The 57671-nt window shown below is 41.6% G+C and carries 52 protein-coding genes, 1 tRNA gene and 1 pseudogene (1 of these 54 running past the window's edge); 21 read left to right on the top strand and 33 right to left on the bottom strand.

Translation table 11 applies throughout. The annotated features are described in order from the left end of the window. Window positions 1-248: 248 nt before the first annotated feature. The 10 genes from FQ608_RS22905 to FQ608_RS22940 form a co-directional block, all read right to left on the bottom strand. Window positions 249-635, bottom strand: coding sequence for a VOC family protein (locus FQ608_RS22905; protein WP_158860831.1), 387 nt, complete (start codon window positions 633-635; stop codon window positions 249-251). Between the two features lie 69 nt (window positions 636-704). After that, on the bottom strand, window positions 705-1091 hold the full coding sequence (locus FQ608_RS22910) for a helix-turn-helix transcriptional regulator (RefSeq protein ID WP_158860832.1): 387 nt from the start codon (window positions 1089-1091) through the stop codon (window positions 705-707). Between the two features lie 194 nt (window positions 1092-1285). After that, on the bottom strand, window positions 1286-1654 hold the full coding sequence (locus tag FQ608_RS28160; RefSeq protein ID WP_394351684.1) for a MarR family transcriptional regulator: 369 nt from the start codon (window positions 1652-1654) through the stop codon (window positions 1286-1288). A gap of 564 nt (window positions 1655-2218) precedes the next feature. After that, window positions 2219-2626 (bottom strand): hypothetical protein, encoded by a 408-nt coding sequence (locus FQ608_RS27610; RefSeq protein ID WP_234364347.1) that lies wholly within the window; start codon window positions 2624-2626, stop codon window positions 2219-2221. A gap of 22 nt (window positions 2627-2648) precedes the next feature. Continuing rightward, entirely contained in the window at window positions 2649-3053 is a 405-nt protein-coding gene (locus FQ608_RS27615) for a BRO family protein (protein ID WP_234364348.1), read from the bottom strand. 461 nt (window positions 3054-3514) lie between these two features. Further along, entirely contained in the window at window positions 3515-5857 is a 2343-nt protein-coding gene (locus FQ608_RS22920; protein WP_158860833.1) for a TonB-dependent receptor, read from the bottom strand. 68 nt (window positions 5858-5925) lie between these two features. Beyond that, entirely contained in the window at window positions 5926-6693 is a 768-nt protein-coding gene (locus FQ608_RS22925; RefSeq protein WP_158860834.1) for a LuxR C-terminal-related transcriptional regulator, read from the bottom strand. A gap of 256 nt (window positions 6694-6949) precedes the next feature. Then, on the bottom strand, window positions 6950-7537 hold the full coding sequence (locus FQ608_RS22930; RefSeq protein ID WP_158860835.1) for a CHAP domain-containing protein: 588 nt from the start codon (window positions 7535-7537) through the stop codon (window positions 6950-6952). A gap of 7 nt (window positions 7538-7544) precedes the next feature. After that, complete coding sequence (locus FQ608_RS22935; protein WP_234364349.1) at window positions 7545-8036, bottom strand: DUF4287 domain-containing protein; 492 nt, start codon at window positions 8034-8036, stop codon at window positions 7545-7547. Window positions 8037-8072: 36 nt separating this feature from the next. Next, window positions 8073-8495 carry a DUF1801 domain-containing protein gene (locus tag FQ608_RS22940; protein ID WP_158860837.1) on the bottom strand — a complete coding sequence of 141 codons (423 nt, stop codon included), beginning with the start codon at window positions 8493-8495 and terminating at the stop codon, window positions 8073-8075. Between the two features lie 531 nt (window positions 8496-9026). Here FQ608_RS22940 and FQ608_RS22945 point away from each other — a divergent pair. Beyond that, on the top strand, window positions 9027-9482 hold the full coding sequence (locus tag FQ608_RS22945; RefSeq protein ID WP_158860838.1) for a response regulator: 456 nt from the start codon (window positions 9027-9029) through the stop codon (window positions 9480-9482). A gap of 80 nt (window positions 9483-9562) precedes the next feature. Then, on the top strand, window positions 9563-10105 hold the full coding sequence (locus FQ608_RS22950) for a helix-turn-helix domain-containing protein (RefSeq protein ID WP_158860839.1): 543 nt from the start codon (window positions 9563-9565) through the stop codon (window positions 10103-10105). Between the two features lie 861 nt (window positions 10106-10966). On the opposite strand, the gene FQ608_RS22955 is transcribed toward FQ608_RS22950, so the two are convergent. Then, window positions 10967-11038: transfer RNA gene (locus FQ608_RS22955), tRNA-Arg, on the bottom strand. 265 nt (window positions 11039-11303) lie between these two features. On the opposite strand from FQ608_RS22955, the gene FQ608_RS22960 reads away from it, so the two are divergent. From FQ608_RS22960 to FQ608_RS22985, 6 genes are all read left to right on the top strand, one after another. Further along, on the top strand, window positions 11304-11930 hold the full coding sequence (locus FQ608_RS22960) for a 30S ribosomal protein S16 (protein ID WP_158860840.1): 627 nt from the start codon (window positions 11304-11306) through the stop codon (window positions 11928-11930). A 13-nt stretch (window positions 11931-11943) separates the two neighbouring features. After that, on the top strand, window positions 11944-12474 hold the full coding sequence (gene rimM / locus FQ608_RS22965; RefSeq protein ID WP_158860841.1) for a ribosome maturation factor RimM: 531 nt from the start codon (window positions 11944-11946) through the stop codon (window positions 12472-12474). A 1-nt stretch (window position 12475) separates the two neighbouring features. Then, complete coding sequence (trmD, locus tag FQ608_RS22970) at window positions 12476-13195, top strand: tRNA (guanosine(37)-N1)-methyltransferase TrmD (RefSeq protein WP_158860842.1); 720 nt, start codon at window positions 12476-12478, stop codon at window positions 13193-13195. A gap of 60 nt (window positions 13196-13255) precedes the next feature. After that, the gene (rplS, locus tag FQ608_RS22975) at window positions 13256-13624 is read left to right on the top strand and encodes a 50S ribosomal protein L19 (RefSeq protein WP_158860843.1); all 369 of its coding nucleotides are present in this window, start codon (window positions 13256-13258) and stop codon (window positions 13622-13624) included. Window positions 13625-13719: 95 nt separating this feature from the next. Next, window positions 13720-14265, top strand: coding sequence for a LemA family protein (locus FQ608_RS22980; protein WP_158860844.1), 546 nt, complete (start codon window positions 13720-13722; stop codon window positions 14263-14265). A gap of 5 nt (window positions 14266-14270) precedes the next feature. After that, window positions 14271-16190 (top strand): DUF2207 domain-containing protein, encoded by a 1920-nt coding sequence (locus FQ608_RS22985; protein WP_158860845.1) that lies wholly within the window; start codon window positions 14271-14273, stop codon window positions 16188-16190. 62 nt (window positions 16191-16252) lie between these two features. On the opposite strand, the gene FQ608_RS22990 is transcribed toward FQ608_RS22985, so the two are convergent. The 3 genes from FQ608_RS22990 to mfd form a co-directional block, all read right to left on the bottom strand. Then, the gene (locus tag FQ608_RS22990; RefSeq protein WP_158860846.1) at window positions 16253-19060 is read right to left on the bottom strand and encodes a YCF48-related protein; all 2808 of its coding nucleotides are present in this window, start codon (window positions 19058-19060) and stop codon (window positions 16253-16255) included. 211 nt (window positions 19061-19271) lie between these two features. After that, window positions 19272-20501 (bottom strand): gliding motility lipoprotein GldJ, encoded by a 1230-nt coding sequence (gldJ, locus tag FQ608_RS22995; RefSeq protein WP_158860847.1) that lies wholly within the window; start codon window positions 20499-20501, stop codon window positions 19272-19274. A 170-nt stretch (window positions 20502-20671) separates the two neighbouring features. Beyond that, window positions 20672-24025: a transcription-repair coupling factor gene (gene mfd / locus FQ608_RS23000; protein WP_158860848.1), complete on the bottom strand. Its 3354-nt coding sequence runs from the start codon at window positions 24023-24025 to the stop codon at window positions 20672-20674. Window positions 24026-24262: 237 nt separating this feature from the next. Here mfd and FQ608_RS23005 point away from each other — a divergent pair, with 237 nt between their 5' ends. From FQ608_RS23005 to FQ608_RS23020, 4 genes are all read left to right on the top strand, one after another. Beyond that, complete coding sequence (locus FQ608_RS23005; RefSeq protein WP_158860849.1) at window positions 24263-24874, top strand: cytochrome c oxidase subunit 3; 612 nt, start codon at window positions 24263-24265, stop codon at window positions 24872-24874. 124 nt (window positions 24875-24998) lie between these two features. Beyond that, window positions 24999-25976, top strand: coding sequence for an FtsH protease activity modulator HflK (gene hflK, locus FQ608_RS23010; protein ID WP_158860850.1), 978 nt, complete (start codon window positions 24999-25001; stop codon window positions 25974-25976). 106 nt (window positions 25977-26082) lie between these two features. After that, window positions 26083-27021: a protease modulator HflC gene (hflC, locus tag FQ608_RS23015; RefSeq protein WP_158860851.1), complete on the top strand. Its 939-nt coding sequence runs from the start codon at window positions 26083-26085 to the stop codon at window positions 27019-27021. Window positions 27022-27098: 77 nt separating this feature from the next. Beyond that, window positions 27099-27551 (top strand): SRPBCC family protein, encoded by a 453-nt coding sequence (locus FQ608_RS23020; RefSeq protein ID WP_158860852.1) that lies wholly within the window; start codon window positions 27099-27101, stop codon window positions 27549-27551. 22 nt (window positions 27552-27573) lie between these two features. Here the strand turns inward: FQ608_RS23020 and FQ608_RS23025 are convergent, their stop codons facing one another. Further along, window positions 27574-28044 carry a Fur family transcriptional regulator gene (locus FQ608_RS23025; protein ID WP_158860853.1) on the bottom strand — a complete coding sequence of 157 codons (471 nt, stop codon included), beginning with the start codon at window positions 28042-28044 and terminating at the stop codon, window positions 27574-27576. A gap of 292 nt (window positions 28045-28336) precedes the next feature. On the opposite strand from FQ608_RS23025, the gene FQ608_RS23030 reads away from it, so the two are divergent. Then, the gene (locus tag FQ608_RS23030; protein ID WP_234364350.1) at window positions 28337-29509 is read left to right on the top strand and encodes an aspartyl protease family protein; all 1173 of its coding nucleotides are present in this window, start codon (window positions 28337-28339) and stop codon (window positions 29507-29509) included. 162 nt (window positions 29510-29671) lie between these two features. Then, window positions 29672-31135 (top strand): sensor histidine kinase, encoded by a 1464-nt coding sequence (locus tag FQ608_RS23035; protein WP_158860854.1) that lies wholly within the window; start codon window positions 29672-29674, stop codon window positions 31133-31135. Between the two features lie 16 nt (window positions 31136-31151). Here the strand turns inward: FQ608_RS23035 and nagB are convergent, their stop codons facing one another. From nagB to FQ608_RS23115, 16 genes are all read right to left on the bottom strand, one after another. Then, window positions 31152-31880: a glucosamine-6-phosphate deaminase gene (gene nagB / locus FQ608_RS23040; protein ID WP_158860855.1), complete on the bottom strand. Its 729-nt coding sequence runs from the start codon at window positions 31878-31880 to the stop codon at window positions 31152-31154. A gap of 128 nt (window positions 31881-32008) precedes the next feature. Beyond that, window positions 32009-32611 carry a trimeric intracellular cation channel family protein gene (locus FQ608_RS23045; protein ID WP_158860856.1) on the bottom strand — a complete coding sequence of 201 codons (603 nt, stop codon included), beginning with the start codon at window positions 32609-32611 and terminating at the stop codon, window positions 32009-32011. Between the two features lie 37 nt (window positions 32612-32648). After that, the gene (locus FQ608_RS23050) at window positions 32649-33278 is read right to left on the bottom strand and encodes a class I SAM-dependent methyltransferase (RefSeq protein WP_158860857.1); all 630 of its coding nucleotides are present in this window, start codon (window positions 33276-33278) and stop codon (window positions 32649-32651) included. A gap of 61 nt (window positions 33279-33339) precedes the next feature. Next, entirely contained in the window at window positions 33340-34470 is a 1131-nt protein-coding gene (locus tag FQ608_RS23055; protein WP_158860858.1) for a BamA/TamA family outer membrane protein, read from the bottom strand. Between the two features lie 28 nt (window positions 34471-34498). Then, the gene (locus FQ608_RS23060; protein WP_158860859.1) at window positions 34499-36904 is read right to left on the bottom strand and encodes a TonB-dependent receptor; all 2406 of its coding nucleotides are present in this window, start codon (window positions 36902-36904) and stop codon (window positions 34499-34501) included. A gap of 94 nt (window positions 36905-36998) precedes the next feature. Next, window positions 36999-37712 carry a fatty acid desaturase gene (locus tag FQ608_RS23065; RefSeq protein ID WP_158860860.1) on the bottom strand — a complete coding sequence of 238 codons (714 nt, stop codon included), beginning with the start codon at window positions 37710-37712 and terminating at the stop codon, window positions 36999-37001. 31 nt (window positions 37713-37743) lie between these two features. Continuing rightward, entirely contained in the window at window positions 37744-38589 is an 846-nt protein-coding gene (locus FQ608_RS23070) for a 4-hydroxy-3-methylbut-2-enyl diphosphate reductase (protein WP_158860861.1), read from the bottom strand. 3 nt (window positions 38590-38592) lie between these two features. Further along, a complete protein-coding gene (locus tag FQ608_RS23075; protein WP_158860862.1) occupies window positions 38593-39303 on the bottom strand; it encodes a lycopene cyclase domain-containing protein in 711 nt (236 codons plus the stop codon). Then, a complete protein-coding gene (locus FQ608_RS23080) occupies window positions 39303-40148 on the bottom strand; it encodes a phytoene/squalene synthase family protein (RefSeq protein WP_158860863.1) in 846 nt (281 codons plus the stop codon). The genes FQ608_RS23075 and FQ608_RS23080 overlap by 1 nt, the downstream gene beginning before the upstream one ends. 19 nt (window positions 40149-40167) lie before the next feature. After that, a complete protein-coding gene (locus FQ608_RS23085) occupies window positions 40168-41652 on the bottom strand; it encodes a phytoene desaturase family protein (RefSeq protein WP_158860864.1) in 1485 nt (494 codons plus the stop codon). A gap of 1 nt (window position 41653) precedes the next feature. Continuing rightward, window positions 41654-42166: an RNA polymerase sigma factor gene (locus FQ608_RS23090; protein WP_158860865.1), complete on the bottom strand. Its 513-nt coding sequence runs from the start codon at window positions 42164-42166 to the stop codon at window positions 41654-41656. Between the two features lie 247 nt (window positions 42167-42413). Next, the gene (locus FQ608_RS23095) at window positions 42414-43484 is read right to left on the bottom strand and encodes a dipeptidase (RefSeq protein ID WP_158860866.1); all 1071 of its coding nucleotides are present in this window, start codon (window positions 43482-43484) and stop codon (window positions 42414-42416) included. 46 nt (window positions 43485-43530) lie between these two features. Continuing rightward, entirely contained in the window at window positions 43531-44649 is a 1119-nt protein-coding gene (locus tag FQ608_RS23100; protein ID WP_234364351.1) for a D-TA family PLP-dependent enzyme, read from the bottom strand. A gap of 6 nt (window positions 44650-44655) precedes the next feature. Next, on the bottom strand, window positions 44656-45126 hold the full coding sequence (locus FQ608_RS23105) for a RidA family protein (RefSeq protein ID WP_158860867.1): 471 nt from the start codon (window positions 45124-45126) through the stop codon (window positions 44656-44658). A gap of 42 nt (window positions 45127-45168) precedes the next feature. After that, entirely contained in the window at window positions 45169-46488 is a 1320-nt protein-coding gene (locus FQ608_RS23110) for a gluconate:H+ symporter (protein ID WP_158860868.1), read from the bottom strand. 79 nt (window positions 46489-46567) lie between these two features. Next, entirely contained in the window at window positions 46568-48142 is a 1575-nt protein-coding gene (locus tag FQ608_RS23115) for a T9SS type A sorting domain-containing protein (protein WP_158860869.1), read from the bottom strand. A gap of 803 nt (window positions 48143-48945) precedes the next feature. Between FQ608_RS23115 and FQ608_RS23120 the strand changes: the two genes are divergently transcribed. After that, window positions 48946-49353 carry a site-specific integrase gene (locus FQ608_RS23120; protein WP_158860870.1) on the top strand — a complete coding sequence of 136 codons (408 nt, stop codon included), beginning with the start codon at window positions 48946-48948 and terminating at the stop codon, window positions 49351-49353. After that, window positions 49280-49559 (top strand): annotated as a pseudogene (locus FQ608_RS28215) (transposase); the annotation flags it as partial. The gene FQ608_RS23120 and the pseudogene FQ608_RS28215, both read left to right, overlap by 74 nt. Here the strand turns inward: FQ608_RS28215 and FQ608_RS28220 are convergent. Next, window positions 49443-49691 (bottom strand): hypothetical protein, encoded by a 249-nt coding sequence (locus FQ608_RS28220; protein ID WP_158860871.1) that lies wholly within the window; start codon window positions 49689-49691, stop codon window positions 49443-49445. The pseudogene FQ608_RS28215 and the gene FQ608_RS28220 sit on opposite strands and share 117 nt — an antisense overlap. A 102-nt stretch (window positions 49692-49793) precedes the next feature. Here FQ608_RS28220 and FQ608_RS23135 point away from each other — a divergent pair, with 102 nt between their 5' ends. After that, complete coding sequence (locus FQ608_RS23135; RefSeq protein WP_158860872.1) at window positions 49794-51005, top strand: SGNH/GDSL hydrolase family protein; 1212 nt, start codon at window positions 49794-49796, stop codon at window positions 51003-51005. A 179-nt stretch (window positions 51006-51184) separates the two neighbouring features. On the opposite strand, the gene FQ608_RS23140 is transcribed toward FQ608_RS23135, so the two are convergent. Next, the gene (locus FQ608_RS23140) at window positions 51185-53461 is read right to left on the bottom strand and encodes a hypothetical protein (protein WP_158860873.1); all 2277 of its coding nucleotides are present in this window, start codon (window positions 53459-53461) and stop codon (window positions 51185-51187) included. A 270-nt stretch (window positions 53462-53731) separates the two neighbouring features. Between FQ608_RS23140 and FQ608_RS23145 the strand changes: the two genes are divergently transcribed. The 4 genes from FQ608_RS23145 to FQ608_RS23160 form a co-directional block, all read left to right on the top strand. Further along, on the top strand, window positions 53732-53875 hold the full coding sequence (locus FQ608_RS23145) for a hypothetical protein (RefSeq protein ID WP_158860874.1): 144 nt from the start codon (window positions 53732-53734) through the stop codon (window positions 53873-53875). Between the two features lie 140 nt (window positions 53876-54015). Beyond that, window positions 54016-55236, top strand: a complete 1221-nt coding sequence (locus FQ608_RS23150; protein WP_158860875.1) for an Lnb N-terminal periplasmic domain-containing protein — start codon at window positions 54016-54018, stop codon at window positions 55234-55236. 54 nt (window positions 55237-55290) lie between these two features. Next, window positions 55291-57330: an excinuclease ABC subunit UvrB gene (uvrB, locus tag FQ608_RS23155; RefSeq protein WP_158860876.1), complete on the top strand. Its 2040-nt coding sequence runs from the start codon at window positions 55291-55293 to the stop codon at window positions 57328-57330. Next, window positions 57327-57671, top strand: the 5' portion of a protein-coding gene (locus FQ608_RS23160; RefSeq protein WP_158860877.1) for a hypothetical protein. Its footprint extends 90 nt past the window's final position; only the first 345 of its 435 coding nucleotides appear in the window; it begins with the start codon at window positions 57327-57329; the stop codon falls past the right edge of the window. The genes uvrB and FQ608_RS23160 overlap by 4 nt, the downstream gene beginning before the upstream one ends.

The raw sequence follows: 57671 nt of genomic DNA on the forward strand, positions 1-57671 counted from the left end.
AATGGGTGGCTCAATTACACCGAAACGGGTGGCACTAATCGAACCGTTATATCCAAAAAGTCGGTGTGGACATGGAAACCGCAAGAGAAGTGGTAAAGATGTTTCAGGAGCAGATTGGTAAAAGGAGGAGGTAGCTGTTAACTATTGCCCCATAAAATCAAAAGCTTAAATCCTAAAGGGTTAATTTCCTCGGATTTAAGCTCTATTTTAAAGTTGAACTACCATTTACACTTAATCGGTTTATTCAATTAAATAAGCTGGGCAATTTGAATATTATTGCCGCAGGTATCATCAAATACCGCCATCATTGCCCCACCCATCTGTGTGGGTTCCATGCTGAATTGGATGCCCAATTTTTTAAGCCGCTCATATTCCTCCGGTACATCCGCGACGGCAAATGAGGTCCACGGGATTCCGGCTTCCTTCAATGCCTGTTGGTAGACTTTGGCCGGAGGAAAGCTTACGGGTTCCAAGACAAGTTCCACACCATTTTGTTCCTCAGGGGAGACGACGGTTAGCCACTTGTGTTCTCCCATGGGTATTTCTGTCTTTTTCAGGAACCCCAATTTTTCGGTATAAAACTGAAGGGCCTTTTCCTGGTCGTCTACCATTACACTAGTGAGATTAATTTTCATAAAGAGATTGATTTTGAATGAGTTGTTGTTTTTCATCCAAATATATTGGTTTGCTGGTTTATGGATTTCTTACAGATTGCTATTCTCAAGATGTCTGTACTGAGAAGGACTTAAACCCGTAGATTTTTTAAACTCCCCGGAAAAAGTAGAAAGGCTTTGATATCCAATCGAAAAACAGGTGTCAGATACAGACATTTTGCCACGCAATAGTTGCTTGGCCATCTCCATCCTTACCTCCTTGAGGTACTCAAAAGGCGATTTACCATAGATCCGCTTAAACAACCGCACAAAATGATACTTGGAAACAAACGCCTGTTCCGCTAACTCATTCAACTTCAACGCCTCGGCATAATACCTATCCATAAACAGCTTTGATTGGCGGATTTGGATAAAGATATATGCTGGGGGTAGGGCGGTGTGTTTGATTTTTTGAAGTTGCTGTTGGTAGTAGTTCATTTGGATGTTAGTTATGGGTTATGGGTTATGAGTTATGGGTTGACCATGCCTAAAAAACGTTGACCGTTTACTACTACTTTTGACTTATAATACTGCAGAGGTTACATCTGGATTCTGAGCTTTTGATTGGCTTGCGTAAGATAGGTAATTTTTTTGTCGAGTAATCTGCTGCACGAGTAATAATGTCCTCCCCTTCAATGAGAATCGATCTTCACCGTCCAGATGCCGCTGATGTCTGATCCGGTCCTGACTACCAAATCCGCTGCTTTTAGTTTTTCGAGATTCTTTTCAATAGCTCTGGTACTTAACCCAATTTGGTCGGCCATTTCCTGAATGATACTTTGAGGCCTGTCAATAATGATTCGAAGGATTTTCCACTGGCTTTTGTTAATTTTGAAATTGACTTTTTCCAGAATGGTTGCTTTGGTTTTTAACCACTGCTCTGAACCGCTCTCCGAACTTTTCTCCGAATTTTTCTCCGAACTTTTTGAAGTTCTGCTGAGGACAACGGTAAAGATACCCTCTTGTATGCCCTTCTTATCTCGAAGATAAGATATGCCAATTGATTACCTGTGTTGATACTAGGTTATTTGGTTGATGGGTTTATTGGTCGATAGGTTGATAGGTTTTTTTTGGTTTGAAAACTTAGGTTTTTTGGAGGGAATTCTACAAAGGTGGGGGGGGGTGAAAAAGTGTAGGTAGAGCCTGGAAGTGGACAAAAGGCGGTATTGGAACAGTCTAAATGATTGATTTAGTAGATACGAGAAGTAATTCTGGTAAATTAGAGTTGGATTCCAGCCGCTACCCTCATAGCTTTTGGGTAATCTTCGCAGAATTGAATTTTGAATAAATAAATTTGTCACCGGGTTTTGAATCCTGTTATTATTTACTAAATTATAAACGACTGAATGTCAATATGGTTGACATTTTGAATTAAGTTTTACTTAAATCCCACTTCTTATGATCCGCAACTTGGACAAACACCTTTCATCCCTTTAGCGGCTTTGAGTACCATGAAATTCCGCATATTTCATTACTTCTTTTTGATTGGAGCGAGCAAATTGCCCCTGTGAGTAATGAGGAGTGCAATTTAGAAGCACTAGCGCAAATACAGTTTTAGCACTTGGTTATTTTTTGTCTTTTTTTATTTCCTTTAAAATCATTTTTTCGGTACTGTCAATTCTTCTTTGCACCTTCTTCACATCCTCCGCAGGAGGTAAATTCTCAGGTTTGACTCCTCGTTTCAGGAGGATATTTCTTACCTCACCATTGTTGTCAATATGCTCTTTTGTTATCTGCTTATCACCTGACAAATCTTTGTCAACTACATTGTAGCTTGTCAATTCAGTTGCAAAATCTTTTGCCTTAATTAGGAGCGTTGGCAGAAAGTCCGCAAGTGGTCTGCCACTAGGAATGCCTAACTTATTTTTCATAAACTGAGTAGTCCTGCCACCAAAAAGAGCTTTGTCTCCTTCTGAACGAATAAGAGCAAAACTTTTACTATCTACACCTCTTTCGTATATTATCCCTGACAATTTCTTTTCTGACTTTGAAAGTTTATCCCTCGCATTTACTCTGTAAAAGTCTACTCTCTATCAATTCTTGTTTTCGTGTTTGTACAGCAAAATAGGTTTGTGCAAAAGCGATTTCAGGTTTTGATGCGTCTCCGTTTTGAGCAACAAGGTAACAAGCGTATCGAGTCAGGGCAACATCTTGAACTTCTCTCTGTCCACCTTTTCCGATTTCTATCATTTTGGTGATGCCAACGAAATGATCCGATTCTTTTTCTCCTGAATTTTCGCAAGCCTTAACTGCTTTTTGAATCGTGTTAGTAAAATTCCGCCAATCGGAATATCCTAAAATTTCTTGTAATTCCCGACCACTCCAACACTCAAGCCCATCTAAATCATAGCACGCATCTTCAAATTTTTTAAAAAGTTCAGATATAAGTTCTCTCTTCATAATGTAAAGTTTAGTCTGTTTTGAAGCAAATCAACTTTTATCCCCTAAACACCAATCCCGCTATTTGTTTCACTTGGTCTACATAGCGTAGTGGTTGCAGAAATCTCCCAATTTTCCTCCACAATATCCCAAAAAATTCTTAACCACACCATCCCTGAACAGGGTATTTTTCAATTTAGTAAAGATTTTATTCCAGATATTCGATCTTAATTAAAGATTAAATAGGTCTTTTGGCAATAGAAGAGGCGGCACATAGGTGGAAAGGCAAATACGTCATGTCGTAATATTTAATGAGATTATAAATAGCATCCTTATAGTTTTTTTCTTCATACAGATCTTTTATTTCTGTGCTATTTTTGCTTGCTGCCTATTTCAACTAGTTGCCACAATCATGACCGCGATCGTTTGAATCAAAGCTACCGGGGCCCAAATGCGTTCAATTTTACTAGGTGTAATGGTATTTAAAATACAATTTTATAACTTAAATTAGGTATCATGATTTTTTCCACATCTTTGTCTATTCCCCCTGTTTGGAAATTGTAACGAAAGCCATAAAAATCCGGTTGGCTAGTCATATTAATTAGCTTAAGCGCCAATTCGCGGGAGCTTTTGGCCTTGTTCTTTTTATAGGCTACCGTAAAATGTATATTCAGTACCGGGTCAGATTGTTGCGAAAACGCGAGCGATTCGTCATAAACTACTTCATCCCGGGCCAACGTTGCTGCCACATCAACCGGTGAATATCGATTCCCTCCTTGCTGGGTAACCCTGGTATTTAAACTAAGTGTATTTTGCTTTGTAGGCCCAATATTCCACTCCTTACCAACTAGAAAGTTTACAACATAATTTCTATTGAATCTCGAATTTCTCCAGACATCATCGCCACCTTTATACTTGGAATCGAAGATGGACGCTGTAAATAAATAATAAAATCCCTTTGAAAAAAACCTTTCCATGGTCAGGTCTATACCGTAGTTTCGCCCCTCTCCCGAATTCTTCAGTTTTTCCGCGAAAAACCAATCTGTGTGTAAATTGATAAAAGAAAACGAACTGCCCTCAATAACAGGAACATCAAATAGCAATTGATAGTAGGGTTCGATTTTCAAATGTTGGTTCTCCGATAGTACTAAGTCATAGCTAAGTACAAAGTGATGTGCTTTACTAAAATCAAGATTTTTATTTACTTCACGTTCGCCTGTAGTCAGGGAATTGTTGAAATAAAAGTTCAGGTTTTCCAAACGACTGTGGAGTCCGTAAGCCAAACCTATGGATTGCTTCTCTCCAATTGATTGGACCAACCCCAATCTTGGTTCAATTGTAAAATGATTATTGAGTGCGAATAGTTGGCCATTTAAACCCATGTTCATACGTAGTTTATTGGTCAGCATGATTGATGAGTTTGAAAAAGCTGACCATAATGCACTATTTCCCTGTGTATTTACAATCTCAACAGGAAAGTCACCCACGTTTTCTGCTTTGTTCAATTGTAAGTCATAGGTCATATACCTTACCTTGACACCTGTTCTGTTGGTATGCCGTGGACTGAATTTTTTGTTTACAAAGGTTGCAAGGGAGTAATCCCGGTTTAAATTTGATATATTGCTAAAGGGGGTCAATTCTTTATTGCCGTTGAGAGCCTTTGTTTTCCAATCAACCTCACTGGCAGTAGTTGAAATTGTGGTTTCTATGTAGGAACTATTATCAAGAAAATAGATATGATTTAATCCGGCAGCGGCCATGTACTGCCTGATAATATCTTCTTGTTTATCGTCATAGTAAACCCATTCTGAGCTATTTATCTTTGGGTAGGCACTTGCACCATCTATAAGTCCAACACCCCACAGGGAGAATGTTCCGGCTTTTTGGGTAGGAAAATGAAGTTTAAAAGAGAGGTCTTGATATTTAATCGATTCTGCGTTATCCGGCAAAACGGGCTCTAGTAAACCTAGTGTTGAATACCTGTAGTTAAACAAATAGGTTGCTTTACCGCCTTTTTTAAACGGTCCTTCCTGCGAAGCCTCCAATCCAATAAGTCCCAATTGTATCGTTCTTTCTGTTTCTTCGCTGTTCCCTTTTCTCATAGCCATATCAAAAACCCCTGATAAGGCATTGTTGTATTCAGCAGGGAAGGCACCTGTGAAAAAGTCTGAGTTTGCTAGCATCTGACTACTCAAAGCTGTGAGTACGCCGCCTCCAAAAGCACGCAAATTGCTAAAATGATTTGGGTCGGGAATTTCCACACCTTCCATTCTCCACTGTAAATATCTTGGAGAATTTCCTCTTACAATTATTCCATTGGTTCCGGTGCTTGACGCCACGCCTGCAAATGCTGAGGCCAACCTTGCGGGATCGTCAAAGCCTCCTGCATATCGGGAAGCTTCTTCTACGCTTAACATTCTCGAGCTTACGGTTGAAAAAGGGTTTAAAGCTTCCTGTTTGTTGATAGTAGGCTTGACAATTACTTCACCCAGTTCACTAATGTTTTCCAGTAAGGTTATATTCAAAACAGTTTGCTTTCCCGACTCAACAAGCACTTCCCGGATCACCTCTTCATGATATCCTAGAGTGGATATTTGTAAATTGTATCTCCCTGTTGGAACATTTTGAATGGTAAACACTCCTAATGAGTCGGTAGATGTTCCTTGAAGTGGTGACGTATCCAATACTATCACATTAGCATAAGGTAGTGGGAAACCGGATGATTTGTCAATAACTGTTCCTTTAATAGTTTGAGTAATTTGTGCATATAGCTGGAATGCAATTCCAAATGCACATAAAGCTGTAATCAAAATCTTTTGTATCATTTTCTGTATTTTTTTGATACAAAAGTCTTGGTAAACAAAAAATGATACAATACTGAAAAGTCAGTATATTAGGCGAGAAGCCCATATTTGGAAGCGAAAATTATTGCCTCCATAGAATTGTTTGCTCCTAACTTTTCCAGAAAACGTTGGCGGTGTGTATTAACAGTATGAACACTTATAGATAACTTATCAGAAATTTCCTTACTTAGATAACCCTGTTTAACAAAGTTCAAAATTTCCAATTCTCGTTTTGTAAGCTCAAGGGTTGGTTTTTGTTCAATTTCAATTGGCAATATCTGACCGGTCCTAAAGTTCAAAAACTGGCTTTTCACTTTATTATCACCAATTTGATTTGGCGACATGTCCACCGTACTCAACAACAACCATATTTGTCCGGTTTTATCTAGTTCCAAAATTTGGTATTGCTCAATGAATCGAACGTATTCACCTGAAGCATTCATAATGCGGTATTCATAAATAACCTTATGATTTAGCTTTTCCTCACCTGAAAGCGCATTAAACATTTTTAATGTCGATAATCCATTTAGTGCAAGTAAATGTTTGTCTTCCGGGTGAATCTTACTTTCAAAATAAAGATAATTCTGGTATTCAAATTCATCTGGAGTATACCCTAACAGGTTCCCATAGTTTGAAGAAAAGAATGTAATTTTCTTTTCATTCAAATCAAATATACATGCGCCTGAGTTACTAACTTCTGCCAAAACCTGTAAAGCTACCTTATGTTTTTCAACAAGCGCATAATCAAGATTATCCACATCGAATTGAAATTGAAAAATATATTTAGTCGCTACCTCCTGAAGACTGCTTTGTGCCATTGGTTTTACTTCTAGGTTACATGTTCATTTTACCTAATTAGATGATTGCCGATCCATTATCCTTGCCACAACACTTATATATCACATATATTTCCTAAGGTTGCAGACCCAAATTAAGGATTTCGTCAATCCCGTCAAGCGGGGTAGTGGATATTTTTTTTGAAACCGATGCGGACTGTATTTTCGAAGGTAGGTATGCAAAATGTGTCAAATGCTCTACGATAAACTCCCAGATTTTTAACTTTTTTCATCGGTTTTAGTCTTTCCTCAACCACCCTAAATTCCTCTTGTATCTGATTTCCCATTTTCCCCCTTTATTATCAAGTCGGTATATCTCCCTTGACTGTACAAATGGCCCTGGGTTCTGTTGGATAATCTCGACTTCACCGTCTGTCACTTTTGAAACTATTGCTACATGACCATATTTGTTGAAAACAGTTTCTTTAAAAATTAAAAGGTCGCCAACTCTAGGTTTAGTTTTGCTTGGGTTTGTGTACTGTGTTAAATTTCTCTCTGTGTTTTTCTGTCCGTCAGACAATGACTTATCAAAAAAGTCCTTGGCGTGTCCGTAACTGTCTGGCATTTTATGGTTTAAATGTTCATAATAATACCTTTTCACAAATTCTACACACTGATATTTCAATCCAAGGTTATATCCATCAGATGTTGTGTTTCGCCCTGTCACATTGCCCACGCCACCGTTGTAATATACGGCTACTCCATTTAAGCTGTCAGTTTGCTGACCAACTGTAAAATCCCTGTTAAAGGTAACTTTTTTGAAAACCAAAAGTCCAGCAAAACCGAAAATGAGTAATCCGATCAAATAATATGTGCAACGCTTCATTTTCACATTATAAATCAACGAACACCTTGTAAATCCCACATTGAGAATCTTGTTCAAAATCAGATCCCTCTACTCTTATTTCGTTGTACTCTGTAAAACTGCAACAATCCGCCTCTTTTCTTTGGGCAAAGCGCGTCTTTGTCGCGGGGTTTAGGGTTGCGAATTGTTTCTTCCTTTTTAAGCTGACGTAGGCGTTTTTTGGGGAGATTTCTATGTCATCACCTAAGGTTGCAATTTCAGCCATAAGTTTGTCGTAAATTGGTTTGAGGTGTTCTTTTCCTTTGTACTGCTTAGGGATTAGGTCTTCTTGGTTATCTGCGGAACCAGCATCAGAGCCCTTCGATTTGTGGGCAATCAGATTTGCAAAACCATACGTAAGTCCATGATTATCTTTTAAAAACTGAATTATATCCCCGTGTTTCGAAATATTTTCTTTTTTCACAATTGCGCACCATTCCTCCAATGTCTTCCCAGAGTTCTTGTGCAGGTTTTCTATCATCGATTGCGTCGCCTTGTCCATAAGCCTTTTTTTAAATTAGTTGTGTTTTGCCTGAAGAAAGTCCACAGTGGATTTTATCAGTTTTTCGAGGAATTTCTGATCGATATCCGATAGCTTTTTTACGTATATACAGGCTTTGCCCATTTTGAATTTGCCCAAGTCCTTCAGCAAATCATCTTGTCCAGCACAACCTGTATACACATAGAGTGAGATTGCTGCTTTTCGGGGAGAAAACCCAACAAGGGGCCAATCGCCTTCTTGTTTACTTCTGTCTGATTTGTAATGATAGCTCCCAAAACCTATGATGCTAGGCCCCCACATCTTTGGATCGTACCCAGTGACGTCCCGCATAAGCTTCAACAGTTCAAAGCTGTCCTTTCTTTTTTGATCAGTATCGGCGAAAGAGTTGATAAAGTCATCTATGTTCGCATCGTGCTGTTTAGTTTTTAGCTCCGCCATCTGTATAAAATTAAAACTTTTCCTAAATGTCACCTATTATTTTCAGACTACGAATCAGAGTGCCCAATGAATAGCCCCTGATTTTCAAATTGAATTTACCTATTTGTTTTCAAATATGCTCGTTCAAGCTGTGTTATTTTAGCACATAATCACCTATAAACTCGATAGTCAATCCAACCAAGCAAAAATCTAACTTTAGACAGACCATTAGGAATATCCAGCAATTCTTTCGGTTCCAATCCTCCCAACGCAATATTTGGAATATTTAGCGACTTGAAAAAGTTGTCTTGACTTTAAAAAACTTCACTTCCATAAAGGAATAGGGATGTTAGTTCAAAAATTTGATTCATTTAGCTATCGGTTATTTCATAAAAATGACGTAGGCCTACATAATAATGTAATTTATGGATTGAAGATTGCTATTAATAGGCTTCAAACATGGTACCTTTTCTTATTTTCTGCAAAAATGTGCATTATTGAAAAGATCCTAATTTGTAATTTTATAAACTACGAGATTAAAAAACTGTTGTTATGAATCATAAACCAGAAAAGTTGAAGGTCATTCTTGTCGATGACATGGATGATGAGCATGTGGTATTCAAAAAGGCCCTTTCCTCGATAGAGTATATTCAGCTGGATCTGATCAGTTTCAAAACTGCTGAGGAATTGGAAGAATATCTTGCCCGACCGTTAGGAAATACAACTCATATTCTATTTCTTGACTTACATCTAACCAATAAAGGCGGGTTGGAATGCCTAAAGAAAATACGGACTAACCCTAGCTACAAACAACTAATTGTCGCAATTTACTCGATGGAGAGTGACGAAAGAACCATTAGAAAATGTCTCGCAGAAGGGGCAAATATTTTTATTACCAAACCCAGCGAGTATAAGCTTCTACAACAGCGTATTCAGGAAGCTTTACGAAGTTGTATGCAATTTCATACCATGGGCATCAATTTTGAAACGTTTGTAAGGTGTTTTTGATTGACCAGTTTGTTTGGTATCAAGAACGCGAAATCCTGATCTGAAACGTATTTGGATTAGAAATAAAACTAGAACAGCTCATGATTTTTAGCGTAAAGGTAGACATCAATCGTGCATTTGAATCGCTTCTTAAAAAATCGTTGAAGAATTTCGATATAAAGTACCGGATTGGAGAGTTCGGTGAATTGGAGCTCTTTACCGAAAATAGGGAAGAAATAGCCGAACTTGAGAATATCCTACAGGAGCATGGGTTTAAACTAGTTGACAATCCAAAAGAACGGATTGTTCAGAAAATTAAGAACGTAATCGCTGAGATGATTGAAATGGAGGAGATGCCGACATCAAAAATTTCCTTTTATATAGCGGAAAGGGTGGGGATGAACTACAGCTACCTTTCAACTTTTTTCTCCGAGCAGACGCATACTTCCATAGAAAATTACATCATGTTGCAAAAAGTCGAAAAAGCGAAACAACTTCTTCTCCAGCAATACTCCCTTACTGATATTTCCTTTATGCTGAAATACAGCAGCGTTGCGCACCTTTCAGGGCAATTCAAAAAAATGACTGGGCTAACCCCAACCGCTTTTAAAAAAATAATCGCATTAAAACGCGAGAACTCTTAATTTTTGATTTCCGCCTCTAAGAGTCACAATTTTTGAGAATGATGTTCGCTCATTCGCATCCATTTTCGTCGATGCAGGCAATTAAAAAGGTGTTCACGATTAATGTGTAAAGTCTGACATGCAATAATGTAACATTCAGCAAACGGCCCAAACGTTACTTTAAAAAAGTGTAAGCGACACCGCATAGGCATATTCCACCGAATGTCAAGAATTAAATTGGGTATAGAAAAACTTCACTACCTACATGGGATATTTACAAGAAGAGCGAGTTTCACTTACGCTGGGAATTTGTTTACCAGCGTACCCAACATTTTATATGTAGACTTGCAAAGGAGAAAAGAATCCTTTTCATAGAAGAGCCTATAGCAAATTTTCAAGGTGAGGAAAATCTTGCCACAATTATTGAAATTACACCCCAATTGCACATCCTATAACCTAGTAGGCGTAGAGGGAATGAAACCGGAAGTAGAATTCTCCGCTGCTAAGTTCTTCGCATCGGGTGTATCGATATTGCTCCGTACGCATTGAATAGCCCACAACATTTCCATTGTCACGCGGATACTGACTTAAGGCAACTTCCTTCCATTTCTGATCGGGATTCTGTAAAAGGGGCAAAAAACTTTTGCCCTGAACGTGCGCTGGCTTCGGTAAATTAAGGATTTCGTCAATTAAAAATAGCGGAGGCCGTTTGTTTTTGATGGAAATAGGAGCGTTTAGCAAAATTGCCTTTACTGACTTTAATGAATATTTAATGATAATTAGGACCCAAAGCAAAAATTCAAAGTGAACTTGAATAAAGTGTCAGCAAACAATCCCTAAAAAAAGAAAAACCCCATTACATTCAGTAAATGGGGTTTTGTGTAGCCTCGACAAGAATCGAACTTGTATCTAAAGTTTAGGAAACTTCTATTCTATCCATTGAACTACGAGGCCAAACAACTGTTTTCCTGCCGGCGGGCAGGTATTCTATCCATTGAACTACAGTACGAAAATCAACTGTATCAACCTATCGAGCTCCGACCATAATCGAGGAGCTTAAGCTACAGCTTTTCCAAACAACGTCGCAAGTTAAAACATAAATCCCCATTTGCGCAAATATTGTGAAGGGATATTATTCTTTTTAATTTTATTCATCTATCTTTGCAGTCCAAAAAAACGGATGGACGGGATCCATCAATTCACTAAATATCAATAGAATATGGCAGTAAAAATCAGATTAGCGCGTAGAGGCCGGAAAAAAATGGCTATTTATGACGTAGTAGTAGCTGATGCAAGAGCTCCACGAGATGGACGCTTTATCGAGAAAATCGGATCTTACAATCCGAACACTGACCCCGCAACTATCAGTATCAACAACGACAGAGCCCTTAAGTGGCTTCTGAACGGAGCGCAGCCTACCGACACGGTAAAGGCAATGCTTTCCTATCGCGGTGTGATGCTGAAGAAGCACCTTCAGATTGGTGTCCTGAAAGAAGCGATCACGCAAGAACAGGCTGACGAGAAATTCCAAGCTTGGCTTGATACCAAAGAGCAGGCAATTGCCTCTAAGGTTGACAAAATTACGCAAGCAAAAGACTCCGCTAAGAAGGAAGCTTTTGAAGCGGAAGTTGCCAAGAATCAGGCAAGACTTGATGCTATCAAGAAAAGAGAAGATGATGCCGCAGCTGAAGTAGCAGCCGCTGAAGCAGAGGCGAAAGCTGCTGCTGCCCCGGCTGCCGAAGAAGCACCAGCTGAAGCAACCGAAGCTGCTGCTGAAGCGCCCGAAGCTCCTGCTGAAGAAGCTCCCGAAGCTCCTGCTGCCGAAGAAGGAGAAGATAAAGCATAATTGACCTACTGCCATGAACAAAGACAATTGCTTTCAATTGGGCTACATTGCCAAAGTTCATGGACTCCATGGGGAGGTAGTTTTGGTTCTGGATGTGGATTTTCCCGAAGACTACGAAGATGTGAAGCATCTATTTGTAGAGAAAAACAACCGCCTTATCCCGCATTTTCTGGAGCACCTGGTGCCCCAGCCAAATAATCGGTTTTTGGCCAAGTTTGAGGAATTCGACCACGTCGATCAGGTGAAAGCCCTAGTAGGAACTGCACTCTATCTTCCTCTCAAAGAGCTGCCCGACCTCAGTGAAGACCAATATTACTTCCATGATCTGGTGGGATGCCAGGTTATCGATGAGGAAATGGGAGAGCTTGGAGAAGTAGCGGTTATTTATGATCTGGAGACTCAGGATTTGATTGGTATGAACTACCAGGAAAAAGAAGTCCTGATACCCATACAAGAAGGAATCATCCAGAAAGTGGATAAGGCAGCAAAAAAAGTTTTCTGTCGCTTGCCTGAGGGCTTACTTGACATATACCTGAACGATTAAAATGCGAATTGATATCATCACGGTAGTGCCGGAACTGTTGAAAGGACCTTTTGATCACTCTATCCTAAAAAGGGCTGAGGACAAAGGCTTAGCGAAAGTAGTGGTACACAACCTGAGACAATTCGGCACCGGAAAGCAAAAAAGCGTAGACGACTACGCCTTTGGCGGGGGAGCCGGTATGGTCATGATGATAGAGCCAATCGCCAATTGCATACTTTCCCTTCAAGAAGAACGGGAGTATGATGAAGTGATCTACATGAGTCCTGATGGGGTAACTTTCCAACAGTCGATGGCCAACGAGCTGTCACTTAAGAAAAATCTTATCATACTTTGTGGTCATTACAAAGGAGTGGACGAACGGATCAGGCAGCACTTTATTACCCGTGAGATCAGCGTGGGAGACTACGTGCTTTCGGGAGGGGAACTTGCCGCTGCGGTGGTCACGGATGCGGTAATTCGGCTAATACCCGGTGTACTCAACGACGAGACTTCTGCCTTGACAGATTCCTTTCAGGATGGCTTATTGGCGCCTCCGGTATATACCAGACCTGCAGAATATGAGGGGATGAAAGTTCCAGAGGTGTTGCTGTCAGGACATGCTGCTAAGATAGAAACTTGGAGGTTCGAAGAGTCGGTTCGCCGCACTAAGGCCAGAAGGCCTGATCTGTTGATCGAAAAAAATCAGGAAAGTGGTGGCGATAGCATAAGCAGAAAGAATTAATAAAGTAAACACATATTGCTCCAAGGCAATTTAAACGCGATACGCAAAAATATTTAAGCAATGAGCGAACTACTTAAAATCGTAGAAGAGGAATACAAGGACGTAAGGGCCAAGTTTCCATCTTTTAAGGCCGGAGATACGATCAATGTACACGTGAAAATCACGGAAGGTAACAAAGAGCGTATTCAGCAGTTCCAAGGTACTGTGATCCAACGAAAGAACCCCAATACCAACGGTGAAACCTTCACGGTAAGGAAAATCTCCAACGGTGTGGGAGTTGAGCGAATTTTCCCTATTATTTCCCCAGCCCTCGACAAAATTGAGCTGCTGAGAGAAGGTAGAGTAAGAAGAGCCAGGCTGTTCTACTTGAGAGGACGTCAGGGCAAATCTGCTAAGATTAAAGAGAAAATTAGGCCAAGAAAGAGCTAATTTTACAAAGGGACCAAATGGTCCCTTTTTTTTTGACCTATTTTTTATTACTTTCGTTTTTGTGGTATCTTTAAAACACTTTTAAATTTGGTCGAATGATTACTTTGCTTGTTGTTTTGTTGGTTATTGCCATCGCTATCATTTTAATTTATAATCAGCTTATACGTCTACGAAATTTGGCCGACGAAGGATGGAGTGGCATAGATGTGCAACTTAAAAGACGCGCTGACTTAGTGCCTAATCTTGTAAATACCGTAAAGGCCTACGCCGCCCACGAGAAATCGCTGTTTGAGGAAGTAACCCGGATAAGAAGTGAAGCTCTCAGGCCGCATACCGTGGAGGAGCAGGGGGAAACCGAAGCTGCCCTAACACAATCTCTCCGTAAGTTGATGATTGTTGCTGAAGCCTATCCGGAGCTGAAAGCAAATACTAATTTTTTGGAATTACAAAAGGAGCTTTCTGCGGTAGAGAATACCCTCCAAAAGGCAAGGAGGTATTATAACGGGACAGTAAGAGAGCTAAACACGAAAATTGAAACTTTTCCTTCAAATATAATTGCCCGATTGTTTTCGTTTTCCAAGAAAGCTTTTTTCAGTTTAGGGAGTGAAGCAGAAGGCAGTGTTCCCCAAATTAATCTTTAATAGACATGAGAAAAAATATTGTAATTCTACTTCTGTCTGTGGTGCCTTATTGGGCTAATGCACAGGATCAGGAGGTTATTTTAGAATATCTGAGCGACATTGAAGTGCTTGTAGACGGATCCTTGAAGGTGAAAGAGACGATCACGGTAAACAGTCTGCAAAATGAAATCCAACGCGGTATTTTCCGCACTTTTCCGGTCATCTATCGGGACAAATACAATAATCGGGTCCAGGTAGGGTTTGAGGTGCAGAGTGTGTTGAAAGACGGGGATCGCGAACCCTATGAGATTTTGACAGAAGGTGATTTTAGGGTTATCCGCATAGGTAATCCAGACGTAATTTTGGATAAAGGCAACTATACCTATACCATCGAATATACGACCAACCGTCAGATAGGTTTTTTTGAAGAGTTTGATGAGCTTTATTGGAATGTAATCGGAGATAGTTGGGCCTTTCCTATTCGTAGGGCAACCGCCCGTATAAAATTGCCCCCCGGAGCCGAGATCATCCAATATGCAGCATACTCTGGTCCTTCGGGAAGTACAGGTTGTGATTGTGAGATTACTGAAGAGGGGGATGAAACGTTAGTGGTTACTTTGAAAGGCTCACTTAAACCCCATGAGGCCTTAACAGTTGCCGTTGCCTGGCCTAAAGGCATTGTGGAACAACCATCTGCTATGGACCAGAGACAGCAGTTTTTTGGGGATAACTTAGGTATATTAATCGCTTTATTTGGGGTGATTTTGGCTTTGGGATATTATCTTTTTGCTTGGAATAAGGTTGGACGAGACCCAAAGAAGGGCGGAATTTATCCGCAATTTGAGACGCCAAAAGAATTGGATGCAGCTGCGACCCGATATATATATCACATGGGATTTGACCAGACGGCGTTTACGGCAGCAATGATCCAGTTAGCTACGAGAGGGATTATCAAAATTGTAGAAGAAAAACGACGTCGGTATGTGTTGCAACTTTTGAAACGGGAAGATGAGTCTATGGATCAAATGGAACGCAGTGTGGTTAATGCTTTATTTCCGGAGGGAAATTCAGTTATCACCCTTAATCAAAAGGAACATAAAAAAATCGGAGGGGCATTAAAAGCCGTACAGACTTACCTCAATACCAATTATAAGAAAGGTTATTTTCAATTGAATCAGGGTTGGCTTGTTCCAGGTATTTTGCTATCTATTGCAACTGTTATTTTTTCCTTGGTGGCCACTTTTCCACTAAGATTTGAGGAAGAAAGGGTGTTTTTAATAATGGGAACTGTAATAACCCTGTTGCTGTCGGGAGTGGTTTCGAATCTTCTGATAAAATTATATGAACTTACACAGGGTGAACAAGTAAAATTATTGCCTCTTTTCGGAAGCTTGTTTTCCATTGCTTTGTTTCTTGCAGTTCCCGTTTTTCTGTATATTAATTTTGGTGCTCAATTTGAGTATGGCCTTTTAACACTTTTTATGATTTTGGGAGTAACAAATTACCTCTTTTTTTACCTGATTAAGGCACCTACTGAAAGCGGAAGGCTAATCATGGATGAAATTGAAGGATTTAGAATGTATCTAAATGCTGCCGAAAAGCCGCAGATACAGCAAATGAATCCTCCCGGACTTACACCGGAAATATTTGAAAAGTTTTTACCTTATGCCATTGCGCTTGGCGTCGGAGAAGCCTGGGGAAAAAGCTTCGAGAAAAGTCTGGCCGTGATGGAGAAAAACACAGGTAGATCCATGGGGTATGCACCGGCCTGGTATGCCGGAAGTGCTTTCAACGCCGGGGCTATGGGAGGTTTTTCTAAAGGTTTGGGCCGTACCTTTAGCAACGTGCTCAACAACTCTGCCGCAGCTCCGGGATCGAAGTCAGGCAGTGGCGGTGGTGGCAGATCTGGCGGCGGAGGCGGTGGGGGCGGAGGCGGCGGCTGGTAGTCCGCCAACCCCTGCTAGTGGATTCCCCGCTGAAATCAGAATCTATTTTCTTTTAATAGATTTTACTTCACCCAAATCGTTTTGGTATACTCCCTAGTTCGTGTTCTTAACACTACGGTCAATAGCCCTTTAGGCAGGTTTTGAAAGCTGAAAAGCTGCTGCCCATTCTCTATGGAAACTGCTCTTACTTCCTGCCCCAATGTGTTGTAAATCTTAAACTCTCGTAATTGCGAAATACCTTTGACGGAGATTTCTACATTTCCTTGGGAAGGATTTGGAAAAATATTGAAATAACTATCAACTTTGCCATTTTCGGGTAGCGAGGTAATTAGGTTAACATTCACTGCAAATGTCTGACCCGGTCCGGAATCACACTCGTTCATGGGGGTGACAGTTAAATCAAAATCTCCTTCGTTTTCCCAAGCGACTCGAATGTTACCTGTTCCTTGACCGCTGATAATGGTGCCACCGCCTCCAGTCGACCATTGGTAATTGATATCTGGCAGCGTAGGAATTTGATAATCTACTTGTTGGAGTCCTACCCTATTCCCTCCTGTGATAGAACCCGGCCGGCTAGGAACCGTGATTACTCGGATGGCTTTTTGCGAAGTGGGCCCTTCTCCGCATGGATTCCTTGTAGACACACTTAAGGTATGACTTCCTAAGTTCGTCCACTCTACCTCGATATGAGGGGAACCCTGTCCCCCTCGGACAATTCCGCCTGTCACGGACCAGACGTATTCTGTACCGGGAACTGAATCCACATAGAATTCATTAATGGCACTTAGACACCCAACCCCTTCACCTTGTATGGGTGGTACCTGGCTGGGTTGTGTGGAGACTACGACTTCAAGTGCTGATGTAGGACCATTACCGCAGGTATTCTGACCGCGCACCATGACAGCGTTGCGTCCAGCGATGTCCCAGCGTACAACAGCGCGATTGGTGCCCTGTCCTTCGAGGATCGTTCCGCCATCAACTCGCCACTCATAAGTGGTGCCGGGTTCCTCTCCTTGCTGAATGGTATAGATTTGTTGACTTAAGCATATGTTACTTTCACCAAAAATGGCGGTAGATTGCTGGGGTACTTGGCAGGTGTATTGGAAGAGCATTCCTTTTTCACCAATGGCATACCCTACATTCAGGTCTCCGAAACTTATTCCGGTTAGGTTTTGAAATGTTCCAGTAGCTAACCTTTCCCAGGTAAGCCCTCCGTCAAAAGTACGTATCATGAGTCCATTGTTACCCGTTATAAACCCAACTGATTCGTCCAAGAATTCCACGCCAGTCAAATCTTCCTGAAATCCGCCGTTGACCCGCTGCCACTGTCGTCCCCGATTTGATGTCCTAAAGATAGTTCCCTGATTACCGACAATCATGGCATTGTTATCATCCAGTATGCTGATGGCGTTGAGGGAGGCGGTGGTGGGTAGGTTAATCCTAGTCCAGTCGGTTCCATTTTCAGTCCTTGATACATAGCCCCCATTTCCTATTATAATCCCCTCGTCAGGTTCAAAGAAAGTAATAGCTTTGAAATCCAATACGTTTTCTCCAGAACTGACGATAGACCAATTAACACCACGATTTATAGTAGTAGCGATATATCCCCGATCACCCACAGCAAATCCGCGATTAATGTCTAAGAAGAAGACACCATTTATATTTCGGTTGGTTCCTGGATTGAGGGTAGTCCAGTTGGCTCCTGAGTTAGTTGTGCTGATGATATTCCCATTTTCGCCAGAAACATATCCTGCCCCGGCTGAGACAAAGTGAAGTGCTTTGAATGCCAAAGAAAGAGGCCTGGATCGGTCTACATAGGTATTCCCGCCATTTCCAGTCAAAAGAATCAATCCATTTTCTCCAGTAATATATCCCCTGACATCAGAAGTAAACTGTACAGCGGTAAAGTCGGTAGACCTTCCGGAAAGCCGGATAGCCCATGAAGCGCCTGAATTAGCGGAAGAGCCCAAAAAGCCGCTATTTGCTACGAAAAACACGTTGTTTGTTTCTTGGCGAAATGCGAGGGAATGTATGTCCTGTGTTGTTCGGCTAGCTGCCTGAATAAATGTCAACCCTCCATTTATTGTCCGCAGGATGGTTCCGTTCTTTCCGGACACTACTCCAATTAATGGATTGTTGCGATTGAATGCAATGGCCGTAAAATCCGTATCAATACCGCTGTTAATAAACTGCCAGTCATTTCCCCCATTTTCCGTTTTGATGATAGCGCCAAGGTTTCCTACCGCATAGCCGACAGTATCATTGACAAAATATAGATCATTCAATGAAACCTCAAAACCTGTTGGAAGGGGCTGCCAGGTCGTTCCACCGTTGGTGGTTTTGAAAATATCCGAAGAAGAGGTGGCTATGAAACCCAGTTGATTGTCGACAAAGAATAGTGATCGTAGATCAGCAGTGGTACCTACATCACGCATGGACCAGGTATGTCCTCCGTTTGTGGATCCGAAGAGTGCACCGTTTTCTCCGGTAATCAATACATTATTTTGGCTAAGGTATTTCACCCCTGTTAATCGCTCCTGACTCGGAAGTGTACGGACTTGCCAAGATGTACCGCCATTAGTAGTTCGATATATCGTACCTCCTTGGGCGAGTACTACGCCGTTATTTTCATCAAAAAAGTCCATTTTGACTATTTGAAGAGTTGTAGGCGCTAACTGCTCTGTCCAACTAAGACCACCATCAAGAGTTTTTAAAAAGATATTTTCTCCACTGAGGTAACCTACCTCATTGTTGATCCATTTTATATCGCTAAAATCGTTGCCCCAACTACCCACCCTTCTCCAACTTTGAGAGTATGAAACAGATGCCACAAACCAACACAATACAGCTAAAAGTACAGATTTACTCATACAAAACCCTTAAAACAAGTCCATTATACGTACAAAAATAAAACTATTCTTAAGAAATAATACAATAATTTGGTATTACTCCCACCTTCTAATGTCAAGTCCAGTTTCTGCGGGATGAAGTAATTATTTGTATCTACAAAGAGCTCTAAAAAAGAAAAGCTGTTTCCATCCGAAAGGAAGAAACAGCTTTAGAAGTAGGTGTTTATTCAAGTTAGTAGTCTTTCCCGCCCACTGCGATCATGGCACATCGAAACCCTATATGGTTCGTTGCTGAATCCTGATGCATGAAGCGACGTGCACCTGGAGCTAGCCAGTAGGCTACATCCTTCCATGAGCCACCTTTAAACACTCTGAAGTTGTCGTTAATCATGGTTGTCTGATAATTTTCTTCCTCATCAAACAAGCCGTCCTTTCTGAGTGGGTTCAAATCATCGAAATCCTGAAAGGACAAAGGTCGATAAACATCCTGAACCCATTCGTTCATATTTCCCGCCATATTATAAAGTCCAAAATCATTGGGCGGGTAGTTGTACACGTTGGTAGGAATTATATCTCCATCGTTGGATACAGAGCCGGAAATACCCGCATAATCTCCTCTTCCTCTTTTGAAGTTTGCCAAAAAGTCACCTTGTCTGGATTTCCTCTTTATATTATATGGATTACGTGGGCCTCTGCCATCCCAGGGATAAATTCGTCCATTCTCCTGATTTTCATCCATATACTGGGTACCGACCATTGCCTTGGCGGCAAATTCCCACTCAGCCTCATTCGGTAATCTGTATGCTGGAAAGGTTACTCCTCTTTCAATCAATTGATTTTGGGTGAGGGCAGAATCAAGTTCGTTTCTTATTGAGCTCAATTCATTCACATACACGGTTCTCCACTGACTATATACATTGGCCTGACTCCAACTTACCCCTGCTACAGGATAAAAGTTGAAACCGGGATATCTAAAATAATAAGTAGCGTAAACATCATTGTAGGACATTAACCCTTCCCAAACATTATCATTTGGCTGCAGTTTCTGAAGAGAATCCTGTGAGATACCTCTTTTCGTATTATTTGCGATTTCAAAAAGAAATTCTTTGTAGTCAACGTTCGTCACTTCAGTTTCATCCATATAAAATGAAGCCACTGTGACCGTGCGCTCCACATTATCCCGAAAACCCATAATATCTTGTTCCTGAGACCCCAGCACTGCTCTACCACCTTGGACAAATTTTAACTTAGGTCCAATTACCTCTCTTGGTAACCTAAACACCTGAAACCTGGTAGTATCATCATCATCAAAGCTATATTGGGCGCCGGTAGATGCACTTGCACCTCCTGGGTTGCTTGCGGTTCTTCTACTTGAACGATTTCCACAGGAGTATAAAACCAAGCTGAAAATAAGGAGGGCTGCCAAAGAGGACAATCCGTTGAATCTGTTCACCAATGTCATGTGAAGATATTTTGTTTGCACGCTATTAAAACGCTAATATAAGATCAATAATATATTTTAACAATATTCTTTTCAGGCAAGGTTTTGCATCTTATCCCGAATACCCCCAATTCTTTTAATTTTTTCCGTAAAATTAGCTTCGAAAATCATTTTAATTAGGAAGAAATGTTTTAAAGTTTAAATTCATTTAACCAATTAATACCACTTTTAATGGTAGGCACGCCTTCAATTACAAGTATCAAACGGTTTTTGTACTCCTTTATTTTACAGTGCTTTGCCTTCTCCTGAATTTTTTTCATAATATTACCAAATACCGGAGATTGGTAGTACAAGTGTCTTTCAGATGAAACGAAGTAGCATTTCATTTGTTTGTTTTTCAGGGTGAGTTTTTCAAACCCCAACCGCTCTGCCAACCATCTCAACCGAACTGTTTCAAACAGCGAATGGACTTCCTCCGGTATTGGTCCAAACCGATCTTTGATGTTTTGTTCGAATTTTTCGAGCTCTTCTTCCTTTTTTATATTGTCCAATTGGGAATAAAGGCTAAGCCGCTCCGAAATATTGGACACATAGGTCTCCGGGATAAGCAGCTCTAGGTCTGTTTCTATCACACAGTCCCGGACAAGAACCTCTACCTTTTCTTTAAGGTCAACCTCAAAGAGTGCCGCAAATTCATTTTCTTTCAGTTCCTGTACCGCTTCATCCAGAATCTTGTGGTACATTTCAAAGCCAAGGTCGGTAATAAAACCACTTTGCTCCGCACCAAGTAGATTTCCTGCCCCACGAATGTCCAGGTCCCGCATAGCCACTTTAAAGCCATCTCCCAAATCTGAAAATTCCTCCAATGCTTCCAGCCTTTTCCGCGACTCCGGGGTGAGGGTTGCCGTAGGGGGGGTAAGCAGGTAGCAATAGGCCTTTTTATTACTTCTCCCTACCCGTCCTCTCATCTGATGGAGATCACTGACCCCAAACATGTGGGCCCTGTTAATGATAATGGTATTGGCGTTGGGAATGTCTAAGCCGGATTCAATAATGTTGGTAGAGATTAGAACGTCATACTCCCCTTCTATAAAACTGATCATTATTTTTTCCAGTTTCTTACCATCCATTTGGCCATGTGCACCCATGACTTTTGCATCCGGCACTAAACGGAGAATGAGGTTGGCAATGGAATCAATTTCTCCTACCCGGTTGTGAACAAAGAAAACCTGTCCACCACGTCTCAGTTCATAGGCGATGGCGTCCCTGATGATCTCTTCTTGAAAGGTATGGATTTCCGTAGTAACGGGTTGGCGGTTTGGGGGAGGAGTTGCGATCACTGACAAATCTCTTGCTCCCATAAGTGAAAAATGCAATGTACGGGGAATGGGGGTTGCTGTGAGCGTAAGCACATCCACATTAACCCGCATTTGCTTAAGCTGATCTTTTACCTTAACACCGAACTTCTGCTCTTCGTCGATAATTAACAGACCAAGGTCCCTAAATTTGATGTCTTTATTTACAATGCGGTGCGTGCCTATAAGAATGTCAATTTCCCCCGAATTGACTTTACGTACGATTTCTTTAATTTCTTTAGCGGAACGAAAGCGGTTGATATAGTCTATTTCCACCGGGAACTGGGCTAGCCTTTCCTTGAACGTTTGGTAATGTTGCATGGCAAGGATAGTCGTCGGGACCAGCACGGCAACCTGTTTGCGGTCATTGGCTGCTTTAAATGCTGCACGGATTGCGATCTCGGTTTTTCCAAATCCCACATCCCCACATACCAGTCTGTCCATAGGGTGGGGTTTTTCCATATCTACTTTTACATCCGCGGTTGACTTGGCTTGGTCCGGAGTATCTTCATATATAAAGGAGCTTTCCAGTTCCACCTGCAGGACACTGTCCCGGGAGAATGCATGACCTAGGGCTCCCAGTCGTTTCGAATAGAGTGCAATCAAGTCTTTTGCAATGTCTTTTACCTTGCTCTTGACCTTTCTTTTCTTGTTTTCCCATTCCGGTGATCCCAATTTGGACATGGGTGGATGTGTCCCCTCCTGACCGCTGTATTTGGAGATCTTATGCAGGGAATGAATATTTACATAGAGAAGGTCATCGTCCCTGAAAACTAGCCGGATGGCCTCTTGTTGCTTGCCGCTGACATCTACCCTTTCCAACCCTGCAAATCTGCCTACGCCATAATCCACATGGACGATAAAATCCCCGGGCTGAAGACTGTTCAATTCCTTCAAAGTTAGCGCCCTGGATTTGCTACTTCTTTTTTTGCTTTTGTACCGGTGGAAGCGCTCAAAAATTTCATGATCTGTATAGCAGGCGATTTTCATCGCCGGAAAAATAAATCCTCCTCTCAGACTCATTGAAAGGGATTGAGTCCGGAGCGTGGGATCCAGTTCCTCCAATATGTTTTTAAGGCGTTCAATTTGCTTTTCGCTCTCCGAGCTGATGATGTTGACCAAACCTTGATGTTCATTGGCCAACAAGTCACTAAGCAGCAAATCAAAGTTTTTATTGAAGGAAGGTTGGGGTTTTGTATCAAACGTAAATGTTTTAGCCGATTCTGATGAGAAAACATGGCCAAATTCAATTTTTTTAAACGAGGTAATTTTTTCGAGAAACTCGACTTTGCCATCAAAGAGTCGTTCTGGAGCCATTAATAGGGTAGCACTTCCAGAATTTCCGTGCCCAAGCGCATCATGGCGGGCAATCGCCTGCTCATAGAGGTCTTGGATCTGGCCTAGGGCATGGCCCCGGTCTTTGAACCAGATATAAGAGTCTGGTGGAAGAAATTCCACCATGGATTGTCTGGATTCACTCAGTAACCGAGTTTGGATGTTGGGGATAATGCTTATCTCGTCGACCGAATCTAATGATAGCTGTGTTTCGGCTTCGAAAGTCCGTATAGTTTCAATTTCCTTCCCAAACAGTTCTATGCGGTAAGGCAACTCGTTGGCAAAGGAAAAAACATCGATAATGCCTCCCCTTACCGCAAACTGTCCTGCTTCGTAGACGAAATCAGTTTTTTCAAAATCATAAGTAATGAGCAGCTCCTCGATAAATGGGAGATCGATTTTTTCCCCCGCTTTTACCGAGAATGTGTTTTCTTTTAAGCTCCTTTTGTTGACAACCTTTTCGTAAATTGCTTCTGGATAGGTGATCAGGACGTAAGATTCCCTTTTTTTGGTGGCCAGGATATTCAATATTTCAGCCCGCATTAATACGTTGGCATTATCCAGGTCGTCATATTGGTAAGGTTTTTTAACCGAAGCTGGAAAAAACAATGGCTCAAGCTCTGGGCACAAAGCCTCCATATCTCCCATAAGATAGGCAGCTTCTTCCTTATCATGAGCCATAATCAGGTGGTAACCACCAATATTTTTGATCACGGATTGCACCAGCACCATGTCCACACTTCCAGAAAGGCCCTTGAAATGATAGGTGGGATGGCTGCTGTCCTTAAGCTCCTCACTAATGCTCTTTAGAAAGGGATCCTGATTAAACAGGTTTATAAAGGCTTGTATGTCCAAAGTAAAACTTCTTTTTATAAAGTGGGCATGTAAATCAACAAGGCCCCTTTTTTCTCTCTGTAAGGAGGAAAATCAGCATAGTTACATACCCCATTGATAATTTCAGCAATTGAAAAGGTGATTTTGGGAAAGCAAAAATACAATTTATTTATGTTATCATGCGTCCGAATAGGATTAAGTTATCTAAGGCGTTGAACCATCGTTAAAGTTTATTGTTTTAAAATCAAACAAGCATTCATGGTTTCTGAAAATAAAGAGCACTGGTTTACCCGGATTGAAAATATGCACCCCTATCAGACAATGATGTATTTGGGGATGTTCGGCAGTGGGTTGATTTTTTTGTTTTTACTGCTCGCTTTTTTAGGTTCCCAGGCAACTTTTTCCTTTTTCAGCCCACTTTATTTTCCAAAGGCATTTATAATAAGTTCCTTCGTTCTGTTGGCAAGTGCCTATACTGCTTCCCAGATTGTACCCCAATACAGGCAGGACCGGACGGAGAAGGTTAAGCAGTACTTGTGGGCTACGTTATTGTTGGGTTTAGGGTTTACGGGCCTCCAATTCTTGGGGTGGAAAGAACTGGCAGCGAACGGGATTGATTTTCAAGGAATAGCATCTGGAAGTTTTCTATACGTGCTTACCGGTATTCATATCGTCCATTTGGTTGGAGCAATGATATTTGCCGGCAGGCTTCTAAGCAAAGTACAGGCGTGCGAAAAGGACGAGGTCAAGAACTTGATACTCCTTTCGAATCCCTTTGACCTTATGACATTTCAGCTTTTTGCCACCTATTGGAAGTTCATGGATATTGTTTGGATTATTCTGTTTTTCACGTTGATATGGGTAATCTAGATAGTTTGCAACAATTCGATTGGTATCCACTAGCACATTAAAAGTAACTTCGTGAGGTTTTCGGTTGGAATAGGTTGAAGCGGTGTTAACTTTGTGTCTTAAATATAAACTAAAATAACTTCAAATGGCACAAGAACAATATGAGATTAACATAAATCCAGACTGGATTAAAAAATATCTCGGTAAAGTTATTATTGGGATTGTTGTCCTGATAATTTTGGGAACGGCCATTAAGACGGTAGGTCCGGAAGAGGAGGGCGTAGTCATCCAATTAGGTCAATATGACCGAACCGTCCAGCCAGGATTGAATTTTATTATTCCGTTTTTTGAAACGATGTATAAGATACCAGTGCAACGGCAGTTAAAGCAGGAATTTGGTTTTCGGACATCGGATTTGAGGCAGCCCTCAGAATATACCAAAACAGGTTTCGCTGATGAAAGCATGATGCTAACCGGAGACCTCAACCTTACCGATGTGGAATGGGTGATCCAGTATAGGATCGTCAATTCCTACAATTTCCTGTTTCGTGTAAGAAATGCTGAGAAAACGCTGAAGGACATGTCCGAGTCAGCGATGAGAAAAATAGTGGGAGACCGGACTGTAAATGAAGTACTTACAGTAGGTCGGCAGGAAATCGCAACCAGTGTGGAGGTGCTTCTTCAAGAGATGTGCGACGAATACGAAAACGGAATACGAATAGATCAAGTGGTTCTCCAAGATGTCAACCCGCCCGAACCGGTAAAACCTTCTTTCAATGCGGTAAACGAGGCGCAGCAGGAAAGAGAAACCCTTATTAATCAAGCGGAAGCGGAATATAACCGTGTTATTCCAAGAGCACGGGGTGAGGCGACAGAGACCATACAACTTGCTGAGGCTTACGCCCTCAATAGGGTAAACCGTGCCAAAGGTGAAGCAGATCGTTTCAACTCGATCTATGAGGCTTACATCCAAGCGCCGGAAGTAACCAAACAGCGGATTTATCTCGAAACGATGGAACGAGTCCTGCCTAAAATTGGTAATAAAATAATCACTGATGAACAAGGCGGCAATGTGCTTCCTTTACTGAATCTCAACAGTGCCCCTACTAAAATCAACCCATGAAATCGAGCATGACGAGAACGCCTGATGGAGGTAGGATTTTCCTTTGCAAGATTCCACCCCGAAAAACCGGGGCAAGTTATGGCCGCTTACAAACAAATAGAATCATATGAAAAAGAGCTCAATAATATACATAATTGTGGTCGTGGTGGTACTTTTTACGATAAGTGACACCGTATTTATACTCGATGAAACCCAACAGGCGATCGTAACCCAATTTGGGAAACCAGTGGGAGAACCACGTTCTACTCCAGGCATGAACTTCAAAACACCATTTATTCAAAAAACGCAATTTTTTGACAAAAGGTACCTTGAGTGGGATGGAAACAAAAATCAAGTTCCAACTAAAGACAAAAAATTTATCTTCGTGGATACCTATGCCCGGTGGCAGATTACAAATCCACTGCAGTTTTTTATTCGACTAAGGGACGAACGATCTGCCCAGTCTAGACTGGACGATATTTTGGATGGAGAAACGAGGAATGCCATCGCCAGCAATGAACTCCTCGATATTGTCCGCTCTTCTAATCGAGACCCTGAGATAACCGAAGACTTTATGGAAGAGATAGAAGTTCTGGAAGACATCAATGTGGGAAGAGCTGCTATTGAAAAAATTATATTGGAAAAGGCGAATGAAAGGTGTGCCGACCTTGGCGTAAGAATTTTAGACTTCAGATTTAAGCGTATGAATTACGTGGATGATGTCCGGGATCGGGTATATGACCGGATGATCAGTGAACGAAACCGGATCGCCGATCAATTCCGTTCGGAGGGGCAGGGTGAAGCACGGGTGATAGAAGGAAACAAAGAGCGCGACCTCGCTCTCATTCAATCTGAAGCCTATCAGAAAGCGGAAGAAATACGTGGAAGAGCGGATGCGGAAGCCTCTGAAATTTATGCATCTGTATTTAACAGAAATAGGCAATCAATAGATCTGTATCGGTTCTTGAGAACCATGGAAGCATTCGAAAAATCACTAGATGAAAAAACCAGCTTGGTTATATCCTCAGACAGTGAAATGTTCAGATACCTTAAGCGCCTTAATTAATTCAAATGTCCCTTGCGGAAAAATGGTATCCGGCCATTCATCTGGCCGGATACCTTTAATCTTGTTTTTTTACCAGTATGCGAATCACTATCTCGACTACAGTAAGCCAGCATTTTCTAAAAGTAAAAGAAGGCTTCAACCAAGACCTCTTTAGTTTGCTAAGCCCGCCGTTTCCTCCGGTAAAGCTGTTGCGCTTTGATGGTTCGGAAAAAGGAGATATCGTCAGCCTTGAATTGAATTTTCTTTTTTTTAAGCAAACATGGACTAGTGAAATCATTGAAGACCATACCAATGAATCGGAATTCTATTTTGTAGATAAGGGGATAAAGCTTCCGTTTTTTCTTGGATTTTGGCAACATACACATCGCCTAATTAACAGGGGTAGCACTGTGACTGAAATAAAGGATGAGATTAACTACCAAGGCTCCAACTTCATCTTAACCCCATTGCTATACCCTATCCTATATTTTCAATTCCTCTATCGGAAACCAATCTACCGACGCACCTTCTCTAACAAGCCGATTAAATAAACGGTGTTGAAATACTTGGTTGTCAGATCACAATCAAGTTTTCACATTCTACGATCTTACAATCTCCATAAAGTACAAGGGAGTGGCTGGTTATCGTAGAGACAAACTCCTTTCCCATAGCTTCCTTTATGAGATTAATCCTTTCGTCCGAAAACTCCTTAATTTTCCTGCATTGATTGCAGACATAGTGATCGTGATGTTTGTAGGTCAATGCCTGTTCATAAAGCGCGACTTTGTCTTTGAACTGATGCTTTACAGCAAGCCCGCATTCAACAAGTAGATCAAGAGTATTGTATATGGTCGCTCTGCTAATGGTATAGCCTTTGTTTCTCATAAGCAAAAAGAGGCCCTCAACATCTATATGTTCATCCTGTGGGAGGGCATACAGCTCGTCAATCACTGAGAACCTCTCAGGGGTTTTGCGGCTTCCCTGACGGAGTAAATAATTTTCAAAAATCTTTTTTGCTTTTTCAATAAGTGACTTTTCTGCCATAGTACTTTATTCTGAATAATAAATATGCGGTATTTTTTAGAGTTATTCAAATTCGGCCTTAAATACTCGGGAAAAATCCTCCTTATTTGCTTTAATTCCAAATTAGAACCAAGATAAATGAAATCTTAGGTAAACTTTCCATAGTAATGAATTAGGACTCGGATTTATTTTTTATCTTAACGAAATATTGGATTAGCCACTCACGTTTATGCACCCATTCAACCGGTTTTTTATAATTTGTTTTTTCCTATTCCTTGGAGGTGCTTCCTTTGGCCAGGTTCCGGGCTTTTATATGAAGAAGGAATCTAGGAGGATTAAAATTCCCTTTATAGATTCAAATAGCTTGGTTATTATCCCTGTTTCAATAAATGGTGGGCCTCCCATCAACTTTTTGTTTGACACAGGTGTTAAGTCTAATATTTTCTTCAGCAAGACAATTGCTGATGAGCTTGGTATGAAATATACCCGCAAGCTCAACTTGGTGGGAGCAGATGGTCAGACTGTTTTAAGTGCGTCGGTTTCTCCAAACAACAACTTTGACCTGGGGGAAATTGAAGGAATTTATCAGGCTATTCTGGTTTTGGATGAAGATTTTTTGGAATTGGAAAAAGTGATTGGAATACCGATCTATGGTGTGATAGGTAATGAATTTTTCAAAAACAATCCGGTAAAAATCGACTATGACAACGCAGTGGTTTCCTTTTACCGCACATCTGCGCTTAGATGGAGACCTTTTGCCTACCGGTCTATTCCCATGGAAATGATAGGTAACAAACCATATATAAATACAACTATTCGTCAGATTGGTGCGGAGGAACTGGAAGCTAAATTGTTGATTGATACAGGTGCAAACCACGGCTTGCTATTAAACAGAGAAACTACCGATGCCATCCAATTGCCCCCTCTCACCTTGGAAACGGATCTTGGAAGATCGCTGGGTGGAGATCTTTTTGGCTTTGTGGGAAGGGTAAGAAGAGTGGATATCAATGGCCTTAAATTTAGAAATGTCATTACATCTTATCCTGACGAGACAGAATTCTCCGGTGTGATTGTAGAAACAGGCCGTCAAGGTAGCATTGGTTCAGAGCTATTGAACCGGGTTAAATTAATATTGGATTATCCAAGGGAACGGATGCTCTATAAAAAAGGGGCCAAATTCAGTGAGCAATTTGACTACGACATGAGTGGGATGATGGTCCGGGTTTTTTCGGCTGAAGAAAAGCGGTTCTATGTAAGTCAGGTTAGGGGAAATTCACCCTCAGGCGTTGCCGGCATACAACTTTACGATGAGATCACTGCTATTAATAAGGTGCCTTCTTTTTTTTGGGAGCTAGCGGATGTAACCAAATTACTGCGTTCGGAGGAGGGGAAGGTAATTACATTGGATATTTTGCGTGGGTCCGGCAATGAAGAAGATCCACCGGAAAGCCTTAGAATTTCGTTTGTTTTGAAAAAACAGTTATAAATTTTAAAATCTTATTAAAAATTCCAATTGTATTTGTAAGGTACATTTTTGGGGTTATCAACTGCATCGATCGTAATTATATTTCTTTTATATTTGGGAAAATCTTAACAATAGAATAGCAATTAGCTTTTTCAAGGATTCTGGGTAATTTTGGTGTTGTTCATGGTGGAATTATTTGCTGATGGAATTAGTAACCTACTGGTCACTTTCAAAAGGGTTGCTAGTAATAACTATGAATGGGTGTGTCTCAGTTCTGATGATCACCAATGGGCCGCAGACATCGACCCAATTACAGTACAATCCTCCCTGCAAGAGGTATTTCCTGGTATCCGCAAGCCGTTCTTTGAAGGCATATATGAGGCATTTAAGCTTCGGAAAAATATCTGTACTACTCTTGTCTGGAAGCAGGGAATAGAGGTTACCACGCAAATCCAGGGTCATATTATTCTTCAGGCAGACGGTTCAGAGCTTATCACGTCAGCCTTTTTAGTCATGGACGGTGACTCTCCGGCCCTACGGAGACACGATGTCCCTGAAGATATCGACAATGGATTTCTTGAGTCAGGTCAATTGTACCAAAGTATTGCGAAAAATTTCCCAAGGGGAACCATCGACGTCTTGGATACCTCACTCCGGTATATATATACTGAGGGGACAGAGTATCGTCTTTTGGATTTGGAGCCGGCCGAGTTAGTAGGTACTTCCCATCTGGACTTGTATGATGCGAAATATAGAGCGGTCTCACAAAGAAATTTGGAACAGGTGCTTGAAGGTCAAATGGTAACCTATGAGGTCCAGTATAGAAAACAATTTTATCTGAAAAGCGGCGTCCCTCTTAGAAATGAAAAGGGGAAAATTGACAGAATTCTGTTAGTTCAACAAAATATTACCGGTTCAAAAAAACTGGAAGCTGAACGGGAAATTCTCATCAAAGATTTGAAGTCCCACAACGAGGAGCTCTTGCGTTTTGCATATATTGTCTCCCATAACCTAAGAGCGCCAATCGTAAACATCTCTTTGCTTTTAGACCTCTTTAACGAAACAAACCCTGCAGATCCGGAAAACGAAGAGGTAATTGAAAATTTAAAAATTTCTACCAACCTACTCCACGCGACGCTGCAGGACCTCATTGAAGTTGTGTCTATCAAAAAACAAAAAATACCCAAGGTAGAGGTGGTCAATTTCAATCTTTTGCTAAATAATGTGGAAAAAAGTTTATTTAATCAACTAAAAGAATCCGGAATAAAAATCCATAAAGATTTTTCCAGTTTGAACGAGATGAACTATATCTATGCACACCTTGAAAACTTTTTCATGAATTTCCTCACTAATTCAGTTAAATATAGACATCCGGACAGAACACCAGAAGTATGGATTTCTACTTATAAACTAGAAGAATACAGAATTATAGAATATAAAGACAACGGTATAGGATTGGATCTTAAAAGGTACGGAGACCGACTTTTTGGGTTGTATCAGCGCTTTCATAATCATGTTGAGGGGAAAGGGCTTGGATTGTACCTCGTACGGGAACAAATTCGAGCAAACGACGGTAAAATTGAAACCGAAAGTTCGGTCGGAGATGGATTGCTCTTTAGAATCTATTTGCGAAATCTCATTCTATAATATTTTCGGAAAATCTCTATTTCTTCAACAGAGATGCAGCCTCTTGGTCTAAGAAAATGGTTACATTAGGATGTTTTTGGAGAATGGAAGCCGGCATATCAGTGTGGATGGGTCCTTCAATCATTTTCTTAATAGCCCCAGCCTTATTTTTGCCAAATGCCACCATAACTAGTTGTTTTGCCTCCATGATGGACTGAATACCCATGGTGACAGCACGTTTGGGGATACCATCCTTTGAGAGGAAATCTTTGTAATTGGCCTCAATTGTTTCTTCAGTGAGATTGGCAATGTGAGTTCTGGAATTGAAAGGAGTGCCAGGTTCATTAAACGCAATATGTCCATTCGTTCCTATTCCGATAAGTTGAAGATCAATACCCCCCGCTTTCTCTATCATTTCATCGTAAATGCGCGAACCTGCCTCAAGATCTCCCAATCCGGATGGTACATGCGTATTGGATTTATCAATGTCCAAGTGGTCAAACAAATGGGTGTCCATAAAATATCGATAACTCTGTTCACTGGAACCGTCAAGCCCTTCATATTCATCCAAGTTAAATGTGGTTACCGATTTGTAGCTTGTTTTATTTCTGAGGTGATCCTGTATGAGTAATTGATAGATCCCTTTAGGAGAATTGCCTGTAGAAAAACCCAATACAATTTTTGGATTGAGTCGGACAGCTTTGATGAACAATTCAGCTGCGGCAATATTCAAATCTTCCACTGAAGAGAGAGTGGTAATAGTCATAAATTAACCCTTTATGTTAGCTTTAATTTTAAAGTAATACGCGCATTAATGAAAAACAGGCCAATTTTTCTGCAGAAATTGGAAAATTACGCCATGTTTAACGTTTAAATTTTGATTCATTCCTCCCATCATCCCAAAGTAGGCAGACTAAGTTTATATTTCACAGCGACTAACCGAATACTTATGATAAGACTGATTGAAATCAATAAATTAATGTCTCTTTCCAGACCAAAATGGTTGGCGATAAGGTAAACTATCGCACCCGCGAGGCATGCGGAGGCATAAATTTCTTTACGAAATAAAATGGGTATTTCATTAGTAAGCGTATCACGGATCACACCACCCATGACTGCGGAAAACATCCCCATAATGGCGGCCACCTCTACACTGAACCCGAGACTAAGAGTCTTTTCTACACCTAAGACGGTAAAGAAAGCAATTCCCAAGGTGTCAAACAAAAACAACGTCTTTCGGAGTTTGGATACAAAACGGAAAAAAACAAAAGTAACCAATATTCCCGCTAGGATGGCATATAGGAAATCGACGTTGCCTATCCAAACCAAGGGATGTGCCCCCAGGAGAATGTCGCGCAAACTGCCTCCTCCGATTGCCGTAATAAAACCGGTAAATCCAGCACCAAATAAGTCATGGCCTTTATCCTGAATAGCCAATGCACCCGAAATGGAGAAAACAAATGTCCCGATCAATTCAAGTGCGTACTGTAAGTCCATCTACGTAACGTAAAGTTTGGCGCAAAGATAGCTTTTTTTAGAGGGTAGCCTTACCTTTTTCGAAAACAAAAATTCCCATTGAACGAAGCCCATGGACCACTACAGATTTTGGGGGTTCGATGTGTCTTAGGCCATATTTTTCAATCATTGATCCTAAAAGTGCTGACGTAAGAACAAACCGTTCACTGCCATCTGGTAATAAGAAGCGGCTATTGCCGATGCTGGTTGCTTCATCCAATACATTTCCCGCATCAGTACACATACGTAACCAAAAAATTCCGCCCTGCCTGAGGACACGGATCATTTCTCCAACCATGACCAAGAAGTGGTTTTCATCACGGGCAAAGTGCAAGACTGCGCTACTTAATACCGCATCAAAAGCCGCCGTATGAAACATCAGGTTTTCTAAGCCATTTACTTGAAAACGATGAATGTCAAAATCCTTACGGATGGAACTGGCATACATGCGGGCCATCTCTATGGACAATTTGTCCTGATCAATTCCGAATATCTGAAAGCCTTCTTGGATAAAATAATGCGTGTTTCTCCCCTCACCACATCCAGCGTCCAAGATCTTCATTTCAGGAGTAAACCTACCTTTTAAAATCTGATCCAGCAGGTAGATATCAATGTTGCCTAGAAGTTTATTTAATTCTCTGAAGTCCATGTTCTATTATTGATCTTGAGCGAAGTAGTTGAGGGATTCCCAAATAGAACGATCCCGTTCCTCAAATTACTTCATTCAGCCCAAAATAAAAAGCTCTTTGATCTCCCACACCGATATCCAACCTAATATTTATTCCCTCGTCGTTTAACTTATAGCGAAAGCCTACCCCACCACCATATCGGAATCCTTGTATGGAGAATCCTTTGACCGTAGGAGCTACCTGTCCGGCATTTCCAAAAACCACCAGACCCAAGTTTCTATATACGGGAAGCCGGTATTCTGTTTGATACACCATCGCATGTAGGTCTCGGTATTTTCCCTCAAAAAACCCCCTCATCCTGTCGCTGCCTCCAATGAGAGAGACGTGTTGGAAGGGTGGGTTTCCCCCCGTAAAACTCAGCCAGGACTGTCCAACTAGGACATGTTTTGGCCGCACTTCGATGTATTTTCGTAAATCCAATTGATATTGACTGAACGTGAAATTACTTCCGAAATAGGGTTGGAATGTCATATAGGACAATTGATGAAATACACCTCTTCCCGGTTGGAATATGTTGTCACGGGTATCGTAGTTCAGCACCAAGCCCAACCCGGAGAGCAACTGTCCGTCGCTTCCGGCAACTTCTCCGGAGGCAAGAAGGCCTTGTTCCAATTTTTCATAAATGTCGTCTATTCGAAATTCATAACGCGGTCCCAAATACAGTCCAGGAGCAAGTCGTTTCTCATAATTGATATGAAAATAGGCATAGCGGGTTGCATATACCTCATCGGTTTGGGGGTTATTTCCTATTCCATAAAAGCGAAAAGGGTAATCAGATAACTCAAAACGTGTATTAAAGTAGGCACCATTATCCTTCATCCACAAGTTCAACTCAGTAGTGACGAAGGCTTGTTTGTTGAGGGTATAAAGGAAAGTAATTGGAAAGGAGGATGGGCGGGTAAGTGAATCCTGAGCGTTTGCGGGGCGGAATACTTTTAGCGCACGGATCCCCAAACCCAAATTAGTTTCCGGTGAATAGGTAACTGCAGGAATAAAGGTCCAAGAATCTCTGCTGATAAAGTTTATGACTTCATCCGCAAGATCAAATAGACCTTCAATAGTCCCTCCCTTGGGTTTTTCAGGAACATCCTGAGCCCAAAGCATCCTTCCTGGGGTCATTCCCAGAAGCATAATAAGCGTTACCTTCCACATCAAGGTGCAAAGGTATCACAATCCGGATTTAAAATTCGATGATTATTCCTACGGTTGGCAAAATCGATCCGGCTGTGTTTCTAACACTCCGCAACAAATACCTGTTGGGATCTGTGGGGTCTACCACGGGTAAGCCTTGCTCATCTCTGATTGCCACCAGTCGATCCGGTTGTTCTGCTTGAAAATTATAGGCATTTTGTATGTCGAAATACCAGTTTAGATTCCAGCGGTCGAAAAAGTATTTTTTGTCCACACGGAGATCTAATTGATGAAAACTATTTAACCGAGGTTCGTTGATCCGGCTATAGTCAAAGATTCCTTGGTTAAACAAATCCCAGTTGGACCTTAGAGATGAAGCCTCCACATCAAAAGGTATATAAGGTGTGCCTCCCAAGAACCTCCATCTAGCACCAATTTCCCAGTCTCTATTCAGCCTCTTTCCTGCTGTGAGACTTACGATGAAGCGGTTGTCCCAGGCAGATGGGATAAAGCCTACAGTATTGGGGTTTGTAAATTCACTTCTAACTAAAGTTAAGGCCGCTATACCATAAAAATCATTGAACAAGCGCTGCTGGGCCAGGAATTCCAACCCATATGCCCGACCCTCAGCATCGGAGCGTACTGCTTCGTTGCCGATGACACCAAAATCCGCCCCCAAGTTGGAAAGGGCTATTCCGTTTTGAATAGAGGAGGGGTAGTTGTTATATAGCTTATAAAAACCCTCTATGGTAAACCGCCGGTTCTTATCTGGTTTTTGGATTTCTATTCCTGAAATAAAGTGCGTGGAACGTATATATCGCACATCGTTTTCCTGATTGAGGAGGATACCTGCGTTATTTCTGAAACCCAGTACGGTATAGGGGGGCTTTTGATAATAGATTCCTGCATTGGCTGTCCAGAATAGATTATTTCTAAGTTGATAACTGACGGAAAGCCTCGGGCTAATCTGATTTAGTGGGTTGCTTGCGGTGGATCCAAAGTCACTACCATCCATCCGAATCCCGCCACTTACAAGTAGTTTTTCGTTGTAATATTTTTTGCTTCCTTGAATAAACGCACCATACGAATTAAAATAAGAAGTTGCGTTTATGTCTAAGGCTAGACCGTCTGATTCGGTTGCTTGTCGGCTAAAGTTTTCTATGTAGTATCGGCTAAATTCATAATTCACGCCATATTTTAGGGTGTAGCCCTTACCGAAAATACTGTTTTCCGCACGGAATTTATTCTCACTTTCTTGAGAGAGGTAATTGAATATGAGATTTGCCGGATTGGATTCATCGTTATTGAGGTATTTATACGACCTGTTATTCAGCATGTTTCGGCTCAGTATGTAGGTCCAGAAGCCGTTTGAGCGAAAGCGCTTAAGTTTTACTCCTGTAGCATAGTTCCACTGTGTGGATATAGGCAGATTATTTAATAGAAACAACCTATCATCCCGTTCTTCTTCCGTTTCCTCGGATGGGACATCAAAGTTCAGTACAAATTGGTCGATTGCGCCGACTCCCAGGAAAGTAAGCTCTGTTTTATCGTTAATTTTGGTTTTGGTTTTGAGGGTAAAATCGTGGAATGTTGGCAGGAATGGCAACCCGATTAGCCGGAATAAGCCTTGTAAATAGGATCTCCTTGCCGAGAGGATATAAGTCGTCTTCTCACTTATCGGACCTTCATTCGATAGGGTAAGCTCGCTTGCACCAACTGTAAGTTGGGTCAACATTTTGTCTCTGCGGCCATCCTTCAACTCGAATTCAAAAAATGAGCTTAGAGAATTCATCCGGTTTGCTGGAAAGGCACCGCTGATGACATCTACGTTTTTTATCAAATTCACATTTAAAATACCTAATGGTCCCCCGGAAGATCCTTGTGTGGCAAAGTGATTGATGACAGGGACCTCAAATTCATCTATAAAAAATTTGTTTTCATTTGGAGCTCCCCCACGAATGATGATGTCATTACGGAAGCTCGCGGTACTTGCAACTCCAGGTAGTGCTTGGATTACACGGCTTATATCCCGATTTCCTCCTGGATACCTTTCTATTTCGTTTGCATTTAGCTTTCTGGCGGAAATGGGTGTATCCTCAGATCGGGAGAATTCTGATGAAACTACAACTTCCTCCAAATCGGAAGCCTCTTCTTCCAGTTCAAAATCCAGCTGAACTGAACGAGCCAATGTTACCTGAACCTCAAAGATAGTTTTCGGTTTGAATCCAATGAAGGATGCACGGACATTATACAGGCCGGGAGCGATACCCTCCAGTTGGTAAAAGCCCTTTTCATCAGTAACTGTCCCTTTATCCGTACCTTGAATTACGATATTGGCAAAAGGTATGGGTTCATTATTGACCGGATTAAACACCCGTCCTTGGATACTTCCCTGTTGGGCAAACAGGAATGTGGAGATCACTGAAAAATAAAGCAAAATCAATAACTTTTTCATACTGAAATTATGGTTTCAATAGGTAAATCGAAATAAGAGCAAAAGGTTTAGGTATAAGCTGAAAAAATGTGATTATAACTGATTTTTAAAGAAATTAATTTTGACGATTTTCTTTTACTTTCCATAGGCGCCACCATGGAGTTCCTGGGGAATCATGGTGTTCATAATGATACCCGAAGAAATAACAACTTATGAAGGCCCAAAAATGATTTTTTGCTTGGGACCCTGAATGGTGCTTATTGGTATGGTTGCCTTTGTGGGGTAGGTATGTTCCAAAATAAAAAAGCTGTACGGTAGCCAGAATTGCCGGAACCATCCAAAACACAATCAGGTTCACCTGGGGAATGAAAAGCTTTAACACGTTAAAAGTAACAGCCATTAGCAAAAACTGCCAAATAGATAAGTAGGTAGTGATAAAGCTCCAATACCAAATGAAGAAATTATGGGAAGGATGGTAGTCTGGGTCGTTCTCTGTCGCTACAAAGCGGTGATGCTCGTGATGTTTGGGAAATAATTTCCAATAGAAATTGTAGGAATACAACAGGGAAGAAAACCAGCCAATAGCATGATTTAAACGTTTGTTATCCGAGACCAACCCATGCATGGCATCGTGAGCAGTGATAAATAAGCCCGTGTACAAGTGCATCTGTACCAATATACCTAGGTAAATCCAGGGATTCCAGAAATCAATTTGAATTTGGAGCAAATAGTATAGGGACAAGAACCACGCTCCAATAATCAGTAAGGCGATTAAGACACCTTTCAAATCTTTGGGCGATTTTGAGGCCTTTGTTGGTGTTGATATCATATTCGAAAAACAACCAAAAATCGATTTTCATTCAAAATGTCACAATTCGTTCTTTCACTAGTTCCATCAGCCACATGGGAGTGGAAGTAGCACCACAAATCCCTATCGATTCATTTGCACTAAACCAAGAGGGATTGACCTCATCCGGATTGGAAACAAAATAGGTTTTAGGATTTTTATCTTTGCACACATTAAACAATACTTTTCCGTTGGAAGATTTAGTTCCGCTGACAAATACGATATGATCGAATTTTGAAGAAAAATCCCGTAATTCTTTATCACGGTTTGATACTTGCCGGCAAATGGTGTCATTGGTGTTGATCGTAATCCCATTGTCACGGAGGATTTGATTAATTTCATAGAATTTATCCGTGCTTTTGGTAGTTTGGCTGTATAGCGTAATAGTTCGAGGTAAAGAAGGAATGTCCAGTTCAGAAATATCCTGAAAAACAATTGCCTTGTTACCTGTCTGCCCCAATAATCCGATAACCTCTGCATGGCCGTGTTTTCCATAGATATAGATGGTCTCATCCTTATCGTAGGAATTTTTAATTCTGTTTTGAAGTTTTAACACCACCGGGCAACTGGCGTCAATAAGGGTCAGGTTGTTGTTAATAGCTAATTCGTAAGTGGAAGGAGGTTCTCCGTGTGCTCTTATTAGCACCTTTTCTCCCTTTAGCTTTTTGAGGTCGTCGTGATTGATGATGATGAGTCCCTTCTTGGTCAGCCGTTTTACTTCTTCATCGTTATGCACGATGTCTCCAAGGCAATATAAGTAGCCTTCTTCATCCAGAATTTCCTCTGCCATCTCAATGGCATACACAACACCAAAACAAAAGCCAGAATGCTGGTCAATATGGACGTGGAGATTTAACATAGGTTATAAACTTTCCCTTCTTCGAAATGTTTTATTTTCCTTCACCTTTTCGTAAACCGTATTGATTAACAAAAGCATACTCAAATTATAAACGGTATCTTCAATGGGAACTGTTCCAATTCGGATTGAAAGATTTTCTTCATTATTATATTTTACAATAGGTTCGTCAATGAAAGAACCAGTTAAAATGCCATTTACTAACATAAACGGTATAAGGGTAACCAGATAAGCCAATAGAAACTTGCCGAAGTGCTTATCTTTAAAGATAATGAAATGAACGGACAATACAGCAGCCGCAAATATAAAATTTACTGATGTGTACATTTTGTCGGTGTGAATAATCCCTAAAAAAACAAATATGGGAATTAAAGCTAAAAGAAGGTGTTTCGAGAAAGGTTTGAAAATGTCCTTCTTTACAAAGTATTTCAAAACCTCATAAATAAACACGCATGCATAAGGAACTATAAAGAAAAATGCCCATTCTTCCACCGGTAATTCCAAAAAATAAATACCTAATATATAGCGAGGATTAAACTCCCAAATACCTATCACAGTAAACCAATGATCCCAAGCAATAAAAATTGCAGCCATTATCAACGTAGCCGGAATAAGGGCATACAGGTTTTTGGCGTATTGGATGCGGTGTTCGAAAGATTGGGACAAAGGATATGAAAGAGTAAAAATCATTAGCCCCAAATAGTAGTATTTTTCCATTAGCTAATCCCGAGTTTTAACCCAAAATAGGTCCTAATCAACAGGGATATTTTTCTGGCATTAGGAATTCGGATACGGTGGCAAGTAATGACCTCAGGTGATAGTCCTTTAATTTTGAAAAACAACTTTAAGTAATAGAGGTAGGCAATCTTTACCCCCATCATAGCTCCTTTGGGCAACTTGTGAATGCCGATGAGAGCTTCATCAAAATCTCTTTGAATGTCTTCCTCAATGGATTTTTTAGTAGCTTGGTCAAAACTTTTAAATTCAACTCCCGGAAAATATACGCGTCCCCGTTCTTCATAATCACTCTTTATATCTCTCAGGAAATTGACCTTCTGGAAAGCAGCACCTAGTTTGCAAGCAGGATGTTTTAGCTTTGCGTACATCGTTTCATCTCCCTGACAAAATACTTTTAAGCACATTAAGCCTACTACTTCCGCAGATCCATAAATATATTCCTGATATTTCGTGTCGTCATATTTCGTGAAGTCTAGGTCCATTTCCATGCTATGCAGAAACGCTTTAATTAGGTCTTTGTCGATATTATATCGATTGACGATTACCTGAAAAGAGTTCAAAACAGGATTTAGGCTGATTCCTTTTTCAATTGCTTTATAGGTGTCTTCCGCAAATTCATCCAGAAGAGCTTTCTTGTCAAACTCATGGAAAGTGTCAACGATTTCGTCCGCATATCGGACAAATCCATAAATGGCATAAATTGCCATGTGGTATTTTTTGTCCAGCGTACGTATACCGAGTGTAAAGGAGGTACTGTATCGTTGGGTAATTAATTTACTACATTCAAATGTGGTTTCCTCAAATAGCAGTTTAGAGTCTATCATAGCGTTCAATATAAGGAAATTATAACATTTTATGTTCTTTTTCTACCTCGTTGGCTACCACGCCTCCCGAGATAAGGGACGGGGGCACCCCCGGGCCTGGCACGGTTAACTGGCCTGTGTAATATAGGTTGGACACCTTTTTGCTTTTCAGTGACGGTTTGAGCAAGGCCGTTTGCGTTAAGGTATTAGCCAAACCGTAGGCATTCCCCTTGAAAGCATTATAATCTGCTTTGAAATCGCTGTGAGCATATGATTTTTTATAAATTACATGCTCTCTAATTTTTTGTCCAGTAAGGTACTCCAGCCTATCCATCACAAGGTGATAGTATTTTTCACGAATTTCCTCACCATCATTCAGGTTTGGAGCCAAGGGGATCAGGAGAAACAAATTTTCCATCCCCTCTGGTGCTACTGTGGGATCTGTAATTGAAGGAACTGATGCGTAAAATAGTGGTTTTTCCGGCCATCGTGGGTGTGTATAGATGGCATCGGCATGTGGACCAAGAGGCTCATCAAAAAACAAATTGTGGTGTAGGAGGTTATCGAGTCGCTTATCTACACCAAGGTAAAAAAGCAGGGAAGATGGTGCCATCACACGCTTATCCCAATAGGAATCTGTATAGTTCCTATATTCTTTATCCAGCAGATGGGTATCTACATGGTGGTAGTCTGCCCCAGCTACGATGATATCCGCTAACAGGATTTCGCCTGTCTCTAACGTTACGGATTTAGCCCTAGCTTGGTCTACATTTATTTTCTTTACTGGAGAATTATATCGGAAGATTACCCCTTTTTCTTCCGCTAACGTTACCATGCCATCAATAATCTTGTGCATTCCTCCTTTCGGATACCAAGTTCCCAGTGCAATATCCGCATAATTCATCAGGCTATATAGCGCTGGAATTTTTTGTGCTGTTTCACCTAGAAAAAGCACCGGAAACTCCATCAACCTAATAATTTTATCTTCCGTGAAGAATTTTCTCACATGAGTGGACATAGATTGAAAAATATCCATTCGGAATAGGTCTCTTAACAGCGAAAATCTGGCAAATTCCATCAATGACCGACTTGGCTTGGTTACCAAGTCATGGATTCCAACTTGGTATTTATATGCAGCTTGGGCAAGAAATTTGTCCAGTTGCTTCGATGCACCGGGTTCTAACCTTTCAAGCATCGCCTTAAATTCTTGCAGATCTGCCGGAATGTCCAACCTATCGTCTTTTCCAAAGATGACGGCGTAGGAAGGATCAAGTCGGATTAGGTCATAGTAATCACTTACTTTCTTTCCAAAATGCGCAAAATAATTGTCGAAAACGTCGGGCATCCAATACCAGCTCGGTCCCATATCAAATACAAATCCCTCTGTGCTGAACTTTCTTGCCCGGCCTCCGGGGGTGGTGTTTTTTTCTAATAAGGTAACTTGGTATCCTTTGTTTGCCAAGTGAGTGGCAGCTGAAATCCCAGCAAATCCAGAACCGATCACTACCACATGTTTTGCGGACATATTAATTTTTTGTTTGATAGACGCAAAGATCGTCCTTCAGTAGTTTCCTTGCAATATGGATTCGATTTTTTACAGTTCCAATAGGGATTTCCAACTTTTCAGCAATCTCATGATACTTAAAACCTCTGAAATGCATCATAAAAGGATTCTTATACACATCATCTAAGTTACCTATAGCTGTGGTGATATCTTTCATGGCGAATTCTCCATAGGCGTCATTTTCAATGATTGCAGCACCCGAATTGATAAAATGAAGGTTGTCCGAAGTATCTACAAAAGTCCCCCTTCTCACCATACGCTGGTAGTTGGTGATGAACGTATTTTTCATTATCGTATATAACCAAGCTTTTAGATTGGTTCCGTCAGTAAATTTGTCTTTGTTGGTAAAAGCTTTGACCATGGTGTCCTGCAGGAGATCATTTGCATCGTCTAAGTCCCTTGTTAATTTAAGCGCAAACGGTTTCAAAGACTTGGTCAATTTTGTGAGTGAATAACTGAATTCAAGTGTTGTCATGGTCATTTGTTTTTTGTTTAATCAAAAGTATAATATCCTAAACAAAATAACAAGCATTTTGTCTAATATATTTTAAAAAAAATTCCACAATATCTCTAGCGAAAGCAATTAAACAAAAAAAAAGCCCTTTAAGAGGGCTATAGTCGATGGTTTCTTAAATAAAAGGCGAAAAAAAAAATATTGAAAAAATAAATTGTTTAACCAATAATGGCATTTGTTAAAAAAAAGTAAAGAGTAATTTCGATAATTAGCCCCAGGCTTTTTTAAGGAATCGAATCCAGTTGCCATGCATAACTTTCTCAATGTCATCTAACTTATACCCCCGATTTTGAAGCATAGTCGGGATTCTTCCCAAATCGGCAATGGTCTCCAAGTCATAGGGGCTTTGTTCCCTGCCATAAGCTCCGTCCAAATCCGTCCCTATGCCGATATGGTTTGCATTGCCCGCCAACTGACAAATATGATCCATGTGATCTATGATTTTCTCCAGATCGCAGTCCATTTCTTTGGGCAGAGATTTTCCACGAATCCACCCCGGAACCATCATCCAGGCATCTAAAGCACCCCCTATAACTGCTCCCCTATCTATCAACGCCTTTATCTGATCATCACTGAACTGGCGGTTATGGTTTACAAGGGACCTGCAATTGCTATGGCTTGCCCATACATTGCCACTGAAATGATCCAGAGCTTCCCAGAAACTGTCATCACAGAGGTGGGTGGCGTCCAATATGATATTGAGGGATTCCATAAGTTTAAGTAATTCTTGACCTTTTTTTCCCATAAATCCGGTTGCGTCGGTACCCTGGGCATACCGTCCAGGTCCATAGTGCGCAGGGCCAAGTGCCCTTAGACCTGACTCGTAGCTTTTTTCAAGATAGCTGAGGTCTACAATGGAATCTGCCCCTTCAAGCGATAAAATATAGCCTATGGGAGATTCGGCATTGGGGACTTGGTTCATCCACAAATCAAGGTGCTTTTCCAGAGAAGGAAGATCGTTGACCTGAACCATTTCCCCCGCATCCTCCATAGCTTTGTACCAGGCCAACTGCCCCTGGGTTTGGGCCCAAGCTTGAGCGGGGGAATGCCAGCCGGGTAAAGGGTTGTCCGGTGCTACATAACGTGCGATTTGGGTGGCTACCACAAGTCCTATGTTTCCCTCCCGTAGGGTAGGGAGTGAAACGGTGGCGTTTCCCCTGTCCGGTTTGTCAGTAAGCCCTTTTTCCCGGGCATTAATTTCTTTTACTGGCCTAGTTAAATCCCTGTTCCATTCTAGGGCATTCATGCTGAGATCCAGGTGAGCATCTATCGTAAACATATATTTTTGTAAAATTTCATGCCATAAGGCAAATGAGTTATCTTAATTAATAAGTTAGCTGTTTGTCCCGTGCCAGAACCTTCCATTCCCCTGTTTTTTTACCACCTTCTATTGTAGAAACATGGTCATATAGGGCAACAGTAGGACAGATATGATAGGGGATTCCATAAAATACATCTCCGACCTGATACGGATGGTCTACATCGGTCTTCATGACCAGGTGTTCCTCACTTTGACTGACAGGGGTTAAGTTGTCAGCATTTAAAAGGGTAACCCGATTTGTTAATGGATTTTCAGCGGAAATTGACTTGTGCCCTAAGTCCAAACAAATAAGCCCCGGTGCCGGCAACGAGATTACTCGTGTCATGACAAGGGCCGCCGGTTCAAATTCCTGTTCAGGAAGTCCCTCACCATACCCTTGGTCCCAATAGATAAATGTACCTGGCGAACAAATAACCTCCGGACGGTTGGCGTGGATGGTAAAGGTGGTCGAACCACCTGCTATCACTTCAACCGAATGCCCTTCATTTTTAAGACGCTGATATACGGCATCAATTTCTCGGTACCCTTCGTCACAGGCTTTTTTTCTATCCCCGATGTCCAGTTGCCTAAGGTGGCCGTCATATACATGGAAACCGATAACTTGAAGGGATTTAAGAGTAAGGCATTCCCTGTAGAGCTTTTCGGCTGGATCTCCCGGGGCAATGCCAGTGCGGTTGGTTCCCGCATTAAGGTCAATATATACACGGAATGTCACATTGTTTTTTTCCCCCAATTCTGACAACTGGGATGCGATGCGGTAGTTGTCAACGAGGCAGGAAAATGTAATTCCAGTGGTGGATGTTATAAGGTTCAGCCACCTTTCTTGCTTTGGCCCCACCGGTTGATAGGCCAATAAGATATCTTTGGCTTCCGCCCTTACCAACATTTCAGCTTCTGCAATGGTAGCACATTTAAACGCACTTATTCCCGCTTCCATCATCAATTGACAGGCTTCGACAGCTTTGTTGGTTTTCACATGAGGACGAAGCCGCTTTGGGTCTTTTACTACAGAGATGGCTTTTTGGATGTTTTCTTTAGCCCTCGCCGTATAGACCAATAACGCGGGTGAATCAATGTACTCTGGATGTGAGAGGGTAAACCAATCGCTTTTTTTATCCATCATATTTTCTTATACCAATTCAAACAAGGCTTCTATTTCTACCGGGATATTTCCTGGCAGGGACCCAAAACCCACAGCGGACCTTGTACCGATACCGTTCTCTTCCCCCCACACTTTGGCAAAAAGCTCACTGCAGCCATTGATAACAAAGGGATGCTCCCCAAAATCAACTGTACTGTTTACCATGCCCAAAACTTTAATGACCCGCTTAACTTTGTTCAAACTTCCAAGATGGGCCTGAATGGTGGACAACATCGTCAAACCAGTTTGCTGGGCAGCGAATTTAGCTTCGTCTTTATCTATATCCCTGCCTACTTTTCCGGTGAGTAATGTCCCGTCAACCGTCACAGGTCCATGGCCGGAAAGATATAGGTGTTTACCGTCGATCAGGTAGGGTATGTAAACTCCCATAGGTTTTGGAGCGGGAGGTAAAGTCAGTCCCAATGCTTTAAATCTGGATTCTGCGGATTCGATTTCCATAATTATTGTTTATTAGTATTTAAGTTCTGTTGATTTACGAAGTTAAACAATTAAATCCAATGCCAAAACTCCCAGCAGCCCCATAACGGAGACAATGGTTTCTATGAGTGACCAAGACATCAGTGTTTGTTTTACCGAGAGGTTGAAGTATTCTTTGACCAGCCAGAAGCCTCCGTCATTGAAGTGGGAGAATATTAGGCTACCCGACCCAATAGCAAGCACCATGAGATTAGGGTCCACTAAACCATCCCCCACCAGCGGGCCTATTATGCCGGCTGCGGTAAGGGCAGCTACGGTCGCTGACCCTACGGACAGTCTTATAATGGCCGCAATCATCCACCCCAAAAACAGGGGATGAGCTTGCCAACCCTGCAGCCCAACCGCAATTTGTTGACTGACCCCGCTTTCAACAAGCACTTGTTTAAAAGCACCCGATCCGGCAATAATCAATATTACCAGCGCAACGTCTTTGACTGCCGTGCCATATTCCTCCATGATGGTTCCGATTTTTCGGGACATTTGAGTGCCCAAGCTGATCGTGGCCCAGGTTAAAGAAATGAGCATAACGACAGAGGGATCACTGATAAACTTCAAATAAGGATACATCTCCCCGCTTTTATCCACCCGTAGCAGTAAGAGCGATGTTACAATTAATAGAAAAACTGGAAGTAGGGAGGAGAACAAACTGTTTGCTAGACCTGGCAAAGCTTCTGGGGGCTTATTTTCGCCCCTGAACGCTGCAAGTGGCTTTATATCCATTGCTTTTATCCAACTGGCTTTGGCAAAAAGCGGACCGGCTACTATTATAAGAGGTATACTAAGTAGTATACCGTATATAAGCGTAATCCCCATATTGGCTTCAAATTGAGCCACAAGTGCGACAGGGGCCGGATGTGGAGGCAGCAGGCCGTGGGTTACGGACAATGCGGCGAGCATAGGTACTCCCACAAACATCGCAGGCACTTTATACTGATAGGCAACCGTAAACACGATGGGAACCAGTAGAACAAATCCAACATTGAAAAACAGCGGAATACCCACGATCAACCCTGTCAGTGCAATGGCCCAGTGGATGTTTTTTTTACCAAACAACTGCATAAGAAAAGTGGAAATACGCTGGGCAGCACCACTTGAAGCCACGATTTTACCCAACATAGCCCCCAGGGTAATCACAATTATCAGAGATCCCAACAGATCACCTATTCCCCGCTGTATAGCTCCCATGATTTCCGGGAGGGGAATACCCAGCAGAAATCCCGCAAAAACAGATACGATTAGAAAGGAAAGAAAAGGTTCTATCTTGATCCAGACAATTAAAATAATCAGAAACAAGATACTGACGGCAATGATTATGAAAGGCATGGATTTTCTAAGTAATGGGTTTTTCCCAAAAATTACTGTTTTCCAGTGGAAATGCCTATAAACGCAAGCAAAACTTGCATTATTCTTTTGCCCACCTAATCAATTCCCGGTGATTACGAGTTTGTAAAGATACAAAATAGAGACCCGGAGGGCAATCCATCAGTTGACTAATCAACAGATTGGACGCTTCCCCTAGTTTTCCTTCAAAAAAGCCCACTTGTTTGCCCGTGATATCTTTGACCTGAATATATCCAGTTCTATTTGTCAGATTTGAACGAATGTCAAAAAGCAGTTTTCCTCCCCTATAGGGATTGGGAAATAATTTTAACTTCTTTTGCTTAATCGGATAATTTATCAAAGTAAACACGGCCGAACTTGATTTTTTTCCATCCCAATCGATTTGGTCTAGGCGATAATAAACTTTCTCCCCGTTCCAGCCTTCCGTATCCAAATAATTATATTCCGTGATATCGGTGCTTTCTCCCTTACCCGGGATTTCGCCTACTAATTCAAATTCTTCCTGGACAGGATTGAAGGTTCGCATTACCTGAAATTTTTCGTTGTTTTTTTCAGTGGCTGTTCTCCAGGTAATTTTTATTCCATTATCATTGGCCTCCGCATGGTAATCAATCCAAGAAACGGGAAGGGTAGCCAACACTTCTATACTGACGGTGCCCTCGTCGCAGTTGGTGCCATTACCTATTTCACAAATACTGTATTTGATATGATAGATACCTGCGGGTGCATCGGGGGAAACATCCACAGTCCCATCCGCATTCAAGGTGATAAAATTATCGGGCTCATTCTCGAGTACGGTGATAAATACATTGTCAGGCGTGGCTGGCTGTTCCTTCAACTCATCATTTACCAAGACATTGATCACATCGGTTTGCCCCGGAAAGGCTGCAAAGGATTCGTCGGGTAAGGCCTGGATAGAATTTCTAAAAAACACAATTTTACCATCTGCCCCATTCAGGTTAATTACCCGAAATCCGAAAATGGGAACGGAAGCTTCAAAAAGAAGGGGGGATAGGACAACCAAGTGTTGTGGTTGCGTAGGGTAATTTCCCTGATTGACAATACGGGTATTCCATTGGTATCCCCTTAGTGCAATGGTTTCAGCTGTCGGAATTACAATTCCATTTTCATCGAGGGCCTGAAAATTAAAATCAGAATTCCCATCCCGTTCTGAGACTACCAAGTAACCCGAAATGGGCACCTCAGTGGGATACATAATGTCCAAAAAAACATGCCCGCTTGGAATTGAACTTCCTCCAATATCCCAATAAGACCTGAAATCAGGGGTGGAAACGACCTCCTCCATCGCTGCCGCAAAATCGGCACTTCTATGGCCAATATAGGTGCCATCAAATTTAGCTACGCCCACCGCATTCTCCGCTATAATGTTAGTCCCCAGGCGCGGATGAAGGTTTTGCACGGTTGGCGTGCGGGTGGTCGCAAAAATTTCCGTTCCATCCTGCAAAAGGATGGTTTCGATTATCACTGGCGCATTATTTGGCGTGGGATTATACCTGCTGGCTAGATTAGCGGTCTGAATAATTTGTGTACCATTCACATCAAACCTTATTTCCTGTACAGGAATGTTGTTATTTGTGCCAGTTACGGTGACCTGGGCGAAGCAGGGTGAAATCATGGCGGTAATCAGCCCCGAAATAAAAAAAATCCGGGAAACGAAATGTAGAACCCACATTACATATCCAACAACCATATCGCCACCTATCTCCCCAAACCACGTACAGAACTAATCTGAAGCATAGCCTACATAATGTAATTAGCAGCAAGGTACGGGGTTTTATAGAATTTTTATAAGGAATAAATAAAAAAAACGATAATATGTTTTGAAATAACTTTATATATACAGGAGTTACAATTTTAATGGTTTTCCTTTATACATATTAGAAAGGAGCTGAAAGTAGACCGATACGAAACTCATATTATACCGATGGTAAAGTCAACGCTTTGGAATGGCGGGGTAGGTTAGCTTATTTAATCTGCTAGGCCAAAAAATCCCAACAATTTTTGCCGGTAGTCTCAATTTGAAAATCATTCTTTCTATTTTTAGGAAACCATCACATGTTGGCTACCAATTTAACACTTCTTAGGAGCACGGTGCTTCCACATATTACAGGAAGTTTTTCGGACTGGGTAGGGGTAGTTATGTGTTTTTCAATGGATAGGTGAGTCTAAGGGGAATTAGATAACCGCAGTGGAAGTTAGAAGAATATAATAGGAGGTAAACCTGCGCCAAGGCGACAGTATGTTGGAATAGACCGGGACAAAACCTCATCAATAAAGGAGTTGAACAAAATCTCCTATGTCGGTAGTTTTTCACTTTTTTGACATTAAATCTCCTATTTTCAGATATATAGCCTGTTTTTATTCCACGTCTAATCTTTAAACTTTATCAATCATGGAAAAAAAAGCCTACGTCAGCAGATGTATGAGGAGATGCAGATCAGAAACTACTCTCCCAGAAGTATCGAGAATTACATTTCCCATGTATCCTTAGTTTCCAGCCATTTTGGAAAAAGTCCGGACCTTATCAGCATCGCCGAGCTAAAAGAGTATCTTTTCCACAAAGTCGAGACGAGAAACCTGTCGGCCTCGAGCGTAAACCAGACTATCAGTGCCTTCAAAATTATTTTCACTGATGTTCTCGGCATGGACTGGGATTCTGTAAAGATCAAACGGCTGAAACCCATTTCCGCAGTCTTTTCCAAAGAGGAGATATCCCGTATCCTACAGGAACGGCGGCGCGGAGCTTTCCGATATTCTGGGATTCCAAAAGAAAAACTTCGTGGGCGGTGGAAGGCTTTGCGCCGACCAGGCAAGGGCATACACTGACATACTGGACTGCAGGACCGCAAAAATGGGCAGCAATACCCTCACCTGCGACACCTGTGGCAAAAGCAGGGGCATCGAACCCGGCCTTCCTAGGGGTGGACAGCGGATGCCTGTCGGTACTCCATACTTGGGGGCAGGCACTCAATTACCATCCCCATATCCATATGCTGGTAACCGCCGGGGGGCCAGATCCCGACAAAATCAAGGTTACCGACACCAAATACGTCAAAATCCCCCAAATAAAGAAACATAAATGCCCATAGACAGGCCCCCGGTTTTCCCGAAAAAACGGGACAGGCTGTCCAAATAAGTTTTAACCGCAATCTAAGGAACTCCACCTCAAATAGTAATTTTTTTTGGCTAGATTGCGTTTAAAACTCTTTACGTTTAGCGGTCACCGTAAAACCGTCGCAAAGAATGAAAAGTAACTTTTAGTAAGTATGGACAAATTAAAACAATACAGACGGACACTGACGAAAATTTCATTAGCGTTAAACATTGTTTTCATCTGTGGAACAATTATTATTGCGTATAAATTTTATCCAAAAATCAAATCAAATTTCTTTTCTAACAAACAAGAAATCACAGTTATTCAAGAAGAAAAACTTAAAGACACGGACATTATTCCGACAGTTTTTTATGAGGCTTCTGAATTCGAAATCATCGGGCAACTGCCAAACACAAAAACTTACACAAGACTTCCTGACAAAGCTGAAAAAATTGTTCGAGAACCTGTTTGGCAACTATCAAAAAACTCAGCAGGAATTTCTGTTCGTTTTTCTTCCAACTCTTCTAAAATTAAAATTCGTTGGACTTTAAACAGTAATTCAAATGCTACTAATCAGACTCCTATTGCTTCCAAAGGTTTTGACTTGTATGCGTATGTGGATAGCAAATGGCAATTTGTTGGTGTTGCACAACCAAAAGGAACAACGCAAAACGAAGCGACTGTAATTATCGGAATGGAAGCAAAAAATCGTGAATACTTATTAAACCTGCCTTTGTATAACGGAATTAGTTCGCTTGAAATCGGTATTGACAAAGGAACTTCTATTGACAAACCAACTCAAAAAATTATTGACACTTCAAACCCAATCGTTTTTTATGGAACAAGTATAACACAAGGGGCAGCGGCTTCACGTCCAGGATTAACATACCCAGCACTATTAGAAAGACATTTTAACAAAGAAGTAATCAACTTAGGGTTTAGCGGTAACGGTAGATTTGAAAAGGAAATAGGCAAATACATTATGACCTCTAAACCTTCTGTAATTATTTTGGACTGCACACCAAATTCACCTGCCGACACTATAAGAAAAAATCTTCCCGAACTTCTTGACTATATTCTTTCCTTAAACGACACAATTCCAATAATACTTGTAGAAAGTATTATGAGAGATTTTGCGTTATTCAAAAAAGACGACAAAACAGTTTTTGGAACAATTTCATTCATAAACGAACAAAACAAAGCGTTAGAAGAAGTTTATAATAGCAAAATCAAAACGAATAAAAATATAGTCTATGTTAGTAATCAAAACCTTGTTGGACAAGATCACGAAGCAACAATAGACGGAACACATTTTAACGACTTAGGACATTACAGAGCTTACGAACGTTTACAACAAGAAATTGAAAAATTTCTATCAAATTAAATATATGCCAAAGGGCGGACCGCTTACAGCAGCTACACGCAAGTGGGGTTGCGTGCTTCTATGAAAATGAATTGCTAAATCCAAGATCTGTACTTTTAATGAAGTTCAGTGCTAAAAATCCCCACCAGCATGTAGCTGCAAACCTAAGCTAAACTCTGCCTATCTATATGGGGAATTTATTATTCCCTAAGCCATTTTACCTGTTGGATTCCCTTCTTATGAATTAGGCGAAGAATGTATAATCCCCTCGACAATTCCTTTAATTTCTCTTCAATCCGGCTCATATCACCGTAAGAAATATGATCCATTTGAAAACAAGTGCCTCCCCTTCCGTCAATCACCTGAACCATCACCTCGTCCGTTTCAAGTTCACCCGAGTAGTGAAGTGTTAGATTTCCTCCAAAATAGGGGTTGGGGAAAATTTGAATCCCTTCGACGGGAAATTTGGGACTTTCTAAGCGGAATACCGGACTTTCATCCACAAGTATTCCGTCAATTTCAGCCCGGATTTGATAATATACCAATCCCGAAATTTGAACTTTCCCGAAGTGATCGATAAAATCATAGCTATGATATTCGGTAAGTGGCTGGATGGACTCGATGATGCCAACGGGAGAAAACTGCAGGTCTGGTCCTATACTTCTATATATTACGAATGTGGTGCCGACTTCTGCCTTGACCTTCCAGCTTAACTGAACGCTATTGTCGAGAAAATTGGCACCGTAGCTTAACCAACCTAGTGGCAACACACTTAATATACCGGAACTTGCCAAGGTAAGAGTCCGACCGTTTAGTTCGGAAAGGGAGGCACGTCTATTGGCCCACAATACACTCTCATGCAAAGACGCCGGGATATGTAATCCAGGTGCGATTTCGCCGTATCCAGAAATCCGAAGATCAGCGATATCATCCAAAATCATATCATTTGCCAATATCTGAATGTCTAATGATTCTGTTGACGCGTTAGTTGTCCTGACTAAAAAATGGCTGTTCAGGTGGTAATAAATGGTTTTATCGTCCGAATCGGTTAAATTAGCATTGTGTTCTACACCGGGCAGTTGGATATACTGTATGGTAAGCGGTCCAGACTGATCGGGCAAGGAGCCGATTAGGCGCAGGGTCCGGTTTTCTCCCGCAAAAGAATCAAAAAAGGGAAAGGTAGCATTACTTGTGTTGAAGTCAGGGGGCAGGTTGACTATTTCGACTTCTGCGAGATTAGCCCATAAGCCACCTATGTAGTTGTAGTTGGCTGTTGCGGAACCGTTTATAACTAACGTTTGGTTATTAAAGTCTACCATACCATCCCTCATGGTAAAATCACCTATGAGCTCGAAGGGTTGGATAAATGTCAGGACTCCACCGGATTTATTGATTTCCAGATGAGAAACGGATATCTCCACTGCGTCCACCACTTGGTCCCCGGAACCCAAAAGATAAAGAGTGGTAGGATTGTCCTCCAGCGTTCCCTCAGAGATTGTGAAGTCACCGGAAATTTCCAACACCGACGGCAAAGATCGGATAGCAGACCCTAAAACCTGCAAATCATGGTAAGAAACTATTTGTTGGGAGGTTGGAAAGGTATTAGTGAGAAATTGTTGGCTTAGTTGGTTGTTAGCATAGCGAACTTCTCCATCAAGGATGACAGAAGCGGCGTCTATGGTTGGTTCGTCGCCCCTAAGCTCAAGAACGGCTCCTTCTTCGAGGATAAATTCAGTGGCGGGGCGCGCATCTGTTCTTCGTATTATTTGTCCAAATTCTTCAGTAGCGTCTGAAATCAATCGGGCTCCTGAGAGAATAATTAGGGAACCATAATCAGAAACACCGAAATCATCATGTATATTAAATGAGAAAGTGGAGGTACCACTTTGGTTCAAAGTCTGATACACTGTCCCAGTTTCTATTATGAATCGACTCGCCTTGATGCCGGCATTTACTATCAGGAGTTCGCCAGGATTGGGATTAAATCGTACGGTGAACCTACTGTAATTTGTTTGTCCACTCCAGGAATTACGATTTACTACAGTTCGGGAATCGCCTTTAAACACGATGGATCCGGTTTCCGGATATATCCAATCCATAGAAGGATTAGCCGAATTATTAAGAAAATACATCTCCCCTAACATTTGAAATGCCCGCAGCGCACCATACACATCCAAATCAAAGGTTTGAAGGTTGAGTTTTCTCCCCGGGTCAGCAGCACTGAAGAGGTATAGGTTCCGCACCTCTTCATTTCCAGTAAGTCTTATTTCTTGGCCTTGATGAATAAAAACATCGTTGTTCCTGTTTGGGGGAATAGTAGCTTCTTCCCAAGCACCATCCTGCCAAACTTGCCAGCTGTTGGGATCATTCCAATCCCCTACTGTTACGTTAGATTGATAGGTTTGATCTTCCAGTACAATTTGGGCTTCAGCGAGATTGGGGAATATATAGCAAAGAGCGTGTAGGCCTAAGGACACACAGCTGATGAAAAAACACTTTAATGACGATATAGTATTAAAATCATACATTTGAAAATGAGAAAAGTGAATCAATTTGGAGAATTATATTTGAATTTCCAAGATTTATATGCAAAAAAAATAGTATGAAAAGCAATTTAATGTTGTCGTCCGACTAAAACAGGAAAATCGAAAAAAGCCCTCGTATAGATTTTATATTGAAATTTTAAAATCGTCTACCTAAGCCAGAGTGGAATCATTGATTTCCAATGGACAGGCAAACCCTTGACGATGGCTTTTTCTTATGACTATCGGGCCAACCTAACCGCCATTGCAGGACTTTTTGATGCCCGTAATAGTATTCTTGCCGATGAGTATATACACCGCAGTCTCATAGATGCTCTCCGCCTTGCAGACAACAGTAATCTACCCTAGAAAGATTTTGCCTGAAAAAAAATAAATCCATTTAGATCTTTGATTATGGGGGCGATTTCCCCGCATGGAAGACGAAAAAACAGATTTATTCGTTTAAATTTGCCTGCTTATCCGGCCCATTAATCCGAATCTAACCTCCTATGAGAACCATTTTTCCGTACTTTCCAAAAATTAGAACTAACTTCCTTCTACTTTGGGCGGTTTTTATAATAGGATTTTTATCCATCCCCCAAGCCCACGCCCAAACCTACCAGATTAGCTTAATTACCTGTGATCCAGGTGATGAGCTTTATTCCACTTTTGGGCATAGTGCCATTAGGGTGTTGGATACCGATTCGGGACGGGACTTGGTATTCAACTACGGCACCTTTGACTTCAATACCCCTTTTTTCTATGTCAAATTTACCCGAAGGACCCTTGATTATCAGTTGGCCCTAACGACGTTTGATCAGTTTCTGTATGAGTATAATTACTTTAAGCGTAGCGTATGGGAGCAGGTTCTGGACTTAAATCCCGAACAGACTGCCGCAATCATCGATTTTTTACGGACGAATTATGAACCCGAAAACCGGAAATACCGCTATGATTTCTTCTATGACAATTGTTCTACCCGTATACGAAATTTGATGGAAACCTTGCTTGGAGAGAATTTGAAATGGAATGAACCTGACACAAGCGAGGCTAAAACCTTTAGGGATCTAATCGACGAGTACGTTTACCCCCTTCCCTGGTCAGACTTAGGCATTGACTTGGCGTTGGGAGCGGTTATTGACCAGAACGCAACCGAACGGGAAAAACTTTTTCTACCGGATTACCTTTCCGCCGCTTTTGGACGCGCCAGTGTGGTTGGAGACGGTCCAAGCCGACCACTTGTACGCGAAGAAAATATCATTTACGACTTTCCAGAAAGAGAAGGCAACATCAATTTTTTGCTGAGCCCCTATTTTCTATTTTGGATGTTGGCTATTCTGTTTGGCGTATTTACTTTCGTTGGGTTTAAGCGTAAACGACTCTACTTGGGTCTTGACATAGCACTCTTGGGGGCCATGGGCGTTTTGGGCATTTTGGTAGTTTACCTGTGGTTCTTTACGGCCCATTCCCAGACCAAATCCAATTGGAATATACTCTGGGCATTTCCCCTGCATTTTGTCGGAATTTATGGATTATTGACGGGCAAAAGATGGGTTAGAAATTACTTGCTGGGTGCGTTAATTTTAGCAGATCTGGCATTGGTGATTTGGATATTCGGCATTCAGTCCTTCCATCCGAGTATTTTGCCCTTACTGTTGGCCGTTATATTAAGGACGAATTTCCTTTACTACCATGTAGATAAGTGGAAACCTGAAAAAGCATCCGGATAGATCCAAACTATTCACCCCGATAGATACGTTATAGACTATACTCAATAGGAAGGCATGGCATTTCAAATCACTTCGGATTACCAACCCACCGGCGATCAGCCAACGGCTATCAAAAGTCTCGTGGAAGGCATACAGGAACAAGAACCCGCCCAAGTCCTACTCGGAGTGACCGGATCCGGCAAAACGTTCACCATCGCAAACGTAATCCAGGAGGTTCAGAAGCCGACGTTGGTGCTCAGTCACAACAAAACCCTTGCTGCGCAGCTTTATGGCGAATTCAAACAGTTTTTTCCGAATAACTCGGTTCAATATTTTATCTCCTACTACGATTATTATCAGCCGGAGGCATTTATACCCACCAGCGGTACGTATATAGAAAAGGATCTTTCGATCAACGAAGAAATTGAGAAATTGCGTCTTGCGGCTACCTCCGCCCTACTATCCGGAAGAAGGGATGTAATCGTAGTGGCATCGGTATCCTGTATCTATGGTATCGGAAACCCGGAAGAGTTTGGAAAAAATGTGATTCACCTACAAGAGGGGGACCGTATTCCAAGAAATCAGCTTTTGTTTAAGTTGGTGGAGGTGCTCTATAGCCGTGCTACGGCAGAGTTTTCCAGAGGCACTTTCAGAGTAAAGGGAGACACAGTAGATGTTTTCATTGCTTATGGGGATTTTGCTTACCGCATTTATTTTTGGGGGGATGAGATTGAAGCTATACAGCGGGTGGATCCCGAGTCTGGGAAAAAGATTGCTGACGAAAAAATCATTTCCATATTTCCGGCTAACCTTTTCGTGACGGGAAGGGATGTGATCGATCAGGCCATCCATGAGATTCAGGATGATCTTATGGCACAGGTTTCTTTTTTCGAACGGGACATGCGCTTGGTGGAGGCTAAGCGACTAAGGGAGCGCACAGAGTTTGACCTGGAGATGATTCGTGAACTGGGGTACTGTTCTGGGGTGGAAAACTATTCCCGGTATTTCGACCGACGTATGCCGGGTACAAGACCCTTCTGTCTATTGGATTATTTTCCCAATGATTACCTATTGGTAATCGATGAAAGCCACGTGACGGTTCCCCAGGTCCGGGCCATGTGGGGGGGAGACCGTTCCAGAAAGATGAATCTGGTAGATTATGGGTTTCGGCTTCCATCCGCCTTAGACAACCGGCCGTTAAAATTTGAGGAGTTTGAAGACCTGACCAACCAAGTCATATATGTGAGTGCTACCCCGGCCGATTATGAGCTTACCCGTTCGGGTGGGGTCGTCGTGGAGCAGATTATCCGGCCTACCGGGCTGCTTGATCCAGTTATCGAAGTCCGTCCCAGTGCCAATCAAATTGATGATCTTCTGGAGGAAATTGATCAAACCATTATAGCTGGTTTTCGGGTACTGGTGACTACTCTTACCAAACGAATGGCGGAGGAGTTAAACAAGTTTTTGGAAAAGGCGGGCGTAAAGTCCCGATATATTCACTCTGAAGTAAAGCCGCTAGATCGGGTAGAAATCTTGAGGGAGCTTCGACTGGGCGTATTTGATGTTTTGGTAGGAGTAAACTTGTTGCGGGAGGGATTGGATCTTCCGGAAGTTTCGTTGGTCGCTATATTGGATGCGGACAAGGAAGGATTTCTCCGGAATGTACGGAGCTTGGTGCAGACGATCGGGCGGGCTGCCAGAAACGAACAGGGTAGGGTTATTATGTACGCCGATAAAATGACGGACTCCATGCAGGTAGCTATAGATGAGACGAACAGAAGGCGGGCAATACAGCAGGATTATAACTTGGAGCATGGTATCGTTCCGACGACTATCCTGAAGTCCAGGGAAAGAATCATGGGTCAGACCAAGGTTGCTGATAGTAAGAAAAACGCGAAAGTTTACGCGGAAAATTTTGACAGCGAAAATGGTGTGGCTGCCGATCCAGTAGTTCAATATTTGAGTAAGGATAAGCTGGAGAAACTTATTTCCCAGACCCAGAAAAGAATGGAAGCAGCAGCCAAAGACCTTAATTTTATGGAGGCTGCAAGGCTTCGGGACGAATGGCAGGGTATGAAAAACAGATTGGCGGAACTAAACCGGGGATTAGGATGAAAAAGGTAATTGGCTTCATAAGTTTGATCTGGTTAGGTGTAAATGCCGATGCTTTTGGCCAGCAGGCTGAGGGGAGTATGCTTGTTTCGAGTGCTATTGATGTCGTTCGTACAGATGTACCTGGCGTGATACGCCGGTATCAGTTAGGCGTAGAGGGTAATTATTTTTACCGACATAATTTGTCAGTATCAGGAGGCTATGAATTTAATTATGGCCAGACCAACCATGTCACCCTTGGCGGAAGGTATTATCCCTTAGAGCCCTTGTTTATCCGGGCGAGGGGGTTAATCGGATCCAGTTCTGATTTTGCTTTGGGTGCAGGGTATACACACAATATAAGT

This window comes from Lunatibacter salilacus (assembly GCF_009797935.1).
Taxonomy (GTDB): domain Bacteria; phylum Bacteroidota; class Bacteroidia; order Cytophagales; family Cyclobacteriaceae; genus Lunatibacter; species Lunatibacter salilacus.

Coding starts and splice junctions, on each gene's coding strand:
- FQ608_RS22905 (WP_158860831.1), bottom strand. CDS start 635: ATGAAAATTAATCTCACTAGTGTAATGGTAGACGACCAGGAAAAGGCC.
- FQ608_RS22910 (WP_158860832.1), bottom strand. CDS start 1,091: ATGAACTACTACCAACAGCAACTTCAAAAAATCAAACACACCGCCCTA.
- FQ608_RS27615 (WP_234364348.1), bottom strand. CDS start 3,053: ATGAAGAGAGAACTTATATCTGAACTTTTTAAAAAATTTGAAGATGCG.
- FQ608_RS22920 (WP_158860833.1), bottom strand. CDS start 5,857: ATGATACAAAAGATTTTGATTACAGCTTTATGTGCATTTGGAATTGCA.
- FQ608_RS22925 (WP_158860834.1), bottom strand. CDS start 6,693: ATGGCACAAAGCAGTCTTCAGGAGGTAGCGACTAAATATATTTTTCAA.
- FQ608_RS22930 (WP_158860835.1), bottom strand. CDS start 7,537: ATGAAGCGTTGCACATATTATTTGATCGGATTACTCATTTTCGGTTTT.
- FQ608_RS22935 (WP_234364349.1), bottom strand. CDS start 8,036: ATGATAGAAAACCTGCACAAGAACTCTGGGAAGACATTGGAGGAATGG.
- FQ608_RS22940 (WP_158860837.1), bottom strand. CDS start 8,495: ATGGCGGAGCTAAAAACTAAACAGCACGATGCGAACATAGATGACTTT.
- FQ608_RS22945 (WP_158860838.1), top strand. CDS start 9,027: ATGAATCATAAACCAGAAAAGTTGAAGGTCATTCTTGTCGATGACATG.
- FQ608_RS22950 (WP_158860839.1), top strand. CDS start 9,563: ATGATTTTTAGCGTAAAGGTAGACATCAATCGTGCATTTGAATCGCTT.
- FQ608_RS22960 (WP_158860840.1), top strand. CDS start 11,304: ATGGCAGTAAAAATCAGATTAGCGCGTAGAGGCCGGAAAAAAATGGCT.
- rimM (WP_158860841.1), top strand. CDS start 11,944: ATGAACAAAGACAATTGCTTTCAATTGGGCTACATTGCCAAAGTTCAT.
- trmD (WP_158860842.1), top strand. CDS start 12,476: ATGCGAATTGATATCATCACGGTAGTGCCGGAACTGTTGAAAGGACCT.
- rplS (WP_158860843.1), top strand. CDS start 13,256: ATGAGCGAACTACTTAAAATCGTAGAAGAGGAATACAAGGACGTAAGG.
- FQ608_RS22980 (WP_158860844.1), top strand. CDS start 13,720: ATGATTACTTTGCTTGTTGTTTTGTTGGTTATTGCCATCGCTATCATT.
- FQ608_RS22985 (WP_158860845.1), top strand. CDS start 14,271: ATGAGAAAAAATATTGTAATTCTACTTCTGTCTGTGGTGCCTTATTGG.
- FQ608_RS22990 (WP_158860846.1), bottom strand. CDS start 19,060: ATGAGTAAATCTGTACTTTTAGCTGTATTGTGTTGGTTTGTGGCATCT.
- gldJ (WP_158860847.1), bottom strand. CDS start 20,501: ATGACATTGGTGAACAGATTCAACGGATTGTCCTCTTTGGCAGCCCTC.
- FQ608_RS23005 (WP_158860849.1), top strand. CDS start 24,263: ATGGTTTCTGAAAATAAAGAGCACTGGTTTACCCGGATTGAAAATATG.
- hflK (WP_158860850.1), top strand. CDS start 24,999: ATGGCACAAGAACAATATGAGATTAACATAAATCCAGACTGGATTAAA.
- hflC (WP_158860851.1), top strand. CDS start 26,083: ATGAAAAAGAGCTCAATAATATACATAATTGTGGTCGTGGTGGTACTT.
- FQ608_RS23020 (WP_158860852.1), top strand. CDS start 27,099: ATGCGAATCACTATCTCGACTACAGTAAGCCAGCATTTTCTAAAAGTA.
- FQ608_RS23025 (WP_158860853.1), bottom strand. CDS start 28,044: ATGGCAGAAAAGTCACTTATTGAAAAAGCAAAAAAGATTTTTGAAAAT.
- FQ608_RS23030 (WP_234364350.1), top strand. CDS start 28,337: ATGAAGAAGGAATCTAGGAGGATTAAAATTCCCTTTATAGATTCAAAT.
- FQ608_RS23035 (WP_158860854.1), top strand. CDS start 29,672: ATGGTGGAATTATTTGCTGATGGAATTAGTAACCTACTGGTCACTTTC.
- nagB (WP_158860855.1), bottom strand. CDS start 31,880: ATGACTATTACCACTCTCTCTTCAGTGGAAGATTTGAATATTGCCGCA.
- FQ608_RS23045 (WP_158860856.1), bottom strand. CDS start 32,611: ATGGACTTACAGTACGCACTTGAATTGATCGGGACATTTGTTTTCTCC.
- FQ608_RS23050 (WP_158860857.1), bottom strand. CDS start 33,278: ATGGACTTCAGAGAATTAAATAAACTTCTAGGCAACATTGATATCTAC.
- FQ608_RS23055 (WP_158860858.1), bottom strand. CDS start 34,470: ATGTGGAAGGTAACGCTTATTATGCTTCTGGGAATGACCCCAGGAAGG.
- FQ608_RS23060 (WP_158860859.1), bottom strand. CDS start 36,904: ATGAAAAAGTTATTGATTTTGCTTTATTTTTCAGTGATCTCCACATTC.
- FQ608_RS23065 (WP_158860860.1), bottom strand. CDS start 37,712: ATGATATCAACACCAACAAAGGCCTCAAAATCGCCCAAAGATTTGAAA.
- FQ608_RS23070 (WP_158860861.1), bottom strand. CDS start 38,589: ATGTTAAATCTCCACGTCCATATTGACCAGCATTCTGGCTTTTGTTTT.
- FQ608_RS23075 (WP_158860862.1), bottom strand. CDS start 39,303: ATGGAAAAATACTACTATTTGGGGCTAATGATTTTTACTCTTTCATAT.
- FQ608_RS23080 (WP_158860863.1), bottom strand. CDS start 40,148: ATGATAGACTCTAAACTGCTATTTGAGGAAACCACATTTGAATGTAGT.
- FQ608_RS23085 (WP_158860864.1), bottom strand. CDS start 41,652: ATGTCCGCAAAACATGTGGTAGTGATCGGTTCTGGATTTGCTGGGATT.
- FQ608_RS23090 (WP_158860865.1), bottom strand. CDS start 42,166: ATGACAACACTTGAATTCAGTTATTCACTCACAAAATTGACCAAGTCT.
- FQ608_RS23095 (WP_158860866.1), bottom strand. CDS start 43,484: ATGTTTACGATAGATGCTCACCTGGATCTCAGCATGAATGCCCTAGAA.
- FQ608_RS23100 (WP_234364351.1), bottom strand. CDS start 44,649: ATGATGGATAAAAAAAGCGATTGGTTTACCCTCTCACATCCAGAGTAC.
- FQ608_RS23105 (WP_158860867.1), bottom strand. CDS start 45,126: ATGGAAATCGAATCCGCAGAATCCAGATTTAAAGCATTGGGACTGACT.
- FQ608_RS23110 (WP_158860868.1), bottom strand. CDS start 46,488: ATGCCTTTCATAATCATTGCCGTCAGTATCTTGTTTCTGATTATTTTA.
- FQ608_RS23115 (WP_158860869.1), bottom strand. CDS start 48,142: ATGATTTCACCCTGCTTCGCCCAGGTCACCGTAACTGGCACAAATAAC.
- FQ608_RS23120 (WP_158860870.1), top strand. CDS start 48,946: ATGTATGAGGAGATGCAGATCAGAAACTACTCTCCCAGAAGTATCGAG.
- FQ608_RS23135 (WP_158860872.1), top strand. CDS start 49,794: ATGGACAAATTAAAACAATACAGACGGACACTGACGAAAATTTCATTA.
- FQ608_RS23145 (WP_158860874.1), top strand. CDS start 53,732: ATGGCTTTTTCTTATGACTATCGGGCCAACCTAACCGCCATTGCAGGA.
- FQ608_RS23150 (WP_158860875.1), top strand. CDS start 54,016: ATGAGAACCATTTTTCCGTACTTTCCAAAAATTAGAACTAACTTCCTT.
- uvrB (WP_158860876.1), top strand. CDS start 55,291: ATGGCATTTCAAATCACTTCGGATTACCAACCCACCGGCGATCAGCCA.